This window comes from Lacihabitans sp. CCS-44 (assembly GCF_024343735.1).
Classification (GTDB): Bacteria; Bacteroidota; Bacteroidia; order Cytophagales; family Spirosomataceae; genus Leadbetterella.
This window is the reverse complement of record NZ_RJUE01000062.1, coordinates 1-57671: the sequence shown is the minus strand read 5'-3', so window position 1 is coordinate 57671 and position 57671 is coordinate 1. Positions and strand designations below refer to the sequence as shown.

Here is a 57671-nt window from a genome sequence, read left to right as displayed (position 1 = left end):
TAGACATCACCGCCAACAAAAAAGAGGTTGTTTTTAAAATAGAAAATAATCTGGAAAGAAATCAAACGCACGCAAAAATGCAAAATGGAGGGTTGGGACTTGAAAACGTCAAAAGAAGACTTGAACTTATCTATCCCAATGCCTTTGATTTTAAGATTTTTGAAGAGGAAAGTAGTTTTTTGGTAGTGCTTAAAATCCCAATTGTCAAATGACCAAATGTTTGATAATAGACGATGAACTGCCAGCTAGGGCTTTGATAAAGACCTACTTGGGGTCTGTAGTGGATTTTGAAGTTTTGGGCTCGTTTAATAATGCCATTGATGGTTTGGATTTTTTGAAAAACAATTGCGTAGATCTCATTTTTCTGGATATTCAAATGCCGCAAATGACTGGTCTAGCACTTTTAAAATCTCTTGAAATCAAACCTAAAGTAGTTTTTACCACTGCTTACAGGGAGTTTGCGGCGGATGCTTTCGATTTGGAAGCTTTAGATTATCTCGTAAAACCTATAAGTGAGGAGCGTTTTATGAAGACCATTTCTAAGTTTCTGCAATTGCAGGAATACAAACAGAATAGCACTCCTATCAGTACAACTTTAGAAGAAGCTTATATTTTCTTAAAGGTCGGCAAAGAGCAAAAAAAGGTTTTCCTAAGTGATATTTTGTACATCGAAGGTCTAAAAGATTATATAAAAGTGTACACAAACGAATCTATGTTGGTGGTGTACGAACGGCTAGGTTACATGGAGGCCAAACTGCCGGAATCCAGGTTTGTAAGAATTCATAAATCGTTCATTATCTCCATAGATAAAATACTGACCTACAGTAATGATACGGTGAGAGTAAAATCCCAAGAAATTCCTATCGGAAGGATTTATAAACAGGGTTTTATGAGTTGTATTGAACAATTTAAATTATAGAAATAATATGTCTTTCAAAATTAAGAATCAATCATTTTGTAGCTTGTTTTTAATGGCTTTCTACATTCTTGTTTCACTAAATACAAATGGACAAAGCAAAACTAAAGTTAAGCCCCTTATTCTGATAGACCAAGGCAGTTTTGCAGTTGGAGGTTCAGTGATAAAAAATGAGGGCACATTTGACCCATTAAAGAGAACTCCAGAAGGTCAAACATTCCATGGCGACCATGCCTATATTACGTATCAGATTCCTGTTAAAGCCAGAAAATTGCCCTTGGTTTTTTGGCATGGTATCGGGCAATTTTCTAAAACATGGATGACAACACCAGACGGAAGGGAGGGTTTTAATAATATATTTCTGAAACGAAATTTCAGCGTGTACTTGATTGACCAACCTCGTCGAGGAAATGCTGGTAGAAGTACTGTTCCAGCCACTATTAATCCTACCCCTGACGAGCAAATGTGGTTCGGAACATTCAGAGTCGGTATTGGATTTGATTATTTCTCAGGCGTTCAGTTTGCCAAAGATGAAGAAACCTTAAATCAGTATTTTCGTCAAATGGTGCCCAATATTGGAGGCTTTGATACTGAAGTTATTACCAACGCTACTTCAAAACTTTTTGATAAAATTGGAAATGGGGTTTTGGTAACCCATTCGCATTCAGGAGGATTTGGTTGGGCTACTGCCGTAAAAAACGACAAAATTAGAGCTATTGCCTCTTATGAGCCGGGAAGCGGCTTCTTGTTTCCAGCTGGAGAAGTTCCTGATCCAATCGCAAGTTCATCGGGGCCAGTTGGAGCTATTGGTATTCCCATGACTGATTTTATGAAACTGACTAAAATACCCATCATCATTTATTATGGAGATTTTATCCCCGAAAAATTAGACCCAAATCCGGGGGCAGATGGCTGGAGGGCTAGATTGGAAATGGCAAGAAAATGGCGAGATACTGTAAACAAATATGGTGGAGATGTAGAAGTTATTCATTTACCCGAGATTGGCATTAAAGGAAATACACATTTCCCATTTTCTGACTTGAATAATATGGAGATTGCAAATCTTTTAAATAAATGGTTAAAAGAAAAAGGTCTAGACTGAGGGTCGTTGGTGGAACTACAATGCTGTTCGTCTAAAAAGTCAATTAATCATCATTTTTTGTGTGTAATCGTCATAAATTCACTTCATAATTGCTGATAAGGACATTTCAAGAAAAAGTGAAGGCCCAAATTAAAATTATAAAAAATATCGAATTATTAAAATTATAAGAATGAAGAAATTAGTATTATTGTTTACTTTTTCAATTAGTTTTTCTGCTCAAGCACAAACAGAAACCAACAACCCGAAAGTTATTACCCAAAATGGTATTGTTCGAGGCCTTAATGATGGGGAGTCTTCTGTGTTCAAGGGTATTCCTTTTGCTGCTCCACCAGTAGGAGAATTTCGTTGGAGACCACCGCAACCTGTAAAAAACTGGGAAGGTGAACTTGATGCCACCAAACCTTGTAAAGATTGTGCTCAAAGTGGTTTTGGACCTAACGCTCCAAAGATGAACCCAAACTCGTCAGAAGATTGTCTATTTCTAAATGTTTGGAAACCAGCAAGTGCTACAAAAAACTCCAAACTACCGGTAATGGTGTGGATATACGGTGGAGGGTTTGTGGCTGGAAGTGCTTCCAGTCCTCAAAATTATGGACATTCCTTAAACAAAAATGGGGTAATATTGGTCAATGTCAATTACAGATTAGGTCGTATGGGATTTTTTGCACACCCTGCCTTGAGCAAAGAGCATGCTGATGAATTTAAAGGTAATTACGCCTACATGGATCAAATCGCTGCCTTGCAATGGGTACAGAAAAATATTTCAGAGTTTGGCGGAGACCCTAAAAACGTTACTATTTTTGGTTTTTCAGCAGGGGGTGTTTCGGTGCATTCACTGCTGACTATACCATCTACAAAAGGGCTTTTTCATAAGGTAATTAGTCATTCGGGGGGTGGAAGAGATGGCGTGCTAACTGGCAGACCGATTAATAAAGAAGATGCTGACACATTTTACAAAGTATCAGCAGAAACCATTGGTAAAAACTTTGCTACTGCCAAAGGTATTGAAGGCATCGACGCAGAGGCTCTGGCAAAACTGCGTGCTTTACCAGCTGATAGTATTATAGACGGAGGCCGTGAAACCAATGGTGAGAATGGACCAAGAATTTATTCAGGGCCAATTTTTGATGGAAAATTAGTTACACAAACCGCAGAAACTGCTTATTTGACTGGAAAACAACCCAAAATACCAATGATTTTAGGAAATTGCAGTGCTGAGAACGGAAGAGAATTTGTAAATAACACTAGGTCAAAAGACGATTTATTTGTTTTATTTGGTGATTTAGGAGCTGAAGCCAAGGCCGCATATGACCCAGATGGCGATAAAAAATTTGAGGAAGTCATCGCCAAATTTAATTCAGATTGGGTTTGGGCAGAACCAGCTCGAATGGCGGCAAGGGCTACCTTAGCCAATGGCTCGCCTGCCTATATATTTCAGTTTGGATATGTACCAGTTGCTGCTCAGCAACGTTCGCCATATGGTGCGGGTCATGGTTCAGATATTTCATTTGCATTCAATACATTAAATGCTCGTTGGGGTCAACAAGGTGAACCAACTGCTGTAGAGAAAGAACTTGCAAATGTGATGTGTGCCTATTGGGCAAATTTCGCCAAAACAGGTAATCCCAATACTGAAGGTTTACCAAAATGGCCGGTTTATAACAATCAGAATTACGATATGCTAGACATAGAAATGGATGGCAAAATAGTAGCGAAACCTGACCCACGTAAGGCAAGATTAGACGTAATTGAGAAGGCAGTAAAATATAGGAGTAAAATACAGACAAGAGGAATTTGAAAGTATATTCTAGATAAAAATTTTAATAAATAACAATGATTTTTTTGTCAATAGGCTTATATTTACTTGAGGAATATATTTTCTAAAATCTTAAACTGGTTAAAATAAAATTTGTTTAATATTCAACCAATTTGAGTTTAAGAGTAAAGTTCAACCAATAATAATTTATGAGCAACCAAAACCGTCGTTCATTCCTAAAAGCCTCAGCCTTATCTGGTGGTGGCTTTATGCTAGGCATTAGTTTCTTGTCTAATTATGAGGCTGTTGGCAAAAAAGTAGTTGCGAATTTGCCTTTGGATTTTAACGAATTAAACGGCTTTGTTAAAATTACGGCTGATAACATCATTAAAATCATGTCTCCGAATCCTGAAGGTGGGCAAGGTGTAAAAACCTCCATGCCCATGATTGTGGCGGAGGAATTGGATGTTGATTTTTCGAAAATTGTAATCGAACAAGCCGATTTAGATACCAAACATTTCACCCGACAGTTTATCGGTGGTAGCCAAGCAATCCATCAAGGCTGGAAACCGCTTCGTGTTGCGGGTGCCACGGCTCGTGAAATGTTGAGATTGGCCGCAGCCAAAACTTGGAATGTGCCTTTGGAAGAAATTAGCACCGAATCGGGTGTTTTATACCATAAAAAGTCTGGAAAATCAGCCAATTATGGCGAAATGGCTACAGCTGCTGCTCAAATTCCTGTTCCGAAAGACGTAAAATTGAAAGAGGTCAAAGATTTTAAAATCATCGGAAAGAGCAAACGAAATGTCGATTTAGAGAAAATAGTAACTGGCAAACCACTTTTCGGCATCGACACCCGAACAGATGGAATGTTAATCGCCATGATTGTTCATCCGCCGGCAATGGGTTTGAAATTCAAGGCGGTAAATGCTGCTAATGCTTTGAAAATGAAGGGCATAAAAGCGGTTTTTCCCATAAAAATATTTAACGACGATTACGAAAAAACTTTTTTTGATACCAACCAATTTAATGAAGTAGTAGCCGTGGTAGGCAACAGCACTTGGGAAGTAATGCAAGCCAAAAAAGCCCTGAAAATTGATTGGCAAGAAGCTGAAACCCTCGCTGAAAAAAGAAATATAAATAGTCGGAAAATGACCCAAAATATACCATCGGGATTAGAAAATTCAGCCGACCATACCGCAAAATTTGCCGAAATGATGGCAAAACCTGGCAATGTTCGAAGAAAAGATGGTGACGTAGAAGCTGCTTTTAAAAATGCCGCAAAGGTGATTGAACGCACTTACAATGCACCCTTTTTGGTTCACAATTGCATGGAGCCGATGAACTTTTTTGCACATGTAACCGAAGAAAAAGCCGAACTTTTAGGGCCGCTTCAAAAGCCAGAATTTACTGAACAAGCCCTATCCGCTCGTTTGAGCATGCCTTTGGAGAAAATTGACATAAAAATGACTCGTTTAGGCGGAGGTTTCGGTCGCCGATCGTATGCCCATTGGATGATTGAGGCCGCCTTAATTTCACAAAAAGTAAAAGCCCCCGTTAAACTCATTTATACCAGAGAAGACGATATGACGGCAGGAATTTGTCGCCCATCTTATTCAGCAAAATACCGTGCGGCATTGGATGCCAACAATAATCTTATTGGTTTTCATGTAAAAGCTGGAGGAATGCCGCAGTCTCCGTTATCGCCCAATCGATTTCCAGCTGGAACTATTGATAATTATTTAGCAGAAGATTTTACCATTGACACTAACATTACGGTGGGTTCATACCGAGCTCCACATTCCAATTTTATGGCTGCAGTGGAGCAATCATTTCTTGACGAAGTGGCAGAATCAGCAGGCAAAGACCCTATCGCTTTTCGTTTAGAGTTATTAAAACGAGCCAAAGAAAATCCTGTCGGAAAAAACAATGATTATCAGCCAGATAGGTTTGCAAAAGTGTTGGAATTGGTAAAAGAAAAGTCTAATTGGGAAAACACCAAAGGTAGCAAAAAGCTTGGTTTCTCAGCCTATTTCTGTCACGATTCTTATGCCGCCCATGTTTTAGATTTAGAAATAAAAGACGGCTCGCCACAAATAAATAAAGTTTGGTGTGCGATAGATTGTGGCATTGTGGTAAATCCAATCGCTGCCAAAAACATGGCCGAAGGTGGAATTGTAGATGCTGTAGGTGCTTCGATGTTTGCCAAAATGAGTTTTACCAAAGGTGTTCCAGAATCCAATAATTTTCACAATTACCGAATGATTCGTCATAACGAAGCTCCCAAAGCAATCGAAATTCATTTTGTAGAAAGTTCTGAGGATCCAACTGGTATGGGCGAACCAGCCTATCCACCTGTATATGCAGCTTTGGCAAATGCACTTTATAAGGCTACAGGCAAAAGGCTTTATAACCAGCCATTTGGAGAAAATATTTAAAGTGTTTGATTTTCGTAAGTTCTTGTTTGAAATATATAACTCACCCATGTATTTTTAGTACTATCTTTATATGTTCTAAATAATGCAAAAAATCTTTAGCTCAAATGGCAAAATATAATCTAAAAATTAATGGAAAAACCCGTGCCGTAGATGTTGATCCGTCTACTCCAATTTTGTGGGTATTACGTGATCATCTCAATATGCCCGGAACTAAGTTTGGCTGTGGAATGGCCATGTGTGGTGCCTGTACTGTGCATTTGGATGGAAATGCGGTTCGGTCCTGTAGTATGCCTGTTTCGGCTGTAGGCAAAATGGCCATAACTACCATAGAGGGTCTGTCTGAAAACGCTGCTCATCCAGTTCAAAAAGCTTGGCTTGAGCATGATGTAGCTCAATGTGGCTATTGTCAGGGTGGGCAAATAATGTCTGCTGCTGCTTTGCTTAAAAGTAATCCAAACCCCACGGATGAGGATATCGATGCCGCAATGAGCGGTAATATATGTCGTTGTGGTACCTATTTAAGAATCAAAGAAGCCATTAAAACAGCCGCAAAAAACTAAAGCCCCCTAACCCCCGATGGGGGAACTCTGGTGGTTATTCGAAATTATGCAAACAAAAATAACAAAGAACTTTTATTATGGAAAATATAAATAATGACAGCACACAAGCTCCCCCATCGGGGGCTGGGGGGCTGAGTCGCCGCTCTTTCCTAAAGTCGTCTGCCCTGACTGGAGGAGGTTTAATGCTTAGTTTTAGCTGGTTTTCTGAGGCAAAAGCTGCAGAAAAGCTTTCGGAATTGAATCTAGCCGAAACCTGGAGTGAACTGACAGGATACATCAAAATTACGCCTGAAAATGTAATCAAAATATTCTGTCCTAATCCCGAATTTGGTCAAAATGTAATGACTTCGCTACCCATGATGGTGGCAGAAGAATTGGACTGCGATTGGAAAAATGTAGTGGTGGAAATGGGAACCCATGACAACGTGAAATTTGGTGCACAATTTACAGGAGGAAGTAACTCTGTGAGAATGTACTGGAAACCACTAAGAGCTGCTGGGGCTTCAGCAAGACAAATGCTGATAGAAGCTGCTGCTCAAACTTGGGCTGTTCCAGCTTCAGAAATATCTACCAAAGCAGGTGTTTTATCGCATAAAAGTGGCAAGTCTGCCAAGTATGGACAAATGGCCAGCAAGGCAGCCACCATTGCTGTTCCGAAAGATGCCAAAACCAAAGCGGTAAAGGATTTTACGATTATAAGTAAATCAAAAAAGAACGCTGAGGGTACAAAAATAGTAACTGGGAAACCACTTTTCGGTTTAGACTACCGTGTGGATGGAATGCTAATTGCAATGATTCAGCATCCGCCAGCATTTGGTATGAAATTGAAATCCTTTAATGCCGCTCAAGCATTGAAAATGCCTGGAATTAAAGACGTTTACAGTTTTAAACTTTACGATGAGGGCTTTGAACAAGGCGGTTTTGATACACGTACTTTCAACGAATTGCTGGTCGTGGTGGGTAATTCAACTTGGGAAGTGATGAACGCCCGTAAGAAACTCAGCGTTCAATGGGAGCCTGCCGGAGACGTAAAAGAAACCATGATGGGTAGGGGAGGCAAAAGAGAAGTGACTATTCCTGGTCGCTTAGAAACGACGAGCAAGCAGTTTGAAATGATGGCAGAATTTGCCAAAAAGCCAGCTACACAATTGCGAAAAGATGGTGATCCCGAAGCCGCTTTCAAGAATGCCGCTCAGGTTATAGAAAGAACTTATAATGCTCCGTTTTTGGCCCACAATACCATGGAGCCGATGAATTTCTTTGCTCATGTTCAGGCCGATAAAGCATTGGTGGCCGGGCCTATCCAAGCTCCAGGCTGGATGGAACCTACTCTTTCCAAAATTTTAAACTTACCTGCCGATAAAATTGAAATTCAAATGACCCGCATGGGTGGTGGTTTTGGCAGAAGAGCTTATGCACAATATGTGTATGAGGCAGCCCGCATTTCACAAAAAGTAAAAGCCCCCGTAAAATTGGTGTATACCCGTGAAGACGATATGACTTACGGAATCTATCGCCCGATGTACACGGCTACTTACCGTGCCGCTTTAGATGCCAATAAAAATTTAATAGGTTTTCATGTAACTGGCGGTGGAATACCCGAGAGTCCAATTCATGCCAATCGTTTTCCAGCAGGTGCTTTAGACAACTATTTGGCTGATTCGTGGGAGATTCCTTCCAACATCACCATAGGAGCTTTTAGGGCTCCACGTTCTAATTTCAACGCCGCTGCTGAGCAATCGTTTTTAGATGAAGTGGCCGAAGCCATGGGCAAAGACCCTATTCAGTTGCGTCTTGATTTGCTAAAAAGAGCCAAAGCAAATCCTGTTGGTAAAAACAACGATTACGATGCCGATAGGTATATAGGTGTTTTAGAATTATTGAAAGAAAAATCAGGTTGGGGAAAACCCGAAAATGCGGGTAAAAAACGTGGTGTAGCCGCATATTTCTGTCATGCGTCTTATGCCGGTCATGTAGTGGATATGGTCATTAAAAATGGCGAACCGTATGTGGAGCACGTAACGAGTGCAGTCGATTGCGGCGTGGTTATCAATCCCGACGCTGCCCGAAATATGGTGGAAGGTGCTGTTGTGGATGGTATTGGACAGTCTTTTTACGGTGCATTAACCCACAAAGATGGTGCTGCCGAGCAAAATAATTTCCATAATTATCGCATGATTCGCCACAACGAAGCTCCTCAAAAAATTGATGTTCATTTCGTAGAAAATGAAATTGATCCAACGGGACTGGGTGAACCACCGTTTCCTCCGGTATTTGGGGCTGTGGCCAATGCCTTATTTAAGACTACTGGAAAACGTTATTATAATCAGCCATTTTCTGTGGAGCAGCCACAGTCTTAAAAGTAATTTTCCTATTTATGCCTCGAATGTAAGAATATTTATTCTTCCCATTCGAGGCTTTTTTTTTAACTCCGTAATCATTCCTTAGATTCCAAAATTTCTATTTCTTAGTGTCCAACTTTTGATTTAGTTAAATGAAGTTCTGTTCGGCCAAAAATATTTCGACTTCTATCACTTTGCATTTTCAAATTTCTACCAAGCTTAGATTATCCAACCACCACTTTCATTATTTTAATTTCCAATAATACCCTATATTTGGAATCCATTTTAACTCAACCTCAGCCTGATGAAAAGTCGCTTGTTGCCCATTTTTTTGACTTTATTTTTTTGCTTAAATTTCCATTTATTTGCTCAACAAAGTTTGCCTAGGCTGGCAAAAAAAGGCACGACTACCCAGCTAATCGTTGATGACAAGCCATTTATAATTTTAGGAGGAGAATTGGGTAATTCCACTGCCACCACTGCCGAAAACATGAAAACCGTATGGTCAAAACTCAAAACTATGAACTTGAGCACCGTTTTGGTGCCTGTTTATTGGGAATTGATAGAGCCAAAAGAAGGCAAGTTTGATTTTAAATTGTATCAAGACTTGATTCTGGAGGCTCGCCAAAACGAAATGAAATTGGTTTTTCTGTGGTTTGGTTCTTGGAAAAACAGTATGAGTAGTCACGCACCGGCTTGGGTAAAACTCAATCAAGGAAAATACCCAAGGGTGAAAGATAACACAGGCCGTAGCCAGGAAATTCTGAGTTCTTTTAGCGAAAATGTGTTACAAGCCGATAAAAATGCTTTCGAAAATCTTATGCGGTTTATTAAAGATTTTGACAGTAAAGACCGCACCGTAATCTTGATGCAAGTCGAAAACGAAATCGGGATGTTGCCATCAGCACGAGATTACCAAACTTTGGCCAACGACGCTTTTTACCAACCAGTGCCAGCTGAACTTCTCCAATATATGCAAAATCACAAAGACCAATTGGTGCCTGAGTTTTATGAAATTTGGAAAAAGAATGGCTATAAAACTACTGGAAATTGGGAGGAAATATTTGGCAAAGGACTACACACCGACGAGATTTTTATGGCCTATTTTTACGCTGATTTTACGGATAAAATCACCGAAGCGGGCAAAAAGATTTATGATTTGCCAATGTTTGTCAATGCTGCCCTTAATAAAGCTGGTCGTGAACCCGGAAATTATCCGAGTGCGGGGCCGCTTCCACACCTCATGGACGTTTGGAAATCAGCAGGAAAAGCCATAGATTTCTTATCACCAGACTTTTATAATCCTGATTTTAAGCATTGGTGCGACCTTTACACCCGACAAGGCGACGTGCTTTTCGTTCCAGAACATGTTTTTGACAACTCCGTGGCAGCCAAAGCACTTTATACCATCGGACATTATGAAGGTTTGGGCTTTTCACCTTTCTCGATAGAGTCTACCCAGAAGCCTGAGGAAGAACCATTGGGCAAAATGTATGGTTTGATAAAAGAACTTACGCCGCTCATTACCAGTCATCAAGGTTTGGGCAAAATAAAAGGAGCTATGCTTAGCAAAAGTGATCAAGAGACCATAGTTAGACTAGGCAAATACGAGTTTATCGTCAAACATGACTACACACTGAGTTGGACTCCCGGAGCTAGAACCGAAACTTGGCCTTTAGCCAGTGCAATCATTATCCAAACGGCTGAAAATGAATTTTATATAGCTGGTTCTGGGGTAGTAATAACCACAAAATCAACCGAAAATAAAGATCTTAATATTGGTATATTAAAAGTAGATGAGGGCAATTTTATAGACAAGCAATGGACTGTTAAACGTCACCTCAACGGCGATCAAACCCACCAAGGCCGCCATATCAACATTGGTACCAACCAATTCGCCATTCAGCGGGTGGAGTTTTATGGGTATAGGTAAATTAAATTTTATTGTATATTTGTCATTATCATATTTCAATATAAGCGTATAAACCTAAATGGCCAACAGTAACCTCACAAATGCTAAAAATGCAAAGAACGATGAGTTCTACACGCAATACCAAGACATAGAAAAGGAAATTAACGCTTATTTGGATTTCAATCCTGATGTTTTTCGAGGCAAAACTATTCTGATGCCTTGCGACGACCCGGAATGGAGTAACTTCACGAAGTTCTTTGCCCAAAATTTCGAGAGGCTTGGTCTCAAAAAGCTCATTAGCACAAGCTACGCCCAAGAAAGTAAGAAATTTAAGGAAGGAACACAGATTTCGCTTTTTGAGAAAAACGCACCGCAGTTTGACGAAGTTAAATCCGTGAAAAATGGCAAAATATTTACGCTGACTGGCGATAAGTCGGGCGATGGTAAAATAGATGTGAATGACCTTGAATGGACTTATCTGCAAGGTGATGGCGATTTTAAAAGCCCCGAAATTAAGAAACTTCGTGACGAAGCCGATATAATCATTACCAATCCACCTTTTTCATTGTTCAGAGATTTTTTAGCTTGGATTATAGAAGCCAGTAAACAGTTTGTAATTATTGGAAATATGAATGCCATTACTTATAAAGAAGTCTTTCCTTTGATTAAAGATAACAAAGCGTGGTTAGGAAACGGTTTTAATGCTGGAAATGCTTTTTTTGCTACTCCCTTTGCAAAAGAATATGCAGAAGGAGTTTATAATGCAGAAACAGGTTTGGTTAAATTTAGAAATGTTTGTTGGTTTACAAATATTGACCATGGAAAGCGTCATAAAGCATTGGCACTAATGAGTGTAGAAGAAAATCTGAAATATAGTAAACATAAAGAATTAAAGGGAAAAGATTCTTATGATATTTACGATAATTATAATGCAATTGAAGTTCCTTTTACTGATGCCATTCCTTCTGATTATGATGGTGTTATGGGAGTTCCAATTAGTTTTTTGGATAAGTACTCCCCAGAACAATTTGAAATTTTGGGAATTACAGATCGAGAAAATGTTTCTGGACTAAGAACCAAATTATACACTTTGGAAAATGCATCAAACTATGGAGATTTAAATCGTCGTGCCGCAATAAAAGTAGATAATGTCTTGATATCAACATATGCAAGGCTTTTAATCAAACACAAGAAAAGTTAACATGAAAACAACTCTACGCACCGACATTACTATCAAAGACATTTGTGAAGGATTTGTTTACAACGAGCTGGAAGGCAAGGGTTTGTTTGGCCTAAGTGGCAAACTGACCATCCAACCGGAATACCAACGAAACTACATCTACGCTGATGGCCGTCGAGATGTTGCTGTCATAGAATCACTTCTCAAAGGCTACCCACTAGGCTTAATATATTTCAATAAAATAAATGACGATAAGCTCGAAGTATTAGATGGGCAGCAACGTATCACAAGTTTTGGTCGATATGTCACGGGACGTTTTGCGGTGAAAGACGAAAACGGTATGGAGCAGTATTTCAGTGGAATAGCCGAAGATAAACGAGCTAAAATACTCAATACCAAGCTGGTCATATATGAGTGCGAAGGTGAGGAGTCTGAAATAAAAGAATGGTTTAAGACCATAAATATTGCTGGCATACCCCTCAACAATCAGGAATTGCTCAATGCCATTTATTCTGGGCCATTTGTTACACTCGGCAAAGAAGAATTTAGCAATAGTCAAAATGCCAATATTCAGAAATGGAGTGCATATATTTCGGGCAGTGCTAATCGTCAAGAGTTTCTTGAATGTGCCTTAGACTGGGTTAGTAAAGGCCGTATTGACAACTACATGAGTAACCACCGTTTTGATACAAATATTACCGAGCTAAAAACCTACTTCAATACGGTTATTGACTGGGTATCGGCGGTATTTAAAGACGTAGAATCAGAAATGCGTGGAATAGAATGGGGTCGTTTGTACGAAACTTATCATAAGCAACCCTACAATCCGCAGAAAGTTTCGGAAGAACTCAAAAAACTTTATGGCGACCCTTATGTTAAGAATCGAAGAGGGATTTTTGAGTATATTTTAGGTGGAATGACCGATACCAAACTAATTGATATCAGGGTATTTGATGAGGTTGTAAAACGCAATGTTTATGCCTCGCAAACCAAAGAAGCTGAACAAGCCAAAACCTCCAACTGTCCACTCTGTTCGATGGGTCACGATGCCAACAAAACCAAAATCTGGAAACAGGTAGATATGGACGCTGACCATGTGACCGCTTGGAGCAAAGGCGGTGCAACTGACATTAAAAATTGCCAGATGCTATGCAAAACGCATAATCGGGCTAAGGGGAATAGGTGAGGCCAGGAGAATGCTTTAATACTTTTAAATTATTGACAATTTTACTTCGAATATTATTATGAACTATAGCAAATTCATAAAAACTACCTTAGTTCTAATTTTTGCGATAATAATTATATTCCTTATTTCATTTTTCAGTTCTGGACATTCGTTCTCATTCACTGAAATGGACACTGAAACAACAGCTCATGTGGGTGACTTCTTTGGTGGGGTAATAGGGCCTGTCTTAAGTTTATTAGGGATACTTTTTGTTGTACAAACTATTGGTCTCCAAAATAAGCAATTAGAAATTCAGCATAAGCAAGTGGAAGATCAATTGAATGTTAATGCTCAAATACAAATTGATAAAATAAATGAATTCATCAAATTAGAATCAGACGAATTCAAGATAAATATTGATAGTTTTACATTGGACAAAAAAGTTTTGGAAACTTTTTGGGATTTTATAATTAATCCAGGAGTAAACATAAATGCATTGGAGAGTTTCCTAAATTATGGTAATAACAACACGACACTACACAACTTTTTTGTTTTTGCGTACAGATATTATTCGTCTGTTTTGCAGGAGATAAATTCAAACCGTGTTTTGAGTAAGGCAGATAAAAAAAGCTTAAGATTTTCAACAATGAATAAAATTAAAATAGAGATGTTAAATTACTGTGCTGCAAATTTTATACATTTTGAGGCACTTCGTCCTAAGTTTGCTTACCCTGAAACTTTAAATTTGAGTTTTATAACTCCTTATGGCATTCTTGCTAGCGTTTACACTCAAATTAATGAGGATTAGACCAAGCTTTAAAAGAACTTTCAAATGCCATTATTCAAAATTTTCAACAAATAAATCATTTTTTAAGAATAATAAATTTCTACCAAAATGACCAAACTGACTATTTCTTTTATTCTCTTTTTAGTATTTCCAAGAATTACCCATGCTCAAAATCTTATCACGACAGATTTAGAGAACTTTGGAGAAATGTACGCTCAATTGCCAAGAGCCAAGTCTGCTGAGGATTCTTTAAACCTGATTAGGAGTATAGTTTTGGCCAAGGGTACAGAGACATTTAAGGAGTATGTCAGACAGAAAGAAGCACAAAATAACTTCAAAATCGAGGGTGAATACCTCAACAAACTTCGACTTTATCCCAAATATTATGCTTCTGTTTTAAAGCAGTCAGAAATATTTAAGTCCAAAAAGATGACTAAAAAAGTAAATAATGTCTACGATAAGTTATTGAAAATCTATCCTGAAGCCAAAATTAAACCAAACGTAATTTGCATAGGTATCATGGATGACGGAGGTAAGTCTTTTGAAAGCGGTCAATACGTTGGTTTAGAGTTATTTACATGTAATAGTTTTGCCGATACCACAGAAGTTGTTCATTCAAGAGGTTTAATGGATTACATGAAAGCCACATCATTCGATATTAGTAGAATTGACGAACTCATTGCCCACGAACTGGTACATTTGAGTCAATTTAAAGGCAACAGCGAATTTTTCAAAACTTTTAAAGGAACCCCAAAGTATATCCCGCTTTTAGGAGAAGGAGGAGCAGCATTTATCGCTGATTTGGTTTTTGGTTTCAAGGCAACCATCGGGCCAGGGACTTTTAACACCAAGCAGTTTGAATATTGCCAACAAAATGAAGACAAGCTATGGCAAGATTATAAAAACTTAACAGATATGTCCAAAATTGGAGACTATTTTTATAAGAACACCAAACTTTATCCGGTTAGAAGTGTCGGATATTATTTGGGCTATCAAGTCTGCAAAAAGTATTATGAAAAAGCAACAGACAAAAGAAAAGCCATAAAAGAAATTATAGAAGTAACTGATTATGATAAGTTTGTGAAAGATAGCGGCTTTTGATTGCGGAGAATTTGATTTTCTAGAAATCGAATCTTATTTTGTTGTAATTCATTGAAAAACTGAAATCTAAGCAACAGAATACATTTTATTGATGGACACAACCTTGCCATGTTATCTAATCTCTTAAAGTTTTTTTCTCCTTTTGGTCTCGAAATTTCAAATTGAGCCAGATGAATTTTTCAATTTGAAGTCAACACACCTTTCAGCCCTTCAAACATCCTTTTGAGCTTCTTGTAGGCATTTTGGCTATTTCTTTTACGTTCCATTTCGATTTTTAATCTTCCTTCCGCCAATTTCATATAGAAAAATGTACCATCCTCAAGAGATATATCACCGTCAATTTTGTTGTTTTTGGAAGCTAATTCATTGTCGAGATTAAGTTCTTTATTTAGGTAGTTTTTAACTTGGGGAGTTTTTTCTGCAGGAAATTCAGCTGAAATATTCAATTCAGATTCGTTTTCAGATACTTTTAGATTAATGTCGTTTCGGTTAGCATAATGAAATACACCATAAGATAACAAGGCAAGACCAGCTAATGTCAATAATAGATTTTTCATGAGTTTTTTATTGAATTGTTAAATGATAATGCAAATATAGTGCATAAACTAATACATTGCAATACATAGTACCTTGTTTATTTATTTTTTTATTCTGTGGATGTGTTTATTGGTCTCAAAAAAAGTTAAAACCATGCACCTTAGTGCATATCGCTTTAGCTTCCGAAAATGTTTTGCACGAATGCATGAACATTTTTGTATGATTTTTTATTCGTGGCAATTCAATTATACGAATGCAGTAGAACCTTTAGTCGAAACTAAATTATGGACTTCAAGTCCATAATAATTAATTTGGGATTCTTGAATTTTGAGTCCAATATGGTAGTGAATTTTGGCTAGAAACCATAGCAATCCTTCCACTTGTCGAGCAGAATAACCTTTTTATCTAAATGTAAATATATTTCTAAAAATTTATACTAATTTGAGTTTTGGATTCAACCTTAATATAAAAACATGAAAGAAATTCTACGTAAGTCTGGTAAAGGGTTTTCTCTTAAAATCGCTTTTCTGGTTTCCTTGGTGGCTGTTGCACTCAGTTCGTTTGTTTTCTCTAAATCTTCTAAAGGCATTTTAGATGCTGGCATAAAAGCCGACACATTGCCTAAAGTCAAACTTCCGGAGGGGGTTGATCCCAACAGCGACGATTGGAAAGGGATAGATTTGGAACCCAAACAGCCCGTTTTGCCATTGAGTGTGGCAGAAGAACAAAAGCAGTTTTTGTTACCTCCGGGTTATAAAATTGAACCAATTCTGACCGAACCTGCCATTCAGCAACCAGGAGCTATTGCATTTGACGGCAACGGTAGAATGTATGTGCTGGAGTTGCGTTCGTATATGCTTGATGCCGATTCTAAAAACGAATTGGAGCCAACTAGCCGTATTTCTCGTTGGGAGGATAAGAATAACGACGGTGTTTATGAAACCGGAACTACGTTTTTAGACAAACTGATATTTCCTCGTTTTGTGTTGCCTTATGGTAAAGACTGTATTCTCACCATGGAATCTGACGCAGATAATGTTTATAAATACACCGACACCAATGGCGACGGAAAGGCTGACAAAAAAGAACTTTTTACAACCAAATATGGCCGCTCAGGAAATGTGGAACACCAACAAGCATTTATGTATTATGGTATGGACAATTGGTTATATAGCACCGTAAATGCCTTTCGAGTAAGAGAAACGCCTAACGGTGTTATCCGAGAAAAAACAGGTTTTAACAGAGCTCAATGGGGTGTAACGCATGACGACGACGGCAAACTTTGGTTTCAAGGCGGGGCGAGTGGATTACCCTCACATTTCCAGTTTCCTATACATTATGGCAATTTCGAAGTGCCAAACGAATTCGCCAAAGGCTTTGATGTGCCTTGGGGTGCAGCGGTGAAAATAGCTGATATGCAAGGTGGTATGGACGAAATCCGTCAGCCAGATGGTTCATTGAACAGAGTTACTGGCTCAGCCGGAAATGATGTGTATCGTGGTGATAGATTGCCTAGTAACCTCAGAGGCCAGTATTTTTATGGTGAACCTGTGGCCAGAATTGTAAGACAAATCAATCCAGTGGTTACAGAAGGAGTTACTACACTTCACAACGTTTTCCAAGACCAAAAATCAGAGTTTTTGCGTTCTACTGACCCCTTATTTCGACCAGTAGATATGGCTACAGCTCCAGATGGCACGATGTATATTGTAGATATGTACCACGGAATCATACAAGAAGGCCAATGGACCCAAAAAGGAACGTACCTGCGTACCAAAATTGAACAATATCAGCTAGACAAAGTGGTGGGTTTGGGTAGAATCTGGCGTATCACTTATGACGGAAAAGAACGTGACAAATCTCAACCCAAAATGCTGAACGAATCAGCTGCCGCTTTGGTAAAACATCTTGAACATCCAAACGGTTGGAGACGAGATGCTGCTCAACAATTGTTGGTTTTGAAAAAAGACCTTTCGGTGGTGCCTGCCTTAAAAACGATGGCGACATCGAGCAAAAACGAATTGGCTAGAATTCATGCCATCTGGACATTGGAAGGCTTGGGTGCTTTGAAAACAGATTTGGCCAAAAAGCTATTGAAAGATGCCAATCCAAGAATCAGAATTCAGGCCTTGCGTACTGGGGAAACGCTTTACAAAGCAGGGGCAAAAGAACTTGAAGCAGAATATAAAGCCGCTTTGAACGATGCCAATACAGATGTAGTGGTTCAAGCGATGCTTTCGGCCAAAGTTTTGAAAATTGATGATTTAGAAAGCGGAATAAAATCGGCAATTGCCAGTAACAAAGCCGTAGGCGTGAAGCTTATTGGTGAGCAAATTATTACCCCACCAAAACCAAGAAATAATGGGCCGTTTGGAGGAGTGGAGTTGAGCAAAGACCAAAAAGAATCGATAGACAGAGGAATGGTGATTTACAGTGAGTTGTGTTCACAATGTCATGGAAACAACGGAATGGGTGCTCCGGGTGGAAATGGAAAACTGATGGCACCAGCTTTGGCGGGGTCACAACGGATACAAGCTCATCCTGAATACGCCATAAAAGTAGTTTTGCATGGCATGGAGGGCAACATTGAAGGCAAAAGCTACGCAGGAGGACTGATGGCTCCAATGAAAGATCACGACGATGTTTGGGTGGCAGATGTGGTTTCGTACATCAGAAATGGCTTGTCGAATGATGCCTCGTTGGTAACTCCAAAACAAGTGGAGAAAATTCGTGCAAAAACGGTCAATCAGAGCGTTTTGTACAAATATGATCAACTCATAAAAAATACACCTAAGGAAATTCAAGTGTCAGATGGATTAAAAATAACGGCCAGTCATACAGCCTCAACGCGTATTGGTGGGAATGTTTCGCCGCAAAGTGCTTTTACTTATGAAGGGTGGTCAACAGGTAAAAAGCAAGAAAAAGGCATGTGGTACCAAGTAGAATTGCCAAAGGCGATGAATATTTCTGAGCTGCAGTTTAACTCTGCTGCCATCAGGAGATTTGGCCCAAGAAATGGAACGACCCCGCCACCACCGCCACAAGTAATCCAAACTTTTCCTCGAAAATATACCGTGGAAGCATCAGTGGACGGAAATACTTGGGAACAAACGGCCCAAGGTCTCGTGGGGAATGAGGGAGATAATACAGTGCCTTTGTCTACCCCGAAAGTTAAATTTTTAAGAATAAAACTGGAAGAAGGACTCGATCAAGAAACTGAAGCCATTCCATGGACAATGAAACAAGTAAAGATTTTTGGATTGCAATAATAGGGAGTGTTTATTGGCACACGGATGACACGGGTTTTTCTTTCAATTTGTTATAACATGGTTGTTTTGCTACTCGGTAGAAACCATGGAGTAGGTGCTTTTTTAGGAATTAAAATGTCAAATTGCACACGGAGGACATGCATTAATAGTTTTATTCGGTTTAACAAAAATCCGTGTTTATCTGTGTTGGTACATCCGTGTCATCCGTGTCCCATTAATAAGTATGATTTTCTTAGCGAATATCAGAAATAGCAGGAAAGTACATAATAGCTAATACGCTTTTGGAGCATATCTTGCAGAAAATATGTTTAACCTTAAAAATAAAAACATGCTTAATCGAAAAGCAAAATGGATAACAGTCATATTTCTTTTGTCCATTGTAAGTCAAGTATTTGCAGGATTTACGATTGATAATCTCAAAGTAGATTATGAAACAACACCTCTCGGAATCGATATCTCCAATCCTCATTTTTCTTGGCAAATGAAAGCCACAGATAGCAAAAGAGGATACGCCCAAACAGCTTACCAAATAGTGGTAACGGATGCTGATAATAAAATTGTTTGGGATACTAAAAAAGTAAATTCTGACCTTTCGCATGGCATTGAATATGCTGGTACAGCCTTAAAAGCCACCACCAAATACACTTGGCAAGTAACTGTTTGGGACAATGCCAAATCTATGACAACCAAAAGCTCTTCGTTTGAAACCGGTTTGATGAATCCTGATATTTCGGCTTGGTCAGGTGCCAAATGGATAGGCGGAGACGATGAAGACTTGGTTTTTTATTCGCATTATCTTTCGGTTTACAAATTTCAATACGCCATTCAGCTCGATAAAGCCTCAAATTCTACCAAAGCTGCATTTGTATTTGGTGGCAACGACGCCCGATTGATGGACAAAGACCTGAACATGCAAGGTGTAGAAAACAAGAAAGACGAGAGTTATATTGCTTTAGAATTGGATATTACGAATGTTTCAGAAGCAACCGATGGATTGGCAAAACTCAATATTTACAGGGCGGGCTACACAAAAAATGATAACAATGAAACACCATTCAAAAGCCTTTCTATCCCAAAAAACTTAATCAATGAGGCTAATAAGTATGACAAGCATAAGATTTTTGTGACTTGTAATTTTGGCTTGTATGAGTTTTTTATTGGAGAAAATAAGCCTGAAAATAGAGTCGCCGAGAAAACGGAAGGAACGCCTTCGCCTTTTGCTCCTCGTGGCCTAAATCTTAATCCTGTTGGTAGTGGAAATAATTTCATTAGTTTTCCGATGTTGGCTGATGTCGGTTTTCAAACCAATGAAAACCAATCGGCTATTTTTTCAGAGGTAGAATTAAAAAACTTCCGTTTCCCTTCTAATACTTTGTTTACCGAAAAACTGAATGGAAATAATTACAATGGTATTTTCAAATCCAATAAACTGAACATTGAAAACAACAGCTATGTGGTAAAAGGTGGTGCTTTGATATTGGCTAATCCGAGTAAAAATGCTGCTCCAATGCTTAGAACTACGTTTGCTGTGCAATCTAAAACCATTAAAACCGCGAGGTTATATGTAACAGCCAGAGGAATTTATGAGGTTTTTATGAACGGCAAACGTGTGAGCAACGATTATTTTAATCCGGGTTTGACGCAGTACAATAAAAACCACATGTACCAAACCTATGACGTAAAAGACGTATTGAAACAAGGTGGTCAAAATGCGTTAGGTGCGTGGCTGAGTGAAGGTTGGTGGAGCGGCAACATTACTTTTAGTGGCGAGAGTTGGAATTATTTCGGGGATAGACAATCACTATTGAGCAAGTTGGTTATAAAATATACGGATGGTTCTGAGCAAATCATTACCTCAAATCCGAAAGAGTGGAAGTTTTTAAATGACGGCCCTGTTCGTTATGGAAGTTATTTCCAAGGCGAAGTGTATGATGCCAACAAAGAAGCTGCTATAAAAGATTGGTCAACAGTTGCTTATGATGCCAGCAAGTGGAAATCTACAGTTGAAGTTCCGTTGGAAGGAACTGCCTACCAAGGCACTTTTACGGATGGTCGTGGGCAAAAATCAACTTTTTCCTATAATGATTTGAAGTTGGTCGGACAAATGGGAAACAACGCCACCATCGTGAAAACCATGCCTGCGGTTTCGGTAGAAGAAGTTCGTCCGAAAGTATTTGTGTATGACATGGCTCAAAATATGGTGGGTGTTCCGCAAATTGTAATTAAAAATGGCAAAAAAGGACAGGTAATAACGATGCGTTTTGCCGAAGTAAAATACCCTAGTTTGAAAGAATATGGCGAAAATGTCGGAATGGTCATGATGGAAAACATCAGAGCGGCACTGACACAAGATATTTATATTCTGAAAGGTGGAGACGAAGTCATTCAGCCTAGATTTACTTTTCATGGATATCGTTATTTAGAACTAACTGGTTTAGAAAACGCTCTTCCAATCGCTGATGTAAAAGGTTTGGTGATAAGTTCAGTGTTGGGTTTGTCATCGAGTTATGAGACTTCCAATCCTCTGGTAAATAAACTTTGGGAAAATATCACTTGGTCACTTCGCAGCAATTTTCTTTCAATTCCGACTGATACACCAGCACGTAACGAACGCATGGGTTGGAGTGGTGATATTTCTGTTTTCTCAAAATCAGCCACTTATCTGACCGATGCTGATATGTTTTTAAGGCGTCACATGTTGGCCATGCGTGATGTGCAAGCTGAAAGTGGTCGATTTACAGACGTTGCTCCCATGGGTGGAGGTTTTGGTGGTACACTTTGGGGTAGTGCTGGCCTGACAGTGGCTTGGGAAACTTACCAACAATATGGCGATGTGCAGCTTTTAAAAGAGCATTATGATGCCATGAAAAAGTATGTTGCATTCTTGGATACCAAAGTAGACAAAGCCACAGAGATATTGAACGAAGGACCATTGGGTGATTGGTTGAGCCCAGAAAACAACAAGAACGATAACACAGAATTTTGGATGAGTTACTTTGCTTATGATTTAGAAATCATGAATAAAGTGGCTACCATTTTAAATAAACCAGAAGATGCAGCCGCTTTTAAGGCTCGTTATGAGGAAGTTAAAAGAGTTTTTAATGAAGTTTATGTAGACAAAAATACGCACAGAACCATAAAGTCAGGCGTGAAAACAGCAAGAATGGGGCCACCAAATACTAGAAATGTGGAGGAAAAATCAGACAAAGGCCAGCTGGTAGATACACAAGCTTCTTATGCTATTCCACTGGATTTGGGTTTATTTAATGATGAGAATAAGCCTTTTGCCATAAAATATTTAAATGAGGCCTTGACCCGTAAAAACAAAGACGACGAAGGCGTTGAGCGTCCTGAATATTCGTTGATGACAGGTTTTATTGGAACGGCTTCTATCGCCGATGCCCTTTCTGAAAATGGAAATCATGCCAATGCTTACCGTTTGTTGCAACAAAAAAGCTATCCATCTTGGTTGTATTCGGTGGTAAATGGAGCTACTTCTATTTGGGAGCGATTAAATTCTTATACGGTTGAAAACGGTTTTGGAGGAAATAATTCTATGAATTCGTTCAATCATTATTCCTTTGGTGCTGTTTCTTCGTGGATGTACAATTACTCGTTGGGTATTCAAAGAAGCCCTGAAAAAGCCGCTTTCAAACATTTTATATTGAAACCAACGCCTGACCCAGACAAAGTAATGACATTTGCTAAAGGTCATTATGACTCGGTTTATGGCAAAATAAAAAGCGAATGGAAAACGGAGAAAGGCAAACTGAGCTATAAATGCACCGTGCCGGCCAATAGCACTGCTACACTTTATTTACAAGCCAAAAGTCTTGCACAAATCACAGAATCTGGTAAAACTATAACAGCTTGGAAAGGTGTGAAAGTTGAGGGGGAAAGCGTAGTGATTCCTTTATCTTCAGGTGATTATGTTTTTGATGTGAAATAGTTTTCTTTATCATTTTATGAGAATCAGAGTTTTCCAAAATGGAGGCTCTGATTTTTTTTTAACACATAGAATCTTAAGGATTTAGGTTCTTTTTTTTTATACAAAATAGTAAAAAATAATAGGATTTAAATTTGCTTGGCTTGTGATTTTGTATTGATTTTTTCTCAGTTTTTAATGGTTTATTTTTTCAAAACACAAACTTTACCTTCAATAAGACTGAATCTCTACAAATCCCTTTTTTGAATATTGATTAATAGGGTTATTATCTTCAATTTATGCAGAAATCTTCTTATACAATCTGAAGTATGTAGTTTTAAGCTCATTACACCCATTAGTATTACGATTTCTTAGTACAAATAAAAATGAGAAAAATCATATTGATTGATTTTGAATCTTATTGGAGTTTTTTTGATTCACAAAGCCACCGAAAGAATCTGAAATTTGTACTACAATTTAGAAAAATAATACCAAACCTAATTGATGTATGAGAAAGAACTATTTTTTATCAAAATTTTTGTCGGCACTTATTCTGACCATGGTGGCTACAGTAACTTTTGCACAGAGTGGCAAAATTTCGGGTAAGGTCAGGGATTCGAAAAATGAGCCTTTAATCGGCTCTACTGTAAGCATTAAAGGAACAACCAAAGGAACAACCACAAATGCAAATGGTGATTTTTTACTGGAAAATGTCGCAGATGGAAGCTATACACTGACAATTTCTTTTTTGGGTTATAGTACCAAAGAGCTCAGTGTTTCTGTGCCACAATCAGGTAGTTTGAACATCAGCCTTGAAGAAGATCAGGCTTCTCTCGACGAGGTTGTAGTAACGGGGGTTTTTGATAAACGCACAAAAATGAATGCTTCGGTGGCAATTTCTACTTTAAACGCCAAACAAATTGAAGCCCTTGTGCCAAACTCTGCCGCCGATTTATTGAAAAACATCCCTGGGGTTTATGTAAATACTTCACGTGGCGAGGTAGGTAATTCGATTTACACCCGTGGTTTAAATTACAACGGAGGCTTTTTCTATGTTTCAATGCAAGAAGACGGCTTACCTGTTGTTGGTATTTCTGGTTTAGTACAACCTGACGGATTTTTAAGAGCCGATGCAACTTTGAATCGTATTGAGGTAGTACGTGGAGGAACGGCCTCAATCTTAGGAGCAAATGCCCCAGGTGGTATTTTTAACTATGTTTCAAAAACAGGTGGACAAACGCTTGCTGGCGAAGTTCGTGCAAGAGTTGGCCTAGAAGGAAACGGCAAAAACCCTTATTATCGTACAGATTTTAATGTAGGTGGGCCACTTTCAAAAGACAAAACCTTAACTTTTAATGTTGGTGGCTTTTATAGAAATGCCGACGGAGCTAAATATCCAGGATATAAATTGAGCTACGGTGGTCAGGTTAAAGCAAATGTGGTTAAAAACTACAAATCAGGCTCCGTAAAAGTTTATGCTAAAGTAATTGATGACAATACTGCTCCATTTGAATTTACTCCTTCGGTAGATTTTGCCAATCCAAGACCAGCGGGGAGCTTCACAAATAGCAGTTCTACGATTATTCAGTCGCAACAATTTACAATACCAAAATCATTGACTGGTTATTCAGAGGATATTGACTATGACACTAAAAAGGTGCAGTCTTTCAACGAAAAATCATTTGGTATAAACTGGGAACAAACTTTTGGCACTGGTTGGACGTTTAACAACAATTTGAGAATATCAAACAAAGACAACATTACGCAAACAACAGCAGTAGTATCGCCTTTCCGAGTTGACCAACTTACTTTTTATGGCGTAGGTGGCAATGTAGGCCGTATGGGAACGTATGAGTTTTATAACCCAACAACGGGTGCAAGCTATGGTACAGTACAACAATTGCCTCCCACTGCAGCGGGGCCTCCACGTGTAATCGCTGGAACATTAAGCCTGCCAGGTGGTGATGTAATGCCAAATGCCGTTTTTTATAACCCAAATCCTTATGGTAACAATGGTATGAACGATGTGATTGACCAAGCGACAATTACCAAAAAACTAAAAAACATGACCTTTACGGGTGGTCTTTATTATGCACAAACAAAAGTAACTCGTGTGGCGATTATACCTGCGGCACAAAGCTTTGCCACTATCGAAGACAAACCACAGACAGTAGCCATTCGTTATACCAATTTAGGTGGGCAAAAATTTGATTTGACAAACGCCAATGGTATCACCAACTTTGGTGGTGGTGGTTTATATGATAACGAAGGCACTATTAAACAAACTGCCTTGTTTTTGGGACATAATTGGGACATAAGCGAAAAATTGAATATTGACTGGGGTGTTCGTATGGAAAAATTCAATATTAACTCATCATTTACAACTCCAAAAAGAGTAACACCAGACAGCCCAACAGGTGCTGATGGTAATGCTTCTACCCTTTATGATGGACGTACATTTACAAGAAATCCGGCTCAAGGTTTCGACAAAAGCCTATCGTTTAAAGATTTACTATCTTATTCATTCGGCGTAAATTATAAAGTAAATGATGGTTTTGCAGTTTATGGTCGTTTTTCACAAGGTCGTAAATCGCCAGATTTGAGTTATTTTATGGATATCGCCAATCAGCAATTGACTTCGGGCATTTCTATTGAAGCTCAGGATATTAAAATGGCAGAATTTGGCTTGAAATACAGAAGCAAAAACCTTAGTTTATTTGCCACACCATTCTATACTTTGGCAAGCAATGTACCTAATTTCCAAATCTTCCAAAATGCAGATTTGACCTATTATGCTCCGCCACGTGCTTACCAGAAATTTGAGACAAAAGGCTTGGAATTAGAAGGAAATTATGTAATTACTAAGAATTTCAGCTTGCGAGCAGTGGGTACTATTCAAACATCAGTTGCCAAAGAGTTTTCGGTGTATTTAGCCAAAACAAATGGCCCAGCAGATGACACCAAAGTGGTTTATGACGGGGGCAAAAATGATAACGTGGGCAATATGTTTACTGTAACGCCAACATATAGTAATGATAAATTGACTGCCTCAATCAATTGGCAATACATGGGTAAGCGTTGGGCAAACGTTGGTAATGCCTTCCAATTGCCATCATTCAATGCTTTTGACTTGAACGCTTCGTATAAAATTAGCAAAAAAATTCAAGCTAATGTTTCTGTAAATAATATCTTAAATACTTACGGAATCATGGGTTGGGCTGCTCCAGGTGGTTTCCCTGCCTCATTGGATACCCAAGGTTTTACAAAAGCCATGCTCGAAGCAAATCCACAAGCTATTTATGCTACATTGCCAATTATGCCAAGAGCATATTTCTTGACATTAAGTTACAAGTTTTAATAAAACATAGATGCAAAGACAATGGTACATTTAAAGTAGAATGATTCTGCTTTGAATGTACTAATTGTTTTTTTTTACTTTACAAATAATTAACTCAAATGGCCTTTTTAAAATTCAAAAAATGAATAAAATAGTAAAGTCTTTTTTCTTGCTTTTTTTAATAGCAAATATTTCAAATGCCCAAAAAAAAGAACCTTTCCTTTGGGGTGTAGCCACCTGTGCATACCAAGTTGAAGGTGCTTATCAAACCGATGGAAAAGGAGAATCTAAATGGGATTTTCTGACCAATACAGTACACATCACCGAAAAAGTAATTGGACAAAATCATACTGGGAACGTTTCGATCAATATGTATGACCGTACCCAATATTTGAAAGATATTGCCTTAATGAAAGAATTGGGGCTAAATTCTTACAGAATGTCGCTCGATTGGAGCAGAATTATTCCCGACGGAACTGGTGCGGTCAATGAAGTAGCTTTAAAACATTACGATGTGTTGATTGATGATTTATTGGCAGCAGGCATTGAGCCATTCGTAACACTATATCACTTCGATTATCCTGCACTTTTGCTAAAAAAAGGCGGTTGGGCAAATCCAGAAATGCCAAATTGGTACTATAATTATGCTTCCGTAGTTTTAAAGAGATATGGTGGAAAAGTGAAACATTTCATTACTTTCAATGAGCCTTATATTGAATTTTTCTTGGTAGAAAACCTTTTAAGTGGCGGAAATCCAAATGATTTGACCAAAGAAAAATACATGAGTCAAATGCAAAAAGCTCATGCTCAGATGGTAACAAACGCACGTGTAATTAAGCTGCATCACGATCTGAAACTGAACGGAGAAATCGGTATTGTATTAAACGTAAATCCGGCAGCTCCATGGGATGAAAAGAGTGAGGCCGATAAAAAGGTTGCCGAATTTCAAGATATATTGATAAACGGCTTATTTCTCGACCCACTTTACAAAGGACACTACCCAAAAATGGCTTTGGATTCGATGGCTAAATACAATCCGACTTTCAAGCCAAGTGCCGAAGAAATGACTTTGATTGCCTCAAATAAGCCAGATTTTTTAGGAATCAATTTTTATGCTCCTGCCATCGTAAAAGGCGAAGATACAGCCGTGTCGTTGAAATGGTTAGACAATAATCCTGACGAAATAAAATCAAATGTTGGGCCTGTACGACCAGAATATTTGTACAAAATGCTGATGCGTTTGAAAACTGATTACAATAATCCGAAAGTTTATATCACCGAAAACGGAACTGGTTATGTATCAGAAGACGTAAAAGTGAATGGCAAAATCAACGACCCCATGCGTGCTGACTATATCAAACGCCACATTGAATGGTCGCTTAAAGCGAAATCGGAAGGGGCAAATCTGAACGGATATATGGTTTGGTCTGGTTGGGATAATTTTGAATGGGTATCAGGCTATACCAAGCGTTTGGGTTTGATTTATGTCGATTTTGAAACCCAAGAACGCACGCCAAAGCAAAGTTTTTATGAGTATCAAAAGATAATAAAGGCAAATAAAGGATTGTAAGTTGTTATTAGTAAGGTCTGAAATTGAGAAACTCGAAATTGTTTTTTAAGAATAAAAGTATATAAAATGGGAAAAATGGAGTCCGATGTTATCATCATCGCAGCAGGTGCTGCAGGACTTTCTGCTGCAGTAAGTGCTGCACAAAGTGGACTTTCTGTGATAGTTTTTGAGAAAAATGCAATCACAGGTGGCACTGCCAACAAAGGCATGGGGCCGCTGGGCATCGAAAGTCGTCATACAAGAGCGAGATTGCTACAACCAACCAAAGATGAAGCCTTTAAGGTATTCATGGATTATACGCACTGGCGAGTGGATGCCAAATTGGTGCGTGCTTTTTTGAATAAATCAGGCGATACCATTCACTGGTTGGAGAGCTTAGGTGTGGAATTTGTAGAGCCTGCCACTTATTTTACAAGTTCGTATTCGACTTGGCATTTGGTGAAGCCCGAAGTTGGCCCTCCTGGCCCAGGCGGTGCTGCTACTATGATGAAGATTCTGACCCAAAAAGCAATAGATTTACGTGTAAAATTCTATTTGGAATGTGCCGTAAAGCAAATAGTTAAAGAAAATAATGCTATTATTGGCGTAATAGCCACCGATAAAGTTGGTAATAAAATAGAAGCTCGTTCAAAAGCATTAATCGTGGCAACTGGTGGATTTGGCAATAGCCCCGAAATGATAAAAGAATACGCTGGATTTGAGGTTGATAAAGATATTTACCCTTTCAAAATTCAAGGAGTTACAGGCGATGGAATCAGAATGGCGTGGGAAGTAGGTGCTCAAAAAACAGAGATGTCGATGGAGTTGGTCTATGGCATGCCCGACCCGCTCAATGTGCCACCACAATTGCACGAAGCCTGTCGTCAGCCGCATTTATTTGTCAATTATTTGGGCGAAAGATTTATGAATGAAGCCATTATGGCAAACGTAACTTTCACAGGAAATGCTCTCACACTTCAAAAAGACAAAACTGGCTTTTTGATTTTTGATGAAAGTATTTTGAAAGAAATGGAGCAAGATTTTGATACTCGAAATCGTGTTTTCCCGAAAACAAATTTTGAAAATTCTCAAGCCATTATTGATGCTTATTTGAAATCGGGCAAAGGTAATTTTTATGTAGCCGACACCCTCGAAGACCTTGCCGAGCAAACAGGAATTGATTTAGAAAATTTAAAAGAAACCATCGAAAGTTATAATGTTTATTGCAAAAATGGCTATGATGAACAATTTAACAAAGAAAGAAAATACCTCAGGTCGCTCACTGGTGGAAAATGGTATGCAGGAAGGCATTTTCCGAGTGCTTATGGCAGTGCGGGTGGTATAAAAATCAACGAAAAAGCCGAAGTTATCGGTCAAGATTGGAAGCCCATTAAAGGGCTTTATGCCGCAGGAACAGATGCTTGCAGCATTTATGGCGATAGTTATCCATTCATTTTTCCGGGTACGTCTATGGGTTTTGCCATTAATACTGGCAGTATAGCTGTGGAGAGTATTTTGAAATATCTTAATATTCCCCAAAAACATAAAGAGGTAAAATAAAAAACAAATAATGTATTTGACAAATAATAAAAACTGTCATATTTATATCTTAAACCCTAAATAAAAAATGAAAAAAGGACTCTTTACCTATGAAAATGGCATTGTGATGCTCATGGCACTCACCTTTGGCTGTTTGTTTTTCGACCGACTTGCTCTTAATTTCTTGATGCCTTATGTGGCCAAAGATTTGAATCTAAACAATACTCAAATCGGACTTTTGGCTGGAGCTTTGTCGCTAGCTTGGGCATTTTCTAGTTTTTTCTCCACCGCTTGGGCAGAGGTAAACAATAAGAAGAAAATTGTATTTATCGTTGCAGTATTTGTGTTCTCAATTTGTTCATTTGGGTCTGGATTAGCTACTTCGTTCATCACTTTACTCTTGGCCCGTTTGGTGATGGGTTTCGCAGAAGGCCCCGTTATTCCTTTGGCACAAAATTTTGTAGAAAGAGAATCTTCTCCCAACAGATTAGGTCTAAATGCTGGTATACTTCAGGCATTTGGCTCCGCATTATTTGGTTCTATTTTAGCACCTGTATTGTTAGTTCAAATAGCCGAAAACATGGGCTGGAGAAATGCTTTTTTTGTGGCTGGGGCTCCTGGCTTACTTTTGGGTCTGTTGGCATGGAAGTTTGTAAAGGCTTCCACGGCAGAGAGTACTAAAGCATCGTCTGCTTCGTCGGAAGAAAAATCATCTTTGAATATTTCAGAACTTTTGAAGTACAACAACATAAAATACGGCATTGGAGCTGCATGCTGTGTGTTTGGATGGTGGTTTGCCACATTGCCATTTATCTCTAATTATTTTGTAAACACACAAGGTATGTCAGCGGATGACATGGGTAAAACAATGGGATTATTGGGTGTTTCTGGATTGGTCTCTTCTATTATTGTTCCAGGGCTTTCGGATAAAATTGGGCGTAAGAAAGTGTTGATGATTTTCATATCTTTGGGTATTTTGTACCCATTTGCGGTATATTTTTTGTCAGCTACAGCTTTACATCTTCCTGCAATGTTTCTTGCCTATTTTACTATGGGCACTATTCCGTTAGTAGCAGCTGTAATTCCGTCTGAGTCAGTACCAGTGCATCTTAAAGCCAAAGCAATTGGATTGATTACAGCTGTTGGTGAAATAGTTGGTGGAGTTTTTATTCCAGGGATTGCGGGTTATTTATCTGACACTATCGATCCTTCTGCGTTTTTATGGGTGGCTAGTTTTTTAGCAACTTTGGCTTTGTTTTTTGTAAATAAACTGCATAATATTTCAAGAAATTGATAAAATGAATAATGGATTGATTATGAATAGAAATGGATTTCTCCAAACTGTTATTTCGTTAGTTTTGATGTTTACATTTGTTGTTATTTTAATGTAAAGTGAAAATTTAGTTATGATTTCAAAAGTTGTAAAAAATAGCGAAGAGGCTATTGCTGACATCGGTGATGGCTCCATTTTAATGTTGGGAGGCTTCGGACTTTGCGGAATTCCTGAAAACTGTATTCAATCTTTGGTAGAAAAAGGAGTGAAAAATCTAACTTGTATTTCAAACAATGCCGGTGTGGATGACTTCGGAATAGGCTTGATGCTTCAAAACAGACAGGTAAAAAAGATGATTTCATCTTATGTAGGTGAGAATAAGGAGTTTGAGAGGCAGTTGCTATCAGGTGAGTTAGAGGTTGAGTTGATTCCGCAAGGTACATTGGCCGAGAGAATCAGAGCTGGTGGGGCCGGAATTCCAGCATTTTTTACACCAGCGGGAGTAGGTACGGAAGTGGCCCAAGGAAAACAAGTTGAAGAGTTCGACGGTAAAAAATATTTGAAAGAAGCTTGGCTAAGAGCCGATTTTTCAATTATCAAAGCTTGGAAAGGTGACAAATCTGGTAATTTAGTATTCAAAGGCACAGCTCGAAACTTTAGTCCAATGATGGCTGCCGCTGGTAAAATCTGTATTGCAGAAGTCGAAGAACTGGTAGAGACCGGTGAATTAAATCCAAACGAAATTCATGTACCTGGAATATATGTTCAAATGATTTTTCAAGGAGAAAATTATCAAAAAAGGATTGAGCAGCGGACAACTGCCCCCCCCGCCCCCGATGGGGGAGCTGACATACAATCCGACAAGGATAACCCTAAGCTTTTACGAAATTCCTCTTATTGGCAAAAAGCAGATCCTTTCACTTACGGCTTATTGAAGGAATACTCGATAAAAATGAGAAATAATCCCACTAATGCTGAAAAAATAATGTGGGAAGGTTTATGCGGAAAAAAGCTTGATGGTTTTAAGTTTAGAAGACAACATATTATTGGTCAATACATAACAGATTTTGTATGTTTAAAAGTTGGCTTAATTATCGAAATTGATGGTTTAATTCATCAATTACCTGAAAATCAGTCATCAGATTTAGAAAGGACGAATTGGTTAGAAGGCCAAGGTTTTAAAGTTATTAGATTTTCAAATCATGAGGTTTTTACTCAATATGAAAGTGTTTTAGAAAAGATTCTGCAAGAAATCGAAAAGCACAAAGAAAATATCTCAGGTATAAAAAACACCATCAAAGTAGCTCCCCCATCGGGGGCAGGGGGGGCAGTATTTTTTGAGTTAGGCATCGGCCTCACCAAATTTGGCATTGCCAAACGTATTTCACAAGAAATTAAAAACAACTCCTACGCAAACCTTGGCATAGGAATTCCAACATTAGTAGCCAATTACATCCCCAAAGAAATAAATGTAATGCTACAATCTGAAAACGGATTGCTCGGAATTGGGCCATTTCCCAAAGAAGAGAATGTGGATGCCGACTTGATAAATGCAGGAAAGCAAACTGTGACCATGCAGGCAGGTTCGGCACTTTTTGATTCTGCGGAAAGTTTCGCCATGATTCGTGGTGAGCATGTTGATTTGACAATTCTTGGAGCCATGGAAGTGTCTGAAAATGGAGATATTGCCAATTGGAAAATTCCAGGTAAAATGGTGAAAGGAATGGGCGGAGCCATGGATTTGGTGGCTTCGGCCAAGAATATAATCGTAGCTATGCAGCACGTTTCGAAAGATGGAAAATCAAAACTACTTGAAAAATGTACTCTGCCCATTACTGGTCTACGGTGCGTCAAAAAAATAGTTACTGAACTGTGTGTAATAGAGGTTCTTCCAGATGGCAAAGGGTTTAATCTATTGGAATTAGCCCCGGGAATCACAAAAGAACAAGTGCAGGCCGCCACCGAAGGCAAACTCCGAATCGATTCTGAATTAAAAGAAATGAAACTTTAACATAAATATTATGAAAAAAAGCATATTCCTAGTTTGCCAAATTCTCCTAATTGGAGCGGTTTCGGCACAAAATAAATGGATAGAAACTGACAAAGGCGATTTCAAGATTGTTTCAAATCCCAACGGTCAAAAATTGGGCTATTCACCCAATTCGGGCGTCAAAATAATCACTGTAAATGGTTTGGCCTTCAAGGATTTGAACAAAAATGGTAGCCTAGATAAATTTGAGGATTGGAGAATTCCGGCCGACCTAAGAGCCAAAGACTTGGCTTCTAAATTGAGTATCAAAGAAATAGCTGGTCTAATGCTGTACTCTTCGCATCAGTCAATTCCCGCTAGGCCAGGTGGGTATTTTTCAGGAACTTATGGTGGAAAGCCCTTCAAAGCTGGAGAGACCGATCCTAGTGATTTGACGGATCAGCAAAAGAAGTTTTTGGCAGATGACAACTTGCGTCATGTACTCATTACGACCGTTCAAACACCGGAGATCGCAGCAAAATGGAACAATAAACTACAGGCTTTTTGTGAAAGCGTAGGGTTTGGAATTCCTGCCAATAACAGCACCGACCCGAGACATGGCACCAGAGCCAAAGCTGAATATGATGCCGCTTCAGGTGGTGAAATCTCCATGTGGCCAAGCTCACTGGGTATGGCTGCGAGTTTTGACCCGGCCCTGATACAGAAATTCGGCGAAGTAGCCGCAAAGGAATATCGGGCTTTAGGCATCACCACGGCTCTGTCACCACAGGTCGACATTGCCACTGAGCCTCGCTGGGCAAGATTCAACGGTACTTTTGGAGAAAGCCCAAGTCTTTCTGCAGCTATGGCTCAGGCCTATTGTGATGGTTTTCAGTCAAATATCTGGGGAAACAAAAGTGTAAATGCAATGGTGAAACATTGGCCTGGAGGTGGCACTGGCGAAGCAGGCCGTGATGCCCATTACGCTATTGGTAAATTTGGTGTATATCCTGGTAATAATTTTAATGCTCATTTGATTCCGTTTACGCAAGGAGCGTTTAAGCTAAAAGGTCAGACCAAAATGGCTTCGGCCATTATGCCATATTATACCATTTCTTGGAATCAAGACCCTAAGAATCATGAAAATGTAGCCAACAATTATAACAAATATCTATTGACGGATTTGCTCCGTACCAAATATAAATACGACGGTGTGGTTTGTACTGACTGGGGAGTGGTGTCATTACACCGCCAAATGGACTCATTTATAGACGGTAAGCCTTGGGGTTTGGAAAAACTCACACTAAACGAGTTGCATTACAAAGCCCTAATGGCTGGCGTGGACCAGTATGGTGGCAACAATGACATAAAACCAGTAATAGAGGCTTATAATATGGGAGTTGCAGAGCATGGTGAATCCAAAATGAGGTCCCGTTTAGAAGAGTCCGCTGTAAGATTATTAAAGAATATTTTCAGAGTAGGTGTTTTTGAGAATCCTTATCTGGATAGTCAAGAAACCAAGAATACTGTAGGTAAACCCGAATTCATGAAGATAGGTTATGAGGCACAGTTGAAAGCTATAGTAATGCTCAAAAACCAATCAAAAGTATTACCGGTTGCAGTCAAAAAGACAGTTTATGTACCAAAACGATTTGTTCCAGCCAGTCGCAATTTCTTGGGTATGGAAACCCCAGCATCTGAGGATTATCCTGTAAATATGGATATCGTAAAGAAGTATTATAATGTTACAGAAAATGCAGATGAGGCTGATTTTGCTTTGGTTTTTATAGAGAACCCAAGTGCGAGTATTGGCTATGACAAAGAAGATATTAAAAATGGAGGAAACGGGTATATTCCGATAAGTCTGCAATACAGTGATTACACCGCTACAGAAGCCCGGGCAACGAGTATTGCGGGTGGCGATGCTTTAGAGAGCTTTACCAATAGAAGTTATAAAGATAAAACAGCAAAAACACCAAATATCACAGACGCCAAACTGGTGGAGGCTACCAAAGCCAAAATGAAAGGAAAACCTGTGGTTGTGTCTATAAATACGTCTAATCCGATGGTATTTTCTGAAATTGAACCTCATGCCTCGGCCATATTATTGAGTTTTGGTGTACAAGACCAAGCCATTATAGAGACTTTGGTAGGAAAATCGGAGCCATCGGCCTTGCTTCCTATGCAAATGCCAGCCGATATGGTTACAGTTGAAAAACAAGCTGAAGATGTGCCTTTTGACCTGAAATGCCATAAGGATAGTGAAGGCAATTCGTATGATTTTGGCTTCGGAATGAACTGGAAAGGGGTTATCAAAGACGCAAGAGTGTTAAAGTTTAAAAAGTAAACCATGGTAAATTCTATAAGGAGAGTCGTAACTGGCCATACGGATGAGGGGAAAGCCATATTTTCTGCTGATGAAGAGTTTGAAACCCTGGTGATTCCATCTGGAGATGCTGCCATGGCTACCATTTGGACAACAGCTACGGTTCCAGCCGATTGTAATGACGATGCTGACGGTCGTCTTAGAGATGTTGGAACAACACTCAAAGGTGGCTCAGTGATTAGAGTAGTAGATATGTTGCCTGGGGCAAGCTCACCCATGCACCGAACTTCGAGTATAGATTACGGCATCGTTATGAGCGGAAATATTGAGTTGGAACTGGAAGATAAAGTTCTGAAAACCGTGGGGGAAGGTGGAATAATTGTACAACGTGGCACCATACACAAATGGCGAAATCCAAGTGAAACAGAAATCTGTCGGATCGTATTTGTACTTACTGAAGCAAGACCTTTTGAAGTAAATGGAAAAGCTTTAGAAGATGTAGCCCCCTAACCCCCAAAGGGGGAACAGTACAAAATGGGAAAAATAAATAAAATCATCGCAAAATCAGAAGCTCCCCCTTCGGGGGCAGGGGGGCTATTTGATTTAACAGATAAAACGGCATTAGTAACAGGCTCAAGCTCGGGAATGGGAAAAGCTATTGCCATGGCTTTGGCACAACATGGTGCAGAGGTCATAATTTCTAGTTTTGATATTCAAGAACTTGAAAACACCCAAATAGAATTTCAAAATATGGGAGTAGAGGTTGAAGCAATTCCTTGCGACATGTCTCAAAAGGCCGAAATTGATCAATTGATAGAAGCTTGTTTTTCTAAATACTCAAAAATAGATATTCTGGTAAATTGTGTTGGAATGGCTCCTGTGGGAGGTTTTTTGGAAATCAGTTCAGATTCTTTCGAAAATACCATGAGCTTAAATATTCAAGCTGCGATCCATATTTCGCAACTCGTAATTCCGAAAATGCAAGCCCAAAAAGATGGTGTAATTATCTACTTGGCAAGTATTGCCGGAGTGCGTGGAAACAAAAATCTGGGACTTTATGGCATTTCAAAAGCTGGTTTAATAGAAATGGCTCGAAACCTCGCTGTAGAATTTGGTCCAGATAATATCAGAGTAAACACTATTTCGCCAGGAATGATTAACACTCCTTTTTCTGAATCTTTAATGAAAAATGAGACATTTATGGCAAAGCGATTGTCTCAAACTCCGCTGCGAAGAGTAGGAGAAGTAGAGGAGATTGCAGGCGTGGCAGTGATGTTAGCCTCGAAAGCCGGAGGATTTATCACGGGTCAAAATATCATTGTGGATGGAGGAACTACCATTAGTGATGGGAATTGATTTTATTTTACATCTAAATACTTTTTGAATGCTTAAGCTTGAATCTGAAATGAAGACCGTACTGAATCACTATCACCAGAGGATGGAAGACGAGGTTCAGTTATTCAATCAATTACCAGAAGAAGAAAAAATTGGGCGAAAAGATGATTTTTTGCTTCCGATTGGATTTGAAATTGGAGTCTTTTTGAATAATATGATAAAATCTGCTAAAAGTAAGACTATTCTCGAAATAGGAACTGCTTATGGCTACTCTACAATTTGGCTGGCAGAAGCAGCAAAAGCAACTGGTGGGAAAGTTATTACGCTTGAAATAAGCCAAGAAAAAGTTAATTATGCAAAAGATAAAATTGGGGAAGCGGAGCTTTCAGATTATGTAGAATTTAGAGTGGGGAATGCCCTTGAATCAATAAAAAATGCAACCGAAACTTTCGATTTTGTGCTTCTTGATATTTGGAAAGAATTATATACGCCTTGTTTTGAACTGTTTTTTCCTAAACTTAATATTGGTGCTTGGGTTGCTGCAGATAATATTATTCATCCACCTCATCACAAAAATGAAACGGATAAATATTTAATCGCATTAAAACAAACAAACGCCTTCGATTCTGTGCTTTTGCCAATTGGAAGTGGAATTGAGTTAAGCCAATTAAAATAGCTATTAATTGTAAATGATTAATTTTTAAATGAAAAGATTTGAAAATAAAGTCTGCATCGTAACGGGTGCAGCATCAGGAATTGGACAAGCAACAGCCATTGCTTTTGCCAAGGAGGGAGCAAAAGTAGTATTGGCAGATATTGGAGATATGACAGAAACTGCCCAAGCATTAAATATTCATCAATCATCATTTATTATTTTAAACTGCAACATTGGTAAAAGAGAAGAGGTAGTCAATCTAATAGAAACAACAGTAAAAACCTTTGGTAGAATTAATTGTGCAGTAAACAGTGCAGGTATTGCAGGAAAACTTTCTCTTCCAGTTCATGAGTATCCTGAGGAAGATTGGCTCAATCAGATCCAAATAAACCTTGTCGGCACTTATTATTGCGTAAAATTACAATTGGAGCAAATGATGAAGCAAGGTGGAGGCAATATCGTTTGTGTTTCGTCGGCTGCGGGATTGGTTGGTCAGCCAGATAATTCATCCTATGCAGCTTCAAAGCACGGTGTGAATGGCTTGGTGAAGTCAGCTGCCATAGAATATGCCACCAAAAATATCAGGATAAATGCCATTTGTCCAACTGCCATAGAAACGCCAATGATTATGCACGGACGGAGAAACTTGGCAGAAAACCCAGCCGCTTTAGAACAAGCCAAGAATCACCAACGTATGAAACGTATGGGGCAACCTTCCGAAGTTGCTGACGTTGCACTTTGGCTTTGTTCCGACCAATCAAGTTTTATTACTGGGCATTGTATGGCTGTTGATGGTGGTGCTTTTGCATAGGCTCAATAAAGTTTCCGTAAGAATATATTTGTATAAATATTATCCTTAAATATATATTTTTGGATTGATAATGAATACTATTTGAATAAAATCGATTAATTATCTTGTAATTTTATTATTAGTTTTGTACCATTAAATAAAAGCATTTTACAAAAAAAGATATATTATGGCAAAGAATCCTCATTTCCTTTCCCAAATGGCTCACATAGAGGTTTTAACCAAAGACCTCAGTAAGTCTGTAGAATTTTTTCGGGATGTAGTAGGAATGGACGAAACTGGGCGTGAAGGAAATTCTGTTTACCTCAGAGCATGGGGCGATTATTTTCACCATACTTTAAAACTTACCCAAAGTGAGCAATCGGGTCTTGGCCACATTGGGTGGCGTGCTGATAGCCCTGAGGCTTTGGAAGAATGCGTGGCCTATTTAGAAAATATTGGAGCCGGTCGTGGTTGGGTAGAAGGAGATTTGGGTCATGGAAAAGCCTATCGTTTCCAATCACCAGACGGTCATATCCACGAAGTATTTTGGGAGGTAGTTTGGTTGCGTGAAACTGGCGAAAGAGGTAGTATTTATGCCGACCGCTACGCAAGTAACCGTAAGTTGGGAGCTAATCCACGCCGTTTCGACCACGTGACCTACATGGTTGCGAAAGGAAAATACGCCAACGAAAAGGAATTTTGGAAAAACATGGGACTTAAAAACCCTGATGAGATCAGAATTTCAGATGACATGCCACCCATCGGAGGCTTGCATACGATTGGTAATCTTTCGCATGATATTGCTGTATTTACAGACCCAAATATCGGTGAAAACGAAGGTGTGTTGAATCACATCTGTTGGAATGTAGACAGCAGAGAAGAAGTATTGATAGCCCTCGATTATTTCATTGAAAAAGGTTACAAGAGCGTAATGGGAGCCCCAACTCGCCATAAAGCCGACGAAGGATTCTTCATCTATATTATTGATCCGGGTAGTGGTGTATTGTTTGAATATTATGCCTGTGCAAGGCTAGTATTTGCACCTGATCATTTGGATGTTCATTATTTGAAGGACAATCCAAACGATGCTTGGGGTTCGGCCAATCCATTTGCAGAAATGGGAAAAGGCAAAAAACTGGGCCTATCGGAAGATGGAACTGTGAAGCCGGCGGACGTGTAAATAGATATGAAATATGAATTAGTAAATCTTAATTTACTGTTATAACTTTCTAGATATCTGATAATTAGTATCCCAGAGTTGTTCAGATATTTTAAGAATATATATCCAAATGGAATTTTAAACCTGGTAAGTATTTAAAATGTACTAAGTTAGTGACACTTATTGTGATTTGACCAGCCGATAGTAAATAATAATTTCCAAAAATCATGGAATCTGTTAAAGAGAGTATAATAAAAGTCAAGTCATTTCAATTTGCAGTAAGAGTAGTCAAGCTTTATAAATATCTAGTTGAATCCAAGAAGGAGTATGTAATGGCTAAGCAATTTCTGAAGTCAGGCACATCTATAGGTGCTAATGTACGTGAAGCACATAATGCTGAGTCAATGGCGGATTTTATTCATAAATTAGCAATTGCACAAAAAGAATGTGATGAAACTCTTTATTGGTTAGAGTTATTAAAGGAAAGTGATTATCTGAATGAACTCGAGTTTAATTCAATATATCCTGAAGCTGTAGAAATTCTTAAAATTGTGAAAAGTATAATAATCACTATGAAAAAAAAGAAAATTTAAATTTAATATGAATATTGTTAGAGTACAGAAAAGTTCTTCTCAAAATCAACTAACTGAGTTTTTTTTTCAAAATTAATAATTCATATCTCATAATTAAAGTTATATGTGGCATTTTTATCCAGGGCAGTACATGCCCTCATATCAAGTAAATAGAGCATTGAGCCAAGCCCATTATGGCGGTGGTGAGTTTGCCGAAATTATAGAAGTAGCTCAAAAAATAGATCCTGAAAATAGGGAGAGCTTCAACATTGCATGGCTCGAAAAAGGCAATCAAGTTTTTGCATGGGCCGAAGATTTCGAGAAAAATAATGCTCTTGTGTCCGCAAGACGCACTTATTTACGAGCATTTAACTATCTGCGTACTGCTGAGTTTTTTATGAATCTGCAAGATGATAGAAAACTCGAAACGTACACAAAGGCTAGAGAAGCTTTCATTAGAGCTATTAAATATTTCGATGAAAAACCGCTTCAAATAGAAGTACCATTCGAAAATTCTTTCTTGCCAGGTTATTTGTTCAAGCCAGCAGGAGTGAAAAATCCACCCGTAATGGTAATGTTTGGAGGGCTCGATAGCCTTGCCGAAGAACTCTATTTTGGTATTGGAAATCATTTGAACGAAAGAGGAATCGCACTTTTGGCAGTTGATGGCCCAGGGCAAGGAGCCGCTTTGAGATTAAATCATATCCATTCTCGCCATGACTATAATGTAGCAGGAACTGCTGTATATGAGTACGTTGTAGAAAATCTGAAAGACGAAGTCGATACCACCAAAATAGGTATTGCAGGTGTTTCTATGGGCGGATATATGGCTGCTCGTTGTGCGGCATTTGAGCCTCGTTTTAAGGTTTGCATGATTTACGGAGCGGTTTATTCTTACTATTCTGTATGGGCTGGGCGTACCATAAAACATCCTTTGGCCGAAATCGTGATGCACATCTTAGATGCCAACAGCTATGAAGAGGTTTTGGAGAAATTAAAGGGTTTTACCCTTGAAAATGGTGTTGCGGAGCAAATTTCGATGCCTACATTTATTATGCATGGTGGAGACGATAAACAGAACTTTGTGGAACATGCCATTAACCTAGAGAAGCATTTGACTTGTGAACATAAGATGAAAATAGTACCGTCAGGTGAAAGCGGTGCTCAACATTGCCAAGTAGACGATTTTATGCCGACCTTAGATATGTACGATTGGATTGCAGAAAAAATAAAAGCATAAACCAATTAAATGCAATTATGAATTATGAATTATGAATTATGAATTATGAATTATGAATTATGAATTATGAATTATGAATTATGAATTTTAAATTATGGATAAGTGGTTGATAATCATAGGTTTAAAGTAATTTAGTAATTCGATCTATTAATCATGTTTTATGATTTTGGTGTTCTTTAAATTTTAATCTTAAATAAAATGGGCAATATAAAAAAAGTCTTGGTTGTAGGAGCGGGTATTGGCGGACAGTCGGCTGCTATTGGTTTAAAAAAGGCAGGTTTTGAGGTAGATATCATAGAACTACACAAAGAATTCAATGTTTATGGCGTGGGTATTATTCAGCAAGCCAACGCTTTACGTGCTTTGGATGCCATAGGAGTAGCTGATGAGGCCATGAGAAGAGGTTCGCCCTATGGCAAAGTGAAGTTATGCTTGCCGCACGGGGTTCAAATAGGTGAGGCCGGAACGCCACCTATCGGCCGTTTTCCAAGTCACAATGGTATTTCTAGAAAAATATTACACGATGTTTTGTTTGAAGAGGCCCAGAAAGTAGGTTTAAATTACCGTATGGGCGTGTCTGTAGAAACTATTGATAATCAGCCTGATGTAGTAAATGTAACCTTCACTGATGGTACCGCTGGAAGTTATGATATTGTAATTGCAGCTGATGGTGTTAATTCCAAAGTTAGAAAACTCATTTTTGGAGATTTCAAAACCACTTATGTGGGCCTTTCGGTTTGGCGTTATGCTTTCAAGCGTCCAGCAGATTTGGATACGGGCTACATTTTCTTTAACAAAAAACATAAAATGGGGGTCATTCCTATGACCGAAGACATGTGTTATATTTTTCTTAATTCTGCCGAAGGAGAGCATCCAAATATTCCGGAAGATCAACTGGTTGAAAAGCTGAAAGCTTATATGTCTGCCTATCCTATACCATTGGTTCAGGGCTTAATTTCTCAAGTGACTGATGCCAAATTGGTGAATTATAGAGTATTAGAAACACTCAAAATGCCAGCTCCATGGTACAAAAACCGAGTAGTTGTTTTGGGAGATGCTGCTCATACTACCATTCCTCAGCTGGGTTCTGGAGCTGCATTGGCCATAGAAGATGCCGTGGTGCTGATAGAAGAATTACAAAAGGAAGGAGAGGTTTCCAAAGTTTTCGAAAGATATATGAGTCGCAGATACGAGCGTTGCAAAATGGTGGTGGATGTGTCTGAGACTTTGGGTTCGTGGGAATTGCTCGAATATAACGACCAACCCTTACCAGAAGGAGCAAACATGGGTATGCTCATGGGCAAGACAGGAATGGCTTTGACGGCGGAAATTTAAGCCCCCTAGCCCCCAAAGGGGGAATTCATACAATGAGAATTTTGCGAATTAGAAATATTAAACTTAATCAAAAAAGTCCCCACTGGGGATTTAGGGGCTATGAAATTAATAACATTCTTAAATAAAGACCAAGAAAGCCGTATTGGCTGGTTACAGGGCGAAAGTGTGGTAGATATGCGTTTGGCGAGTGAAAAACTGCCGACCGATATGCTCACATTTATAGATAATCACGAGACTTACTTTCAAATTATCAAGTCATTGGGTGATGTTCAGTCACATTATATTTTGAAAGAGGTGAAATTGTTGGCACCACTTCCCAATCCTCGGAGCATCAGAGACTACATTGGTTTCGAGATGCACATGTTGAACGCCTCGCGTTCGTTTGGACATTCGGTTGGGGAGGCTTGGTACGAAATGCCAATTTTTTATTTTACCAATCACCACAATGTATTTGGACCGAATGACGAAATCAAAAGACCGGCTAAAGAAACGAAGTTGGATATCGAATTGGAAATAGCCTGTATAATTGGCAAAAAAGGTTCGGATATAAAGAAAGAAGAGGCCAAGGATTTCATTTTTGGTTATACAATTTTCAATGACTGGACGGCGAGAGCCACCCAGAAAGTAGAAATGACAATTCCTCTTGGACCACACAAAGGCAAAGATTTTGCCAATGCTTTCGGGCCTTGTATTGTTACTGCGGATGAATTTGAACAATACGAAGTGCCTTTTTCTGAGAGTTATTTTGAAGCACCTTTGAAAGTTCCGACTGAGCAAGATACCAGATTCGATCTAAAAATGACCTCAAGAATCAACGGTGTGACAATCTGCGAAGGAAACTATAAAACCGTACATCATACATTTGGGCAAATGCTCGAAAGAGCCTCTGAAAACGGCGTAAATATTATGCCAGGAGACATATTGGGCTCAGGCACAGTAGGTTGGGGGAGTTTGATTGAGAATAATTTCAGCGTTCATCGTCCCCTCGAACCAGGGGATGTTGTAGAATTAGAAATAGAAGGAATCGGAATATTAATGAACAAAGTGGTGTAACAACCACTTTTTTTGTTCATATCTCTCCATATTGTTTTATTAAAATGAAATTAACCTAAGTTTTTCTTGGATAAATACACTAATTTTAAGTTTTAAAATAATCAACCCTACCGTAATATTATAGAATGGAATTCTCTTCAAAAGCCTTGATTGACTCTAATCCTATCTCAAAACTTCAATTTGCCACTATTATTATTTGTTTTTTGATGAATATGTTAGACGGTATGGATGTACTCGTTATTTCGTATACTGCTCCAGCCATAGCCAAAGCCTGGTCTATTGGGCCAGATATATTGGGTACGGTCTTTAGCTCGGGTTTGGTGGGTATGACTTTAGGAACACTTTTTATAGCACCATATGCCGACAAGATCGGTAGAAAAAACTTAATTTTGATTAGTGCGGTGCTCATGGGCTCATGTATTTATCTGACTTCTTATGCTACCACCGTAAATTCTCTTTTAGTTTATAGATTTCTGAGCGGTTTGGGCATAGGATGTATGTTGGCCAGTACTGCTGCTCTTACAGCTGAGTTTACACCCAACAAATCCAGAGATTTTTGGGTAAGTTTTGTGGTTTCAGGCTACCCAGTGGGGGCTGTTATTTCGGGTCTTTTTGCGGCCAAAGTTATACCAGCGGAAGGTTGGGAACAGATGTTTAGATATGCGGGTATTGCCTCTCTCTTATCCATTCCTTTAATCGTTTTCTTTCTTTCAGAATCCATAGATTTCTATCTTAAAGCCCAACCCAAAAATGCCTTGGACAAAATCAATGGTCTTTTACTAAAGATGGGTTTCAATGCCATTGATACGCTTCCCGAAAAATCCGTAACGAAGTCGGCCATACCAGTGGGCAAACTACTAGATGGCAAATACAAGAAACCTTCCATAGAGCTTTGGATAGCACTTTTTATGGCTTTTGCTGCTTTGTATTTTATGACGAGCTGGATACCTAAATTGGCCTCAGATGCAGGTCTTTCATTAAGCTTGGCCATTTATGCCGGTACTGTTTTCAATATTGGTGCCTTTTTCGGAATCGTAACCCAAGGTTATTTTTCGAGCAAATTTGGACTAAAGAAAACCATTGGGATAATACTCATATTGACTGCCGTTCTTATGGCTTGCTTTAGGTTTTTCGTAGGGTCAGATATTATTTTATTGGTATTTGCCTTTTTAGGATTCGGTATTCAGGGCGGTTTTGTTGGACTTTACGCTTTTGCGGCAAGAATGTATCCAACAGAATTCAAGACCACAGGCATCGGCTGGGCAATGGGAGCAGGGCGAATTGGCGGGATAGTTGGGCCCAAGCTCGGCGGCATATTAATAGGTATGGGCTTAACCATCGGTGCTAACTTCATGATTTTCGCCATTCCGGCACTCATAGCGGGAATCATGACCTGGAGAAATAGTTCGGAGGATGTGAGTTGAAAGTATTCTATTAGGCTAATTGATTTTAGAATTTATTCACCTTAGGAAATGGTTTCTGAAACGGAAATCTGCCATTCACCCATACAGAGGAAATATCTATCGAATATCTGGTGGGAAAATGAGGCTTGACTCTAGAATGAACTCCGAAATACTTACCTGATAATAGGCTGATAAATGCTTATCTAATAAAAATGAGAAAGATATCATTTACATTTTTGCGGGGCATTGTTTTGGTTTGCAGGTCGAATACTTTTTTGTGAAATTTCCTTACTTCAGAAATGATCACTGAAAAATTAGAAGAAAACCAAGACTATACAGGGGCGAATAAAATTCATGAACCATATTTCCTTAGATAAGCTCTACTTTGTCTGAGTAGGAGTTACACATATTTATTTACCCCAAATAGCTTAAAAATAAGATACTAAAAGGCTTTTTATTTATCCTTTAAATTTCTGGAAATCTTATTTCGATAATCGTACCAACCTCATCATTTTGGCTGTTTGGATTTTCAATTCTGTCTCTGACTGAAAATACTATGTTGGCATCATTGATTTTATTATAAGTTATTAACCGTTCAGCGGTTATTTTCAAACCTTGGGATTTATACCCTTCAATGGGTTTGTCTTTGATTATTTCAGAGTTTTTCCTTCCCACACCGTCATCTTCTATCGTACAAATCAAATAATTCTTTTCTTTATAGAATTTGATGCTCAGAAGGCCTTTTTGTAGTTTATATCTTAAACCATGATTAATTGCGTTTTCAATAAAAGGTTGTAAAATCATAGTAGGGATTTCTATATTTTTATCAACACGGCCTTCAAATAGAATTTCAAATTCAAACTTATTGTCGAATCTTAATTTTTCTAACTCTATATAAAGGGTCAATAGATTTATTTCTTCGAAAAGAGGAATAAACTTACTTCTAGATGACTCCAAAAACAAACGAATCAAACGTGAAAACTTAGTTAAATAAAGGTTAGCGGTAGTCGTATCTTGATTAAGAATATAGCTTTGAATAGAGTTTAAAGCATTAAATATAAAATGAGGATTCATTTGCATTTGTAAGGCCCGGAGCTCCAGTTCAGCTTTTAACCTGTTGGCTTCATCTGCAAGCTCTTGGGCTGTTCTTAGGGCATCTTCTGCATTTTTTTTCTCTGTAATATCGGTAGATGTTCCCATTATCATAACGGGTTCCTCTTGCTCATTCCAAACAATTTTTACTGTGTTTTCGAGCCATTTAATTTGACCATCTGTATCTTTTATTCGAAATACTCCATAGGATTGACCATGAATTTTAAGCTCTTTTTCAATTAGCTCACCCTTCCATTTATCTTCGGGTAAAATAACATCTTTCCAAAGCAAAAATTTACGCTTCCAGCTTTTCGAGGATTTCCCGAAAACCTTATCAAAAGAATTACTTATTAATACGAGTTTGTAATCTGGCAGACTAATTGCCCAAACCACCTCATCTAATGAATTAAGAATACTACTGAGGGTGCGTTCACTTTCCAATAATAACTGTTGAGATTTTCTACGTTCGGTAATGTCAACACTGACTCCAACCAGGCCTGTAACTTCTTCTTTTTCATTCAGAAGAGGGATTTTAGAAACTAATAACCACGTTTCTTTCCCGTCATTTTTTACCAATTGGGTTTCTAAGCCAATAATGGATTCTTTAGATTTAATGACTTGAACATCTTGTTCATATGAATTTTGGGCCGTATCACTATTGAACAACTCAAAATCTGTTTTTCCAAGAACACTTTTTTCATCTTGAAATCCTGCAAATTGCACATCGGTTTTATTTGATAAGATCTTTTTAAACGAATTATCTTTTACGTAAACATTAACAGGTATATTATCAATTATCGCACGCAATAACCTTCTTTCTTCTACTAATTCATGTTCTACTTTTACGCGTTCTGAGATATTTCTTACTACACAAATAAATCTAAAAACATTATTGCCCTCATAAAAAGCTGTTATGGTATCTTCACGCCATATATAATTGCCATTTTTATGTAGCGTTCTATATTGTAATAAAAAATTATCATGTTTGAGTCCTGTATGATATTTGAAATTTTTCCTGAAATTTTCAACATCTTCAGGGTGGACATAGTCCGTAAGATTACCTTCACTTTGTTTGTAACTTTCCTCAAATGTATATCCAAACATTTTTTGAAATGAAGGAGAGGTATAAACTATTCGCGAATTTTCAATCACGAATATTCCATCTGAAGTACTCTCAGCAATAAAACGATAACGTTCTTCACTTTCAATAAGTAAACTTTCTACTTTTTTTCTTTCAGTGATATCAATCACTACTTCAATTTGTTGTACAAAATTGTCTTTATCGTCTTTTATGGATGTATTTACTATTTCTATCCATTTTTTTGTTTTTTTGAAAGTTTCAATCTCAAGTTCAACATTAAAATTATTCCCGTTAATTATTTCAGATTCAATATTTGAATCTTTAAACTTAGGATTAAATAATTCGGTTGGTCTTTTACCTAATAAATTTGACAAATCTATTTCCATCATATCCAAGAAACTCTGATTGGCCCATAAAACCCGCCCCTTGGTATCAGCAATTAATACACCGTTGGTGATTTTTTCAGCAACAAGAGAGAGTTGTTTAATTTCACTTTGGATCTTCTTTCTTTCTGTAATGTCCGTACAGATGGCAGAAATTCTGACGATCTCATTTTCTTCATTTCTAATGCCGAAGGATTTCATTAAAATCCATTTTTGACTTGCATCAGGGGTTTTAATTCTAAATTCTAGCTCAAACGAATTGTTTGAATATATTTGTTCGAATACTTGTTCTTTAGTGGGTTGATCCTCCTCAAAAATTAAATCATTTATAAATCCGTTTGGATTATAAAAATAGGATTGGTCTGGCCCAAGCACTTTTTTACAAGATGGGCTTACATAGATATATCTATTTTGAGCAATATCAAAAAGTAAAAATACGTCCTCTAGGGTTTCATTGAGTTGCCTAAAATTAGCTTCACTCTCTCTGATGATAAGCTCATTGTTTATGCGTTCAATAGCATTAGCAACATTTGTGGATAAAGAAAATAGAATATTTATTTTATCGTCTGACCATATTTGCTCACTGGTGCAATCATCAAAACCAATGAAACCAATAAATTTATCTTTAATAGTGATGGGGAATAAAATGATAGAAAGAATTCCTTGGCTACTTAAAAACTCAAGCACCTCTGGGTCTTCTATTTCTGAAATGATTTTCTTGAATACTTTATTTTGAAGTAATATTTCAGTGAAAAATCCGAAATTCTCTAACAGTAAATTTTGTAATTTAGGATTGTCAATTTCAGGTAGTATTCCTTCGCGAACCCATTCGGTTTTTTGACTTGTTGTGTTTTTAGAGATGTCATTTTCAAAATAATAAATTCTATCCGCACCAATGGTGTCTCCAATTAAGTTGAATATTTCTGCCAGTGTTTCTTCTATATTTGTACTTATTAAAAGTCTTTCAGTAGACCTAGCCACCACAGCCAGTAATTCACTTTTGTATAGCAGTTCTTTCTGATTCTCAATTAATTTGGCTTCGGCTTTTTTTCTTTCAGTAATATCAATTTGGATGGTTGCAATGGCGACAGGGCTAGAATTTTGAGGGTCTCTAATGATAAATATCGTAGAATCGGTAATAATAATTTCATCGTTATTGAGGTTAATAAGCTCTTGTTCGCCTTGCCAAATACCTTTTTCGAATACTGTCGGTAAAATCAAATTATCAAGTAGGTATTTACTACTATCCGTAAAGAAATCTCTAGTAATTAAATTTCCATGGAGATTGTCGTAGCCCAAGGCATGTTTGGCTTTCTCGTTTAGGAAAATAATTTTGCCGCTAAAATCCGACATGCCAATCATGGCCCCAGAATATTTAACTAAACTTACGAATTTTTCCTGTTCTAACTGTGTGGAGATTAATTGAGACTGGGTGTTTTTGAGTTCCTCATAACTCTTTACAAGAGCAATTTCAGTGAGTTTACGTTCTGTAATATTCGAAATGATTCCATCGAGCAAGATTCTTTTTTCGATTTCATCGTAATACCTTCTTCCTTTTTCAATAATCCATACGATTTCATTAGATTTATTAACAATTCTATATTCTATTTCGTATTCTTCAGTGTTATTGTTAGAATTGGAGTCAACAAAATTTCTATCCTCAGGGAAAACTAGATCAATGTAGCTTCGTTTTTTATTTAAAATAAAATCTTCAGCTGGATAACCAGATAATTGCTCGATGGCATCACTAATAAAAATCATTGTCCGGCTAGCGTCATTAGCACATCTAAATGTTACACTAGAAATATTGGAAAGTAGCGAACGGTATTGCTGTTCTTTATCTTTAATTATCTGAACAAGGTTAACTTGTTCAGATATATCTTGAAAAGTTCCATAAAGTCTTTTACAACGACCATTTTCATATTCTGCTTGGCCCAATGCCCTTACCCATTTTTCATTATTTTTGAATGTGATAATTCTTATCTCAATATCAAATGATATTCCTTTCTTAAAACATAGTGTAAAAGAATCAAAAACCAAATCTCTATCTTTGCCTTCTTTAAAAAATGCCAAAGCACTATCCAAATTCAAATCAAAATCGGCTGGAGCCTCTAGGGTTGATTTATTTATGTCAGAAAAAAACATTTTTTGATTCTGAACATCGATTTCCCAAGCACCTACCTTTGCCACTCGGCTTGTTTGTTCTAAAACCTCTTTAGTTCTTTTTAAGGCATTTTCTGCCTTAAACCTTTTATCGGCTTCAATCTCCAAAGAAATAAAATCAGCGATGGATTTTGCAAATGAAATATCCTCGTCTGTCCAGTTTTTGTTTTCATGCTGATGTTCCCAACAAATCACACCGACCAATTGCCCTCCAATACTGATAGGCAAATCTAGCATAGACTTAACATTGGTAGATTTCAAGTAAGCATTAGAGAATTCTTTTGTGTATAGATGTGTATTTGCATCATTGGCTATAATGGCCAATTCTCCCCGTAGCCCTTCAAAATATTTAGGAAAATCTTTTTCGAAAATGCTTTCTGATAAGGAGTGTGCATCACTTTCTTTTACATATAAATCTTTGCATTCAATTTTATTTTCACTGTATAGCCAAAAGCTTACACGTCCCACATTAATACCTTCTGCTGCTGCTTCTGTGATTTTAAATAAGCCCTCATTCCAAAAATCACCTTCATTTAATCTAGATTTAGATAGTGTAATTAATATATTATTCTGTTTAAATGCGGCCTCTTGACGTAAAGAATCTGCCAATTCCTGATTCTTCCGTTCACTAATATCTCTAGCAGTTATAAGTCTGATTGTATTGTAACCTTTATCATCGTAAATAAGCCTTACAGAGTCTTCTCGCCAAATGTAAGATCCATTCTTGTGTAAGAAACGAGTAACATAGGTTATTTTTGGAGTCCTATTTTTTATTGCTTCAGCATAAGTTTTATCAAGATAGTCATGGTCATCTGGATGAAAGAAATCATAAATATTGTTATGAGCAATGGCTATCGCTTCTTCAGTGGAATATCCAAATTGTTGTTGATGGGTAGGCGAGAGATAGGAAACTTTTTTACCCTCAAATACAATAACGACATCGGAAATGTTCTCACTTATATATCTAAACTGTGCTTCGCTTTTTTCTGAGGCTATTTTTGCTTTAACTTGTAAATTTATATCTTGAACAAAACCAAAAATACGAATGCAAACACCATTACTAAATTCAGCAGCACCTTTTGCTCTTACCCAAAGCCTATTGCCTTTTGCTGTGATAATTGGCAGTTCTAAATCGTATGAAATTCCTTCATTCATACAATTGCCCAATGATTTTAAAAGTAAATTTCGGGGCTCGCCCTCTTCAAAATAATTGATAACTTGATCAAAATTGGATTCATGGTCGGGAGAAACTTCAAAAATTTCTTTTGTAATTTTTGATGAAAATATTCTTTGTTTTATCAAATCATACTCCCATCCACCCATCCGAGCCTCTCTGCTGGTTTGTTCAAGAACTTCTTTTATCTTTTTGAGTTCTAGCTCATCTTTTTTGCGTGTTGTTATATTTCGAGCAATACAAATAACTTCTTTTATTTGGCCAGATTCATCGCATAGTGGTGATACAATTACACCAAACCATGAAGCACCAATCTCTGAGGGTAAATTATATTCGACGTATGACTTTTTATTTTTCTGTATAGTTTCTTCAATGGCATTATTAATAGTATGATAGGCTTCATCGGGGAATCCAATTTCGTTTATTTTTTTTCCTAAGAAAAACGAAGGAGAAACAATCAAATCCTCATCATTTTCGCTTTGATAATATTCCGTGAAAACCCTGTCTAAATTCAACACAAATACCAAGTCTCCCATATTAGAAATCAGGCTATAAAGTCTATTATTGGAAAGGGTAATTTGGGTTTCAGATCTTTTAATCTCTGTAATGTCTCGACCAATTTTTATTACTAAGTCATGATTTATAGTATCTTCCTGCCACTCGATTATTTTTAATGAACCACCTGATAGTTTTAAACTTAATGTTGAATTATCGCCATTTTTTTCGAACCCTAATTTGTCTTTAACTTCTGAATCCCATTTTTTTCCAATAAAGTCATTAGAGTTAAGTCCAAAAAAAGTATCAATATTTTTACTCGCTAAGGATACCAATCCATCTTGGTCAACTCCTATTATGAATTGATTACCTTTATTGAAATAATTATAAGCAAAAAATAAATTTTCTTTGATATTTAAATCAACATGATGAATGACGAAATTTATGATAAAGGCAATGAAAGAACTATTAAAATAAATGATAAATTCTTTTTGAGGAAGCGTATTTGATAGAACCAGCGTTAATAATACAGCAAAACAGGTACCGATGTAAAAATAAAAATATTTTATTTTGTAAAAAACATAATACGAGATCATGTTCATTAATGTAAACTCTGTCAGTGTGAGATAATCAATCCCTTTGTATGTGGCAATTTTAAAAAGAATTACTAAATTGTAAATGGAAAAAAACAATAAAAATAGCTTATACAGGTTTTTTCTTATAATGATATAATAGCCACTTAGATAGGCTATTGCAAGGCAGATCGCACCTATTAAAAGATTAAAGGTTAGTTCGCTTTCTGCCCTTATTGAAAATAAATCTACATACAGCTCACTGAAAGGCATTAATATGCCAACACCCCAAAAGTACAATAGGTAACGATAATAGTGAGTCGATAAATCTTCAAGGTTATTGAGGTATATAGTACGATTTCTGGCGAAAGATTTTTTTAAAATTAAATAAACAAGAATAATCGCTACCGTTACTACAACCAAAAAAATGATATACCGTAAGACCTCACTCATGAATTTTATACTGGAAATATTATAATAGTTATATCTTTTACAAAAAATCAAATAGAATATTGAACTAAGATACCGGTTTTATGCCTATCAAAACAAGAATAAATCAGACTATTATTTTTTACTTTGAGGATTTTTAGAAGTTTTTTTTGTGGCTCATTTTTTTGGGTATCCAGGTTAAGTAGGTGAGGGTAAATCTCGTAACAATTTTTAGATTTATTGGCCCCTTTAAATAAGTTTTACATACCCAGAGAAAGACAAACCACTTCGAATATTGGGCTATTTTTTATTCATGTATGGAAGATTTAAAATCAGAAACTATTGTTTCATTAGTCTCCTGCAATAAACAATTATATCATCTATGTATGTTTGGCAAAGGTCCAGTTCGTTCTGCTTCCAAAGGTTTCATTGTTGAAAAACTTGTTGTTTTAATATAATTTGGAAAATAGTACGTATCAAAGCTACCAACGACCGCAACCGGAATTCATGGTTTGCTTTGAGCCGGAATGTCTGTCAAAAGGTATGTGAGAGTTTAAAGATTCGAAATTTGAAATGATATCAATTTTCTACGGGTGATTCCAATAGCAATCTGGCCGTAATTCACTAAGTAGAAGAAAAACATCCTTAAGATAGTGAGCTATTTATCTAAGCAAATGATTCTACCACTCTTGAATGATTACACAAACCTGGTGGTCTCTCAATGCGAATTCCTTTGCAGTCCATGGACGAACAGTAACTTTGCTGAGGTTGGGATGCAGAAATTCAGGATGAGACTTAGAAACCTTTTCATATATTTCTTCAATATTTTTGGTCACAATCCTGAACTCAGGATTATGCTCTTTTGCGAGGTTTGAATGTTCAAATAGATATATTTGTAAGCCGTCTTTTTGCAATACACAAAAAGGCTCTTTAGATTTTATCTCCTCGTGGCCAATGGAGAAACCTAGACAATCCACAAAAAATCTCAAACCGTCATTTATATCGACATAATAAATATTCGGGACTAGTTTTTCGAATGTCATATCTTATTTTGTTATTTGTGTTTAAAGATTATTCTTAATTATTGCTAAATTTCACCCTCTTCAATTGTGGTATTTGGCATTTTAAACTCTTCATTTTATCCTGTTTTTGCTAAAGTTTAAAGTATTTTTCAATTTCGTCAATTGTATTATCAAGTCCGTTTTCGTTTCTGATTAGTTGTCCAACTGCAGAAACATTATTTTGTATTTCTTCTGTTTGAATTTTTGTTATTGAAGAAATTAATTTGGCTGCGTTTATAGATTTTATCGGGATATGAATACCTAGTTTCTTGCGTTCAATAATTTTGCCCCAACTTGGCTGGTCTGTGTAAAATGAAACAATAATGACTGGCAAATTGTGTCTCAACATCGTGGCCAAAGTGCCTGCACCTCCATGAAAAACGCCTAATTTACATTGAGGTAAAATACTTTCGTGGTTGACATATTTTGTAACGAATAAATTTTTATGCTTTGGTAAATTATCAAATATAGACCAACCGGTACAAAACAAAATTCTCTCCTTGGTATTTTCCAAGACTTCTGTCAGGATTTTTGCAATTTTTTCTGTGTTACCAATCCCATTGCTTCCAAAACCCATATAAATAGGTTTCGGACCACTTAAAAGCCAATCTGTAAGTTCTTTTGGTGTTTTGTCAAAAGCATTTTCATCTCTCCTCTGCTTGGCAATATTTATAAACCCAGTTATTTTATGATGACTTTCCCAATCTTTGGGTTGTGGTATTAAGGACGGACTTAAGCAGTATAAATCCAATGTTTTTTGTCTGTCAAGATAAGTAATCAAATTCTCTTTCAGTTCCGGCAAGCCAAGTTCTTGTCTGAATTCGTTGGTGTCTTGTTTTATAAATTTCCAAAAAAAACTATGGGCAATTTTATAAGTCAGTTTGTTGTACCAAGGAAAATTCAAAAAATCAAAGTCTCCCAATGGAAACGCTGCTGTAGGAACAACTGGTGGCATAAAATAAGTTAAGGCTACTTTCTTATTCTGTTTTTCAGCTATTGCACTTACAATAGGAATTGTCATAGCGTTGGCGATGATGAAATCAACTTTTGAAATAGCCTCAAAATAACTTTTACACAAAGGCTCTCTGTTGTCGTGAAGTACCTTAAAATAATACTTCATCAATTTGATAGCGTTTTCTGTTTGTAAAATGCCGCGGCCTTCTTTTGAATTCATCATCGTTTCCGCATTTCCCGAGAGCGGTTGAAATGTTACCCCAAAACTCTCAACAAAATCTTTAAAGTCTTCCGTTGCCGAAATTGCCACCTGATGTCCTTTGTCCATAAGCCCAAGTGCCAAAGCAATATAAGGCTGTAGGTCACCTCTCGTTCCATATGTAAATATTCCTATGTTCATCAATTATCGTCTGCTGGCTTGTAGGTGTTGTAATAAGGTACATAAATCTTAAATACCACCAAAAGGCCATTCGTAACTATTCTATATCTATCTCTCAAAAATACCAAAAAACTGAAACACTACGCCAATTGATAAGTTTTTTAAGTTTCAAAAGTTATGGTTTCTTTTTAAAGCTTTGTATTGCTTATAAAAGCTACATACCTTCCGTCAGGCGACCACGAGGGAGTGTTTATTGAGCCTTGACCTCCATAGAAATAGGCAATCGTTTGAGGTATACCGCCGCTTAATGGCATAATTTTCAAAGTTACTTTTTTATAGAATGGATGACTATTGGGGTCTATATCTTTCGGAAACGCAATATATATAAGCTGCTTACCATCAGGCGAAATATGCGGAAACCAGTCGTTGTATTCATCAAATGTAACCTGCTCTTGATTGCTGCCGTCAGGTTTCATTCGGTAAATTTTCATGGTACCTGTTCTTGCCGAATTAAAATAGATGTATTTGCCATCAGGGGTATATTCTGGGCCGTCGTCTAGGGTTGGAGTGTTGGTCAATTGTGTTTCTTTTTTTGTAGCTATATCTATTGCCCAAATATCCTGCTGCTTGTTTCTATCGCCCATGTATATCATTCGTTTACCGTCAGGCGACCAGCTGTGAAACCACGAGTGCCCCCAGGCTGGATCTGTTATTTGTTTGGCTTCGCCCTTACCATCTAAAGGCAAAGTGTAAATAGTTGACCTCCGTGGGTCACCTAAATAAGAGCTCAATCCCATCGTTTTTCCATCGAAAGACAGCACGTGATCGTTGTTATTGGCTACGGCATTACCTGTGTTTAAGATTTCTTCTTTTCCAGTGGCTAGTGTAAACCTGAACATTTTACCATCGCTGTTGTTGTAATAGAGATATTTGCCGTCTTTTGACCAGTTGGGAGCCTGTATGGAGTTCGGCACGGAATGAATTATTTTTCGTAAACCCGTTTTAACATCCAATATTTCTATTTGACTGCCCAGATAATCTCTGTAAGGTTTAAAGTCATCGGCAGCAGGAAAAGTGATACGCACATTCGAAAAAACGGCTTTCTCAACCACTTTTTCATTGTGTGAGCAAATAAACAGACCTGCAAACACCTCTTCATTTAGATTAATTTCCTTTGAAACCGTTTTAAAACTTTCGCCTTGGGTGGCTGCCGAGAAAAAGAATTTATTGCCTTTACGCTGAAACTCGATATGGCTTGGGTGGTAAGTCGAAAGCTCTAGTTGATTGGTTTCGGCACCTTCGGCCTCGCGATATTGAAGCGAAGTGAGTACATCGCCATGCACCGCTGCGTCGGCATAAGCTGAGTTGTGATTAAGACTGTTGCGGGCAATAATGCCGATTTTGCGATGCGGGTCTGTTCCGGCTCCCAAAAACTTAACAGTAGCAGAAATGATAAAATCGCCTTTTATTTTTTTCCAGAGAAAATTATACTGGTCTGTTTTGTACCACATGTTTATGCCACCTCCTGAGAGGGTGTATTCCTGGGTATCTAAATTATAAGATACCTCACCTTTTATGGCGGGGTTGCCCACATCAGATCTTTCTTCAAAAAGACCTATTTTACTAGGTAATTGACAATAAGCCGTATTTAAAGCTAAAAAAATAAAAATAAATGATAGTGATTTCATCTTGTTTTAATGGGTATTGGTTGAATAATAATGTCAAAAATAACGATTTTAAATAAGCGAAGGGAGAAATTTTAGGATAATGCATGGATTGTAAACTTCACCTTAATTTAAACTGGTTTTGTGATTTTTTTGGCACCAGTATCCGAGCGGTGAATTGATAATAAGGATTTTACTGGAATTGCTTATTGTATAATTAAATGAATGTGGTTGGTCGGGGCGGCCTTCCGCATAATAACCCAAGCATATATTTTTAAGTCTTTTTCTTTTTGACAATATTTTAAGCTTTCAATTACTATGTTTATATAATCCTGTCATATCTGTCGGAATACCGTATCACCATTTATGAACGGTTGAGGTAATAAAATAAACCGTATGTTGGTCTTTTACGCTATATTCGTATACCAAATTTTATGTAGTATAAATATGAAATGAGTAAAATTGGATTGGAAATCCTATTTTATCTAGCTTCGACATGCCTTGCGGAACATGTCGAAGAGCGGACGCAAAACCCCTGTTCGAGCGAAACGCAAGCGTTAAGGCCTTAAAAATCATGCGTTTATTCTTTTGAATTCAATACCTTTTCTTTCTATCAGAGCTGGCATTTTGTTTGGTTATCTATAAGTAAACATAATCAAAATATCATGTCAAAAAAAACAGTTTATCAGAAAATGTATTAAGCAATAACCAGTTGGATTGGTTAGACCGCCTTCACAAATCGATGTTGGTTGGTAGCTATGCCAACGACTCCATCCGTAACTACCTTCAAGAGGTTCGTCTGTTGTTTCAGTTTCATTGCGACAAAAATGCCGAGGAACTCACCGAGCTTGACATCAACAATTACATCATTTATATAAAACAAGTTCATAAGGTTGGGCATGCTAAGTGTAAAATGGTGGCCAATGCTGCGAGTTATTTTTTCAGGAATATCCTCCGAAAACCCTACGTTTTGCCTTCGAAGCTCTTTCCACGCAAAGAATGGAAACTGCCCAATGTGATGTCAAAGAGCGAGGTTCAGCAGTTGTTTGAGCAAACAACAGACCTCAAACAGCAACTGGTGGTGAGTTTGCTTTATGGTACTGGCATACGACTCAGAGAGCTTCAGCAACTGGAGTTTTCAGACATTGAGCGTGCAGAAAACCGCATAAAAATCCGTCAAGGTAAGGGGAAGAAAGATAGATATGCACTGCTTCCAAAGCATCTTTTGGGTGTGATGGAGTCGTATTATTGGGCATTTAGGCCAAAGAAATTCCTGTTTGAAAGTCCGCTTCTGCAAGGTCGGCCGCTACATTCACGCAGTTTACAAACCACAGTAAATGCCGCCATGGAAAACGCTGGATTGGGCGGAAAAAGCTACACGGCTCATACTTTACGGCATAGTTTTGCAACTCATCTACTGGACGACGGGGTGGATTTACACACTATAAAAAGTCTTTTGGGTCACAGTAAAATCGAAACCACGATGGTTTATCTGCACCTGACCACTACCCGAAGGTCAACGTTGGTCTCGCCGCTCGACCGCCTGAAAAATGACTGAGGTAGCCCAAAAACTCCAGCAGGTGGTGTTTAACAAGGCAAGCAGAATGGTGAGTAATCAGTACAGCCGCAACATCTTCAAAAAACTGACCGATTGCCACACGGGCAATATGGGGGTGCATCACTACCGCTGTGAGAGTTC

36 protein-coding genes and 2 pseudogenes (1 of these 38 running past the window's edge) are annotated in these 57671 nt (G+C 37.9%); 33 read left to right on the top strand and 5 right to left on the bottom strand.

All coding sequences use genetic code 11. The features are described from left to right. The 12 genes from EGI26_RS18495 to EGI26_RS18440 form a co-directional block, all read left to right on the top strand. Positions 1-212, top strand: the final stretch of a protein-coding gene (locus EGI26_RS18495; protein WP_255080552.1) for a sensor histidine kinase. Its footprint begins 823 nt before the window's first position; only the last 212 of its 1035 coding nucleotides appear in the window; its start codon lies beyond the left edge, outside the window; the stop codon is at positions 210-212. Further along, positions 209-919 carry a LytTR family DNA-binding domain-containing protein gene (locus EGI26_RS18490; protein WP_255080551.1) on the top strand — a complete coding sequence of 237 codons (711 nt, stop codon included), beginning with the start codon at positions 209-211 and terminating at the stop codon, positions 917-919. Before EGI26_RS18495 ends, EGI26_RS18490 begins: the two co-directional genes overlap by 4 nt. A 7-nt stretch (positions 920-926) precedes the next feature. Next, positions 927-2018, top strand: coding sequence for an alpha/beta fold hydrolase (locus EGI26_RS18485; RefSeq protein ID WP_255080550.1), 1092 nt, complete (start codon positions 927-929; stop codon positions 2016-2018). A gap of 169 nt (positions 2019-2187) precedes the next feature. Then, entirely contained in the window at positions 2188-3816 is a 1629-nt protein-coding gene (locus tag EGI26_RS18480) for a carboxylesterase/lipase family protein (protein WP_255080549.1), read from the top strand. Between the two features lie 167 nt (positions 3817-3983). After that, positions 3984-6212, top strand: coding sequence for a molybdopterin cofactor-binding domain-containing protein (locus EGI26_RS18475; protein WP_255080548.1), 2229 nt, complete (start codon positions 3984-3986; stop codon positions 6210-6212). Between the two features lie 104 nt (positions 6213-6316). Next, positions 6317-6772: a (2Fe-2S)-binding protein gene (locus EGI26_RS18470; RefSeq protein WP_255080547.1), complete on the top strand. Its 456-nt coding sequence runs from the start codon at positions 6317-6319 to the stop codon at positions 6770-6772. A gap of 182 nt (positions 6773-6954) precedes the next feature. Then, complete coding sequence (locus EGI26_RS18465) at positions 6955-9132, top strand: xanthine dehydrogenase family protein molybdopterin-binding subunit (protein WP_255080627.1); 2178 nt, start codon at positions 6955-6957, stop codon at positions 9130-9132. 361 nt (positions 9133-9493) lie between these two features. Continuing rightward, the gene (locus EGI26_RS18460; protein ID WP_255080546.1) at positions 9494-11047 is read left to right on the top strand and encodes a DUF5597 domain-containing protein; all 1554 of its coding nucleotides are present in this window, start codon (positions 9494-9496) and stop codon (positions 11045-11047) included. A gap of 58 nt (positions 11048-11105) precedes the next feature. Then, complete coding sequence (locus EGI26_RS18455) at positions 11106-12227, top strand: adenine-specific methyltransferase EcoRI family protein (RefSeq protein ID WP_255080545.1); 1122 nt, start codon at positions 11106-11108, stop codon at positions 12225-12227. Between the two features lies 1 nt (position 12228). Then, positions 12229-13392, top strand: coding sequence for a DUF262 domain-containing protein (locus EGI26_RS18450; RefSeq protein WP_255080544.1), 1164 nt, complete (start codon positions 12229-12231; stop codon positions 13390-13392). 166 nt (positions 13393-13558) lie between these two features. Next, positions 13559-14179: a hypothetical protein gene (locus EGI26_RS18445; protein WP_255080543.1), complete on the top strand. Its 621-nt coding sequence runs from the start codon at positions 13559-13561 to the stop codon at positions 14177-14179. Positions 14180-14266: 87 nt separating this feature from the next. After that, complete coding sequence (locus tag EGI26_RS18440) at positions 14267-15259, top strand: DUF2268 domain-containing putative Zn-dependent protease (protein WP_255080542.1); 993 nt, start codon at positions 14267-14269, stop codon at positions 15257-15259. A 179-nt stretch (positions 15260-15438) separates the two neighbouring features. Here EGI26_RS18440 and EGI26_RS18435 read toward each other — a convergent pair whose 3' ends face one another. After that, a complete protein-coding gene (locus EGI26_RS18435; protein WP_255080541.1) occupies positions 15439-15816 on the bottom strand; it encodes a hypothetical protein in 378 nt (125 codons plus the stop codon). A 453-nt stretch (positions 15817-16269) separates the two neighbouring features. Here EGI26_RS18435 and EGI26_RS18430 point away from each other — a divergent pair, with 453 nt between their 5' ends. From EGI26_RS18430 to EGI26_RS18335, 20 genes and pseudogenes are all read left to right on the top strand, one after another. Continuing rightward, a complete protein-coding gene (locus tag EGI26_RS18430; protein ID WP_255080540.1) occupies positions 16270-19065 on the top strand; it encodes a c-type cytochrome in 2796 nt (931 codons plus the stop codon). Positions 19066-19393: 328 nt separating this feature from the next. Then, positions 19394-23014, top strand: coding sequence for an alpha-L-rhamnosidase (locus EGI26_RS18425; protein WP_255080539.1), 3621 nt, complete (start codon positions 19394-19396; stop codon positions 23012-23014). Positions 23015-23498: 484 nt separating this feature from the next. After that, positions 23499-26348, top strand: coding sequence for a TonB-dependent receptor domain-containing protein (locus EGI26_RS18420; RefSeq protein WP_255080538.1), 2850 nt, complete (start codon positions 23499-23501; stop codon positions 26346-26348). Between the two features lie 121 nt (positions 26349-26469). Further along, positions 26470-27897, top strand: a complete 1428-nt coding sequence (locus tag EGI26_RS18415; protein WP_255080537.1) for a glycoside hydrolase family 1 protein — start codon at positions 26470-26472, stop codon at positions 27895-27897. Positions 27898-27963: 66 nt separating this feature from the next. Then, positions 27964-29436, top strand: a complete 1473-nt coding sequence (locus EGI26_RS18410; RefSeq protein ID WP_255080536.1) for an FAD-binding protein — start codon at positions 27964-27966, stop codon at positions 29434-29436. A 67-nt stretch (positions 29437-29503) separates the two neighbouring features. Then, positions 29504-30709, top strand: coding sequence for an MFS transporter (locus EGI26_RS18405; protein ID WP_255080535.1), 1206 nt, complete (start codon positions 29504-29506; stop codon positions 30707-30709). A 112-nt stretch (positions 30710-30821) separates the two neighbouring features. Then, positions 30822-31505, top strand: a pseudogene (locus EGI26_RS18400) (CoA transferase subunit A); the annotation flags it as partial. Between the two features lie 114 nt (positions 31506-31619). Beyond that, positions 31620-31934, top strand: a pseudogene (locus tag EGI26_RS18395) (endonuclease domain-containing protein); the annotation flags it as partial. 102 nt (positions 31935-32036) lie between these two features. Continuing rightward, entirely contained in the window at positions 32037-32699 is a 663-nt protein-coding gene (locus EGI26_RS18390) for a 3-oxoacid CoA-transferase subunit B (protein ID WP_255080626.1), read from the top strand. Between the two features lie 10 nt (positions 32700-32709). Further along, the gene (locus EGI26_RS18385) at positions 32710-35004 is read left to right on the top strand and encodes a glycoside hydrolase family 3 N-terminal domain-containing protein (RefSeq protein WP_255080534.1); all 2295 of its coding nucleotides are present in this window, start codon (positions 32710-32712) and stop codon (positions 35002-35004) included. Positions 35005-35007: 3 nt separating this feature from the next. Beyond that, a complete protein-coding gene (locus tag EGI26_RS18380; RefSeq protein ID WP_255080533.1) occupies positions 35008-35493 on the top strand; it encodes a cupin domain-containing protein in 486 nt (161 codons plus the stop codon). A 24-nt stretch (positions 35494-35517) separates the two neighbouring features. Next, positions 35518-36339, top strand: coding sequence for an SDR family NAD(P)-dependent oxidoreductase (locus EGI26_RS18375; RefSeq protein ID WP_255080532.1), 822 nt, complete (start codon positions 35518-35520; stop codon positions 36337-36339). 82 nt (positions 36340-36421) lie between these two features. Further along, positions 36422-36994 carry an O-methyltransferase gene (locus EGI26_RS18370; protein WP_255080531.1) on the top strand — a complete coding sequence of 191 codons (573 nt, stop codon included), beginning with the start codon at positions 36422-36424 and terminating at the stop codon, positions 36992-36994. 28 nt (positions 36995-37022) lie between these two features. Further along, positions 37023-37784, top strand: a complete 762-nt coding sequence (locus EGI26_RS18365) for an SDR family NAD(P)-dependent oxidoreductase (RefSeq protein ID WP_255080530.1) — start codon at positions 37023-37025, stop codon at positions 37782-37784. Positions 37785-37950: 166 nt separating this feature from the next. Further along, the gene (locus EGI26_RS18360; RefSeq protein WP_255080529.1) at positions 37951-38943 is read left to right on the top strand and encodes a VOC family protein; all 993 of its coding nucleotides are present in this window, start codon (positions 37951-37953) and stop codon (positions 38941-38943) included. 206 nt (positions 38944-39149) lie between these two features. Then, complete coding sequence (locus EGI26_RS18355) at positions 39150-39515, top strand: four helix bundle protein (protein WP_255080528.1); 366 nt, start codon at positions 39150-39152, stop codon at positions 39513-39515. A gap of 130 nt (positions 39516-39645) precedes the next feature. Continuing rightward, positions 39646-40734 carry a S9 family peptidase gene (locus EGI26_RS18350; RefSeq protein ID WP_255080527.1) on the top strand — a complete coding sequence of 363 codons (1089 nt, stop codon included), beginning with the start codon at positions 39646-39648 and terminating at the stop codon, positions 40732-40734. 198 nt (positions 40735-40932) lie between these two features. Next, positions 40933-42069 (top strand): FAD-dependent monooxygenase, encoded by a 1137-nt coding sequence (locus tag EGI26_RS18345; RefSeq protein ID WP_255080526.1) that lies wholly within the window; start codon positions 40933-40935, stop codon positions 42067-42069. Between the two features lie 99 nt (positions 42070-42168). Beyond that, positions 42169-43122 carry a fumarylacetoacetate hydrolase family protein gene (locus tag EGI26_RS18340; protein ID WP_255080525.1) on the top strand — a complete coding sequence of 318 codons (954 nt, stop codon included), beginning with the start codon at positions 42169-42171 and terminating at the stop codon, positions 43120-43122. 125 nt (positions 43123-43247) lie between these two features. Further along, a complete protein-coding gene (locus EGI26_RS18335) occupies positions 43248-44546 on the top strand; it encodes an MFS transporter (protein ID WP_255080524.1) in 1299 nt (432 codons plus the stop codon). 444 nt (positions 44547-44990) lie between these two features. Here the strand turns inward: EGI26_RS18335 and EGI26_RS18330 are convergent, their stop codons facing one another. The 4 genes from EGI26_RS18330 to EGI26_RS18315 form a co-directional block, all read right to left on the bottom strand. After that, the gene (locus tag EGI26_RS18330) at positions 44991-51938 is read right to left on the bottom strand and encodes a PAS domain S-box protein (RefSeq protein WP_255080523.1); all 6948 of its coding nucleotides are present in this window, start codon (positions 51936-51938) and stop codon (positions 44991-44993) included. 656 nt (positions 51939-52594) lie between these two features. After that, complete coding sequence (locus tag EGI26_RS18325; RefSeq protein ID WP_255080522.1) at positions 52595-52957, bottom strand: hypothetical protein; 363 nt, start codon at positions 52955-52957, stop codon at positions 52595-52597. Between the two features lie 109 nt (positions 52958-53066). Continuing rightward, on the bottom strand, positions 53067-54329 hold the full coding sequence (locus EGI26_RS18320) for a glycosyltransferase (protein ID WP_255080521.1): 1263 nt from the start codon (positions 54327-54329) through the stop codon (positions 53067-53069). A gap of 167 nt (positions 54330-54496) precedes the next feature. Continuing rightward, positions 54497-55996 (bottom strand): DUF5050 domain-containing protein, encoded by a 1500-nt coding sequence (locus tag EGI26_RS18315; RefSeq protein WP_255080520.1) that lies wholly within the window; start codon positions 55994-55996, stop codon positions 54497-54499. A gap of 688 nt (positions 55997-56684) precedes the next feature. On the opposite strand from EGI26_RS18315, the gene EGI26_RS18310 reads away from it, so the two are divergent. Continuing rightward, the gene (locus EGI26_RS18310; protein WP_255077177.1) at positions 56685-57530 is read left to right on the top strand and encodes a tyrosine-type recombinase/integrase; all 846 of its coding nucleotides are present in this window, start codon (positions 56685-56687) and stop codon (positions 57528-57530) included. Positions 57531-57671 lie beyond the last annotated feature (141 nt).

Excerpts from the sequence above, each read along its gene's own strand:
- EGI26_RS18490 (WP_255080551.1), top strand. The coding sequence starts at position 209 with ATGACCAAATGTTTGATAATAGACGATGAACTGCCAGCTAGGGCTTTG.
- EGI26_RS18485 (WP_255080550.1), top strand. The coding sequence starts at position 927 with ATGTCTTTCAAAATTAAGAATCAATCATTTTGTAGCTTGTTTTTAATG.
- EGI26_RS18480 (WP_255080549.1), top strand. The coding sequence starts at position 2,188 with ATGAAGAAATTAGTATTATTGTTTACTTTTTCAATTAGTTTTTCTGCT.
- EGI26_RS18475 (WP_255080548.1), top strand. The coding sequence starts at position 3,984 with ATGAGCAACCAAAACCGTCGTTCATTCCTAAAAGCCTCAGCCTTATCT.
- EGI26_RS18470 (WP_255080547.1), top strand. The coding sequence starts at position 6,317 with ATGGCAAAATATAATCTAAAAATTAATGGAAAAACCCGTGCCGTAGAT.
- EGI26_RS18465 (WP_255080627.1), top strand. The coding sequence starts at position 6,955 with ATGCTTAGTTTTAGCTGGTTTTCTGAGGCAAAAGCTGCAGAAAAGCTT.
- EGI26_RS18455 (WP_255080545.1), top strand. The coding sequence starts at position 11,106 with ATGGCCAACAGTAACCTCACAAATGCTAAAAATGCAAAGAACGATGAG.
- EGI26_RS18450 (WP_255080544.1), top strand. The coding sequence starts at position 12,229 with ATGAAAACAACTCTACGCACCGACATTACTATCAAAGACATTTGTGAA.
- EGI26_RS18445 (WP_255080543.1), top strand. The coding sequence starts at position 13,559 with ATGGACACTGAAACAACAGCTCATGTGGGTGACTTCTTTGGTGGGGTA.
- EGI26_RS18440 (WP_255080542.1), top strand. The coding sequence starts at position 14,267 with ATGACCAAACTGACTATTTCTTTTATTCTCTTTTTAGTATTTCCAAGA.
- EGI26_RS18435 (WP_255080541.1), bottom strand. The coding sequence starts at position 15,816 with ATGAAAAATCTATTATTGACATTAGCTGGTCTTGCCTTGTTATCTTAT.
- EGI26_RS18430 (WP_255080540.1), top strand. The coding sequence starts at position 16,270 with ATGAAAGAAATTCTACGTAAGTCTGGTAAAGGGTTTTCTCTTAAAATC.
- EGI26_RS18425 (WP_255080539.1), top strand. The coding sequence starts at position 19,394 with ATGCTTAATCGAAAAGCAAAATGGATAACAGTCATATTTCTTTTGTCC.
- EGI26_RS18420 (WP_255080538.1), top strand. The coding sequence starts at position 23,499 with ATGAGAAAGAACTATTTTTTATCAAAATTTTTGTCGGCACTTATTCTG.
- EGI26_RS18415 (WP_255080537.1), top strand. The coding sequence starts at position 26,470 with ATGAATAAAATAGTAAAGTCTTTTTTCTTGCTTTTTTTAATAGCAAAT.
- EGI26_RS18410 (WP_255080536.1), top strand. The coding sequence starts at position 27,964 with ATGGGAAAAATGGAGTCCGATGTTATCATCATCGCAGCAGGTGCTGCA.
- EGI26_RS18405 (WP_255080535.1), top strand. The coding sequence starts at position 29,504 with ATGAAAAAAGGACTCTTTACCTATGAAAATGGCATTGTGATGCTCATG.
- EGI26_RS18385 (WP_255080534.1), top strand. The coding sequence starts at position 32,710 with ATGAAAAAAAGCATATTCCTAGTTTGCCAAATTCTCCTAATTGGAGCG.
- EGI26_RS18380 (WP_255080533.1), top strand. The coding sequence starts at position 35,008 with ATGGTAAATTCTATAAGGAGAGTCGTAACTGGCCATACGGATGAGGGG.
- EGI26_RS18375 (WP_255080532.1), top strand. The coding sequence starts at position 35,518 with ATGGGAAAAATAAATAAAATCATCGCAAAATCAGAAGCTCCCCCTTCG.
- EGI26_RS18370 (WP_255080531.1), top strand. The coding sequence starts at position 36,422 with ATGGAAGACGAGGTTCAGTTATTCAATCAATTACCAGAAGAAGAAAAA.
- EGI26_RS18365 (WP_255080530.1), top strand. The coding sequence starts at position 37,023 with ATGAAAAGATTTGAAAATAAAGTCTGCATCGTAACGGGTGCAGCATCA.
- EGI26_RS18360 (WP_255080529.1), top strand. The coding sequence starts at position 37,951 with ATGGCAAAGAATCCTCATTTCCTTTCCCAAATGGCTCACATAGAGGTT.
- EGI26_RS18355 (WP_255080528.1), top strand. The coding sequence starts at position 39,150 with ATGGAATCTGTTAAAGAGAGTATAATAAAAGTCAAGTCATTTCAATTT.
- EGI26_RS18350 (WP_255080527.1), top strand. The coding sequence starts at position 39,646 with ATGCCCTCATATCAAGTAAATAGAGCATTGAGCCAAGCCCATTATGGC.
- EGI26_RS18345 (WP_255080526.1), top strand. The coding sequence starts at position 40,933 with ATGGGCAATATAAAAAAAGTCTTGGTTGTAGGAGCGGGTATTGGCGGA.
- EGI26_RS18340 (WP_255080525.1), top strand. The coding sequence starts at position 42,169 with ATGAAATTAATAACATTCTTAAATAAAGACCAAGAAAGCCGTATTGGC.
- EGI26_RS18335 (WP_255080524.1), top strand. The coding sequence starts at position 43,248 with ATGGAATTCTCTTCAAAAGCCTTGATTGACTCTAATCCTATCTCAAAA.
- EGI26_RS18330 (WP_255080523.1), bottom strand. The coding sequence starts at position 51,938 with ATGAGTGAGGTCTTACGGTATATCATTTTTTTGGTTGTAGTAACGGTA.
- EGI26_RS18325 (WP_255080522.1), bottom strand. The coding sequence starts at position 52,957 with ATGACATTCGAAAAACTAGTCCCGAATATTTATTATGTCGATATAAAT.
- EGI26_RS18320 (WP_255080521.1), bottom strand. The coding sequence starts at position 54,329 with ATGAACATAGGAATATTTACATATGGAACGAGAGGTGACCTACAGCCT.
- EGI26_RS18315 (WP_255080520.1), bottom strand. The coding sequence starts at position 55,996 with ATGAAATCACTATCATTTATTTTTATTTTTTTAGCTTTAAATACGGCT.